Below are 56974 nucleotides of genomic sequence, written 5' to 3' on the forward strand. Positions count from 1 at the left end.
GCGCATCGACGTGTCGAGCACGGTCGGCGAGGGCACGACTTTCCGTGTCACCTTGCCACGTTGCAGGCCGGACGCCCCGCCTGTCGAACAACAATTGCCGGCTGCCACTGCGCTGGCCGCTACATAAGTCTCACGCTCTACGCCTGAAGGGGGACACATCATGGCGCTACCTGTGCTCGTTGCCGACGATTCGTCGCTGGCACGCAAGCTTCTGATCAACGCGTTGCCCGACGACTGGGATGTCGAGGTCACGCAGGCCTCCAACGGTGTGCAAGCGCTGGAGCTGTTTCGCGCCGGCAAAGGCACGGTCGTTTTCCTCGATCTGACGATGCCGGACATGGATGGCTTCCAGGTGCTCGAGCACATCCGCAAGGCCGGCGACGACGCCTTCGTCATCGTGGTGTCTGCCGACATCCAGTCGGGCGCCGTCGAGCGCGTCAAGGACCTCGGCGCCATCGGCTTCATTGCGAAGCCCGTCTCGGCCGAGCGCATTGTTCCCATCCTGCGGGGGTACGGTCTCTATGAATGACCTGACACTGAACGAAGACCAGCGCGACGCTCTGCAGGAAATCGCCAATATCGGCATGGGCAAGGCGGGGGCGGCGCTGGCGGAACTGCTGGGCGCATTTGTGACGCTGTCGGTGCCGGGCATCAAGCTGGTCAACGCGGCACAACTGAAGGGCGAACTGCTGGGCCGCGATATGGCGGGCGACGCGCCATCGCCTGTGCGTCAGGCATTTCAGTCCGACATTTCCGGCGAGGCGATCGTGCTGTTCGGCAACGACGGCCGCGAAGAACTCGAAGAACTGATGGGCTACGGCGATGCCGACGTCAACAGCGAAAGCGAAGCCCTGTCCGACATTGCCAACCTGCTCGTCGGGGCCTGTGTACGCAGCGTATTTGAGCAACTCGGCCGCAACCTGTCGTTTTCGCGGCCAAGCTTTGTTCCCACTGCGGTGCTCCAGCAAGCCTTGTCAGGCGAACAGTTCGATCGTTGGGATGTGGCCCTGTTGCTGGAGGTGCGCTTCACCCTCGAGCGCGGCGGCTTTGTGGCCCAGTTGGTGATGCTGTTGCCTGAAACCGCCATCCGAAGAATGAAGCAGGCGCTGGAGCAATTCCTGCAGGCGCTCTGAGACGCGCCCCCCAGCCATCGAACCGAGACGACAGCCATGCTTGTTTACGACGAAGACACCGCGCTAGCGAGTGCGCCCGACATCAAGACCGACGCGCAGCCCGACAGCGCCCCGACCCCTGCAACGCCTACCGAAGCCACGCCCTTGATCCTCCTGGTTGACGATGAGCCAGGCGTGCTCTCGTCGCTGCGCAGGCTGCTGCGGCCCACGGGCTACCGCGTGATCACCGCCGACGGTGGTGCCGCCGCGCTCGACATGTTGTCGGTGTATCCGGTGGATCTGATCATCTCCGATATGCGCATGCCCGGTATGAACGGCGCCGAGTTCCTGGCACGTGCCCGTGAGCGTTATCCCGACATCATGCGGATCCTGCTCACCGGCTACTCCGAAGTCGATTCGGCCGTGCGTGCCATCAACGAGGGCGGCGTCTATCGCTACCTCAACAAACCGTGGGACGACCAGGATCTGCTGCTCACCGTCAAGCATGCGATCGAGCAGCGCACGCTCGCATGCGAGGCGCGGCGCCTGAGCGAGTTGACGCAGCGCCAGAACGAGACGCTGCAGCAATTGAATGCCGGGCTTGAGACCCAGGTGCAGGCCCGTACCGAAGAGATTCGCCAGACCGTGATGTTCCTGGAGGGCGCGCAGCGTGACCAGAAAGCGAACTTCACCAATATGGTCAAGGTATGCGCCAGCATGATCGAGATGCGCTGCGGTGCCATGGCGCGCCAGTCGCTGCGCGTGGCCGATCTCGCACGCCGCATTGCCATCGAATGCGGGCTGACCGGGCTGCAGGTGCAGGACATTTTCCACGCGGGCCTGCTGCACGGCATCGGCAAGTTGTCGCTGCCCGATGCGCTGTTGCGTACATCGCTCGACAGGCTCTCGGCTGAACAGGCACAGCAGTTCTATCAGCATCCGCTGCGTGCGCAGATGGTGCTCACACCCGTGCCGCAGCTCGAGCACGTGGCCCAGATCATCCGGCACCAGTACGAACGCTTCAATGGCCGCGGTACGCCCGATCGATTTGCCGGATCGGCCATCCCGATCGGCGCACGCATCGTGGCTGTGGCTCGCGATTTCGAGGGGCTGCTGGCAGGCGAGATCGTCAAGAACCACGTTTCGGGCGATCAAGCCCTGGAGATGATCAAGGCGCAATCGGGCCTGCGCTATGACCCCGATGTGGTCGTGCGCTTCGTGGCCGTGCTCCGCCAGCAGGGCGAGGTGATGCCCGTGCGGCAGATCACTGCAGCCGAACTGCGGGAAGGCATGCGGTTGGCCGACGATCTGCTTACGCGCCGCGGTGTGCTGCTCATTACACGGGACAGCATCGTCAGTGCTCATCAGGTCTTGCAGATCAAACGCTTCGAAACCCACGAGGATGTGCCGTTCGCGATTCTTGTCTATGCGCCCGTGCCGAATGCGACGCCTGCAGCAGAGGCTCCACCAGCAGCGTGACGGATGACCGGGAGGCGGCGATGATCCGAAGCAGCGTCAAGCGCATGCGTGCATACCTGCTGTGGGCATGCGGGTGCGCAGCGATGGCGGGCCAGGCGGTGGCCTCCGGCGTCATCGCCGACGACGCACGCATGCAGCAGATCGTCGCGCGCGCCAGCGAACACGGGGCCCGTTGGGATGGTCCCCAGACGGGCCCTCGTGCGCCGGTCGGCATCACGCTGGCGGTCGTGAGTGAAGACCTGCGCAACGGCGGCATCCTTGGCGTTGCGAAAGGCATCAAGGAGGCCGCTGGGGCCATCGGCTGGAAAATCCGCGTCTTTGACGCCGTCGGGACGCCCGAGGGGCGCAAGCGTGCGATGGCATCGGCCCTGGCGCTGCAACCGGACGGCGTGGTGCTCGTGGGAGGCGACGCTCGCGAAATGCAGGCAGCGTTGTTGCCGTTCGTACGGCAGGGCAGGCCCGTAGTCGGGTGGCACGTTGCCGCCACGGCCGGCACCATCGCTGACAGCCCGATCGCCATCAATGTCTCCACCGACCCGATGGCTGTCGCCCGCCTCACGGCCATGGCGGCTGTAGTGGAATCCGGCGGCCATGCCAACGTGGTCATCTTTACCGACTCCAACTTCCAGATTGCCAGTGCGAAGGCTGCAGCCATGGCCGAGGTGATCCGCGCATGCAAGGGCTGCCGCTTGCTGGCCGTCGAGGACGTACCGATCTCCGGCAGCGCGCAGGCCATGCCCGCCGTCATGCGGCGTCTGCTGGAACGGCATGGCCGCGTGTGGACGCATGCACTGGCCATCAACGACATCTACTTCGATTACGCAGCCGCCGAGCTGACCCGCGCCGGCAAGCCCGACGGCATTCACATGCTGTCTGCCGGCGACGGCAGTGCCGCGGCGTTCCTGCGCATCCAGGCCGGCGCGTTCCAGACGAGCACGGTGGCCGAGCCGTTGAACCTGCAAGGCTGGCAACTGGTGGACGAAGTGAACCGGCTGCTCGCCCATCAGGCGGTCACCGGCTATGTGGCTCCGGTGCATCTGGTGACGGCCAAGAATGTCGCCTTCGATGGCGGGCCGCTCGGGCAATACGACCCCGACAACGGCTACCGTGCCGTGTATCGCCGGATATGGGGCCGTTGAATGTTCAGCGCAGCCGCTGCTATCCGGTGCGCGCGCATGCCGCGGTACGGTCTGTGGCCGAGATCGCTCGGGCGTCAATTCATGCTGGTCGTCGCCATGCTGGCGCTGTTGATCTCGGCAGGCGGCATCACGGCGGTCTATGCGCTGCGCACGTCGGCAGAAGCCACGCGCAGGCTGGCCAGCGAGCAGCTCATGCAATTGCGCGAGGCGCAGGAACTCGTTCAGCGCACGTTGTTGATTGAGCGCGAATCCGCGCAGTTGGAAAAGACCTCGTCGGTGGAAGCCCTGCGTCGGCACTACGCGGAGATTTTGCGCAACCTGGAAGCGTTCGAGCAGTTGTCCGAACGGCTCGCTGCAACCGACGACGACATTGAAGTGCTCGATCTGCATCAGTCGACTCAGCTGTTTCGCAACGTCGTCAATATCGTCGCGCAATGGTGGGAAAGCGAGCTGCAGCGTGCCGGAACTGCCGCAGCCTGCAGACGCCGGCATCCGAACGCAGCCTTGCCGGGCGCCGTTCCTTGGATGCGCTTTACATGCAGGCCGGCGCCATGGTGGTCTCGGCGCAGCAAGTGTCGGAGCAGCACACGCGGGCGTTTCAACAGGCGATGCAAGCATTGGCAGTGGTTTCCGAGCGCAATCAGCACTGGGTGACAGCGCTGCTTGCCACCAGTGTGGTATTCGCTTGCCTGGCCGCTTACGGGCTGCTCGGGCGCCATGTGCTTCAGCGCTTGCTGCAGGTCAGCCGCAGCTTGCGCGAAGGGCATTCGGACGGCGCGCCCAGTGCGGTCCCGGTCGACGGCGACGATGAGATCGGCCAGATGGCGCGCGCAGTCGAACAATTCCAGCGTGACCGATGGCAGCTTGCCTTGGCGCACGAGGCGCTGCAGGCCGAGCGTACGCGTCAGGAGCAGCTGCTGCATGAACTGGCCCAGACGCAGGGGCAGCTGCTGCAATCGGAAAAGATGGCGTCGATCGGCCAGCTCGCGGCCGGCGTGGCCCACGAGATCAACAATCCCGTCTCGTTTGTCAAAGCCAATCTGGGCAGTTTGCAGCGCTACGTTGGCGGATTGCTCGACGCGCTGTCAGCCTATGAATCCCACGAGGCAGAGTTGGCGCCTGCCTCGCGCGCTGCGCTTGCGCAGGTCAAGCAGGCGGCGGATCTTGAATACGTGCGCGAAGATGTGCCGGCCCTGTTGGCGGAATCCCAAGAGGGGCTGCAGCGGGTCAAGACCATCGTGCAGGGTCTCAAGGATTTCTCCCATGTGGAAGAAGCGCAGCCGCAGCCTGCCAATCTTGAAGCGTGTCTGGAAACCACCATCAAGATCGTCTGGAACGAACTGAAGTACAAGGTGGAACTGGTGCGTGAATATGGCGGAACCCCGGACATCGCGTGCAGGCCCACACAACTGAGCCAGGTCTTCATGAACCTGCTTGTCAATGCCGGACAAGCCATTCAAGAGCACGGCCGCATCACGCTGCGAACCGGCCATGATGCGGACAACGTCTGGGTGGAGGTGGAAGACACCGGCGGCGGCATTCGGCCCGAGCACCTCAGCCGCATCTTCGACCCGTTCTTCACGACCAAGCCCGTGGGCCTGGGAACGGGGCTCGGTCTGTCCATCTCCTACGGTATCGTGCGCAAGCATGGTGGGCAGATCGACGTGCGCAGCGAAGTCGGGCGGGGCACGTGTTTTCGGCTCGTCTTGCCGCTGCAAAGCCCCTGACGCCGCGGGCGCATTTGTCCGGCGGATGCCGCTACCGCGTGCGGTGCTCTGCCTGTGCATGGCATCGGCGGCGCTGGGGGTCATGGGGCGATGTGAGGCGGCTCAGGACGATGTGCGGACCGCCTCCGTCGGGACAACAAAAAACCCGCGAGGCTCATCGCCACGCGGGTTTTTTGGTCGCCCCTGAACTGCTTGGGACTGTATCTTGGTGCCCAGGAGAGGACTCGAACCTCCACGGAGTTACCCGCTAGTACCTGAAACTAGTGCGTCTACCAATTCCGCCACCTGGGCTAGGTGAGCGGCGCATTCTACCGACCCCAAAAAAATTTGCAAGCCCTTCTTTTCTGCTCGGCTATTCCTGCGGCGCGCCGGCGCGCTGGCGTTACAGCCGTTACGCGTGTGGCGGTCAGCAGCGCGGGGACCTCGCTGCTACGCTGCGGCGCAGTTGTCCGCATTCCCCCCAACATGAGGTTGATCGATGACGAAACTCCGCCACGCCGCCACCGGCGCCCTGCTGGCCGCGCTTGCCACGTTTGCCCACGCCGAGCACCCGATCTGCACGATCGTGGCCGATGCCGCCACGGGCAAGGCCGTCTTGCACGAAGGCAAGTGCGACGAGCGCGTGACCCCCGCTTCCACCTTCAAGCTCGCACTGGCCGTCATGGGCTTTGACCACGGCTTCCTGAAAGACGAGCACACCCCGGTCGAGCACTTCAGGCGCGGCGATCCCGACTGGGGCGGCGAAGCCTGGCGCCAGCCCGTCGACCCGGCGCTGTGGCTCAAGTATTCGGTGGTCTGGTATTCGCAGCGCATTACGCATGCGATGGGCGCGCAAGCGTTCCAGGCCTATGTGCGCAAGCTCGACTACGGCAACATGGATGTGAGCGGAGACCCGGGCAAGAACAACGGCATGGACCGCTCGTGGATCACCTCGTCGCTGAAGATCTCGCCGGAGGAGCAAGTCGGCTTCATGCGCAGGATCGTCAATCGGCAGTTGCCGGTGTCTGCGCGCACTTACGAGATGGTCGACCGTACCGTGCAGACCTGGCAGGTGCCGGGCGGTTGGTCAGTGCAGGGCAAGACGGGCACCGCTGGCCCGGCGCCGGGCAATACGTCGCCCGACGGCACGTGGGACCAGGCGCACGCTTACGGCTGGTTTGTCGGCTGGGCCAAGAAGGGTGACAAGACTTACGTGTTTGCCAACCTGATCCAGGACGACAAGGTCGAGCCGACATCGGGCGGCATCCGCTCGCGCGACGCGCTGCTTGCGCGCCTGCCGGAAGTGCTGGCCTTTGCCGGGCACTGACCACCGGCGTCACTCAGGCATGACGGTGCTCGGCCTGGGTGCGCACCGTTGCCTCATCCACGCCGAGCGCCGCTGAGCGCTGCGCAAGGTCTCCAGCGATACGGCCGACCGTCGAAAGCGTGGCCCTCCGAAGGCCTGCCAAAAAAATACCCGGCGAGGGGAAGCCGGGCTAAGTGGGATGTGAATGGGTAAGACGGCGCCACGTTACCCCTATTTCCTTGGCAAGATTGAAAACAAAATAAAAACGCAGCGCGGTTTTGAATGTTTGCTCTAAAGAAACAGGCGCTTGAATATAATGTTGTTTAGGGGTTTTTGCTCATGGCTAGGCCGTTTGCGGGTTGCTGGCAAACGATTTCCTTTTGAATCAAGCAGCCTGAAGATCGCCGCATCGTGCGTAAAGTCAGTGTCAAAGGCGGCGCATAAAACCTTGATTGTCTTGAGACGAATACGGCGATCTGTCCAATCAACTCCGTCTTTAATAGTCGAATTGGAATGGATAGGCTGGCCGTGGGGTGGCGTCCGTATGCGGGCCGCACCGAAAGCCGGTTCGTTCCGCTACGACGACGGCAAGCGCGGCATGCGCCGGAACGGGCAAGCAGGCGGCAGAGCGGCAGCGCCGCACCCTGCAGAAACCCTGGGCACGCCAGGGCTTATGCTGCGCCACAACAACCAACGGGGAGCCACTGCGGCTCCCCGTTGTGCGTGGTGCCATGCGGCACCGCAGCCGCTTGCATGTTGGGCACCTGCAATCGACCGATGTCTGTCGTGACAGGAATTCGTGAAAACCCTAGGAAACCCGCGCCCACCTTAGCGATTGGTTATTTCACGCGAAAAGTCTACGCTTACTGCGTAGTACTACGTGTGGCTGCTGCGTACAGGTGCGGATGGTTCTCCGGAAGGCGCGCGCTCACAGTGCGCCGGATAACAACAAGACGGAAAGCACACCGTCAGACATCCGTCTGGTCACGCATCGGGCGTGGCACCTCACCGGTTCAAAACAACATCCGAAGTCCCCGAACTAGGAGACAACCCATGAAGTTCTTGCTCGCACTGCCTTTCATCGGCCTGCTGTGGGTGCCGTTCTACAACCAGGAAACGCCTGCGCTGTTCGGCTTTCCGTTCTTCTACTGGTACCAGTTCCTGTGGGTGCCGCTCACCTCGCTGCTGATCTGGATCGTCTTCAAGAACGGTCAGAGCAAAGGAGAAGAATGATGGACGGACAGATCAACTGGACGGCGCTCAGCGTCTTCATCTTCTTCTTCGCGCTGGTCACGGTGCTGGGCTTCATCGCCTCGCGCTGGCAGCGCGGCAACTCCGACAAGGGCGCCCACATTGAAGAATGGGGCCTGGGCGGCCGCAACTTCGGCACCTGGATCACGTGGTTCCTGGTGGGCGGCGATTTCTACACCGCCTACACCGTCATCGCCGTGCCGGCACTCGTGTATGCCGTGGGTGCGTATGGCTTCTTCGCGCTGCCGTACACGATCCTGGTGTACCCGATCGTCTTCCTGATCATGCCCAAGCTGTGGAAGGTGGCGCATGCCAACGGCCACGTCACGGCGGCCGATGCGGTGTACGGCCGTTACGGCTCGCGCGCGCTGGAGTTTGCGGTGGCGCTGACGGGCGTGGTGGCGACGATGCCGTACATCGCCCTGCAGCTCATCGGCATGGAAGTCGTGATCAAGGCACTGGGCTTGACGGGCGAGCTGCCGCTGGCGGCCGCCTTCATCATCCTGGCGCTGTACACGTATTCCGCCGGCCTGCGGGCGCCGGCGCTCATCGCCTTCGTCAAAGACATCATGATCTACATCGTGGTGCTGGTGGCGGTGGTGCTGGTGCCGGCCAAGCTGGGCGGCTACGGCGCGGTGTTCGCCAATGCGCACGATGCGTTTGCCATCAAGGGCGGCGCCACGGGCCTGACGCTCAAGCCTGCGCAGTTCCTGCCGTTCGCCACGCTGGCGATTGGCTCGGCGCTGGCCGCGTTCATGTATCCGCACACGCTCACGGGCATCTTTGCCGCGCGCAGTGCAGACACCATCCGCAAGAACGCCGTCTTCCTGCCGGCCTACACGGTGCTGCTGGGCCTGATCGCGCTGCTGGGCTTCATGGCCTACGCCGCGGGCATCAAGGTCACCAACAACAACGACGTGGTGCCCGCGCTGTTCAACGCGCTGTTCCCGAGCTGGTTCACGGGCTTTGCGTTCTCGGCCATCGCCATCGGTGCGCTGGTGCCGGCGGCGGTCATGTCGATTGGTGCGGCCAACCTGTTCACCCGCAACTTCTGGAAGCCCTACGTGGCCCCGGACCTCTCGCACGCCGGCGAGGAAAAGGTGGCCAAGGTGATCTCGCTGATCGTCAAGGCGGGCGCGCTGGTGTTCATCCTGTTCCTGCCGACCAAGTTCGCGCTCGACCTGCAGCTGCTGGGCGGCGTGTGGATCGTGCAGACCTTCCCGTCGGTGGTGTTCGGGCTGTTCAACATCTCGAACCGCTTCCGTGCACCGGCGCTGCTGACCGGGTGGGCGGCGGGCATGATCGCCGGCAGCTGGTTGGCGTTCTCCGACGGCATCAAGCCCGTGCACACCTTTGTGATTGGCGGCGACAAGTACACCGTCTACACGGGCCTGGCTGCACTGGCCTTCAACATCATCGTTGCGGTGGTCGTGCAGTTGCTGATGGGCAAGCGTGGCGAGCAAGCCGCCGCGCTGCGTCAGGCGGGCTGATCGACGCTGCCGATTTGCAAGCAGCAAGCAGCAAGAGAAAAGGGCCGGTACCTCAGGGTGCCGGCCCTTTTTTTTCATGCTCGGCGACCGGCAACGGTCAAGCCGTTACCAAAAGAGGAATCCGTACGGTGAACGTCGTGCCGTGTTCCGATGACTGCACGTCGATCGTCCCGTGATGTGCCTGGACGATGCAGCGGCAGATGTACAGGCCAAGCCCGATGCCGGCCGCGCTTCCGGTCTGGTCCGGCCGCTGCGCGCGGGTGAGCGGATCGAACAAGGTCGGGAAAGCAGCGGGCGGGATGGGGTTGCCCTCGTTGGAAACGGCGACCGTCATCTGCCCGTCGCGCCCGGCCGCCTCGATACCGACGCGCCCTGTCCCGTAACGCACCGCATTGGTCAACAGATTGACCAGCAACTGGCCCATCCGGCTGCCGTCCCACCTGCCCCGCAGATCGCCGGCCAGGCGCAGGTCGATCTGCGCGTCGGGGTACGACGCACACACCTCGTCGATGGCGTCGCTGCACAGTCGCCCCATGTCCTGGCTACTGAAACTCGTAGGCAGGAAATCGCCCAGGCGCGTGCGTGTAAAGATGAGCAAGTCGTCGATCATCTGTTGCACGCGCATCGCACCGCGCTGGATGAAGGCGACTGCCCGAAGGCTGCGCGAAGACAGGCCATCGTCGTGCAGCAGTGTTTCTGAGGAAGCCAGGATTGCGCCGAGCGGGGAGCGCAGGTCATGCGCGAGCACGCCCGCAAACAGGTCTCGCGCGCGCTCGGTCTGCTGGGCATGCTGGCGCACCGATTCCGCAAGCATCTGATCGATGGCCTCGTTGAACCGGGTCATCTCTTGCAGGGCCAGGCCGTGCGCCTGCGGATCCTGCCGCCACCGGCGCAGCACGCTGGCGCGCAGGGCGCGGTACTCCGCCACCACATCGTTGATGTCGAAACCGTGCGAGAGGCGGTCGTCGGCATGCTCGTGGGCGGCTTCATTGAAGCCCGATTCCGATGGCGCACGGTCTCCCACGGATTTCGCGTGCTGTTGTGCCGGCGTCTGTCCTTCGCGCATATCGGCTGCAATCCGCAGCAGAAGCTCGCGCGCCGAGTTGCGCAGTTGCCGCTCGGAGAGCCGAGGGCGGCCGCCGCCGCTGATCCTGCGCGCGTATTCCGTCCAGTCGTCAATGAGGCCTGTGAGGTTGGCCTCGATGAAGTCGGAAAGGTTCATGGGTTTCCTTGATGGTGGCGAAAGCCATGTTGGGAGGCGTGTTCGACGCATTGCCGGATTGTCCATGCCGGGGCAAGGGTCAATGCTCGGCGCCGTTGTTCCAAGGTATGCAAACTGCGTTGGCCTTGCCAGTCGAGTCTCACGATGATTTTTGAAGCCGCAATCCAACACCGCGCCGCTGCACGCAGGAGACGTCATAGGCACACTAGTTGCTGCCCTGTGCCGACACCGTGTGCGGCGCTGCCCTGCATGCCCACCCGCTAACTCATGAACGACGCTGCCCCATCTTCCTCCGAATTTGGCTCTGCATGGCTCCGGCTGTGGGCCGAATCCACTGCGGATTACTCCATCTTTGCCGTGTCGCTGGACGGCGTCGTCATGACATGGAACCCAGGCGGTGAGCGCATTCAGGGCTATCGGCCGGACGAGATTATTGGCCGCCCGCTTGCCCTTCTATATCCGCCGGAAGACCGAGCGCTAGGCGCTCCGCAGGTGGCGCTGCGTGCCGCCGCCGAAACTGGGCGGCACGTCGAGGAGGGATGGCGCATCCGCAAGGACGGCACGCCGTTCTGGGCGAGCGTCGCCATGACGGCGCTGCGCGACAGCCACAACGCGTTGATCGGGTTCGGCACCGTGATCAGCGACATCAGCGACAAGAAGGCCGCCCACGACGCCGTGCTCAAAAGCGAGCGGAGCTTCCGCCTGCTGGTGCAGGGGGTGACGGACTACGCCATCTTCATGCTGTCGACCGATGGGCACATCACGAGCTGGAACGCCGGCGCGCGGCGCATCAAGGGCTATGCCGAAGACGAGATCATCGGTTCCCACTTTTCGCGGTTCTACACGCCCGAGGATGTTGCGGCCGGCGTGCCGTTTCGGGGCCTGGAGACCGCCCGGCGTGAAGGGCGATTCGAAGCCGAAGGCTGGCGCGTGCGCAGCGACGGAAGCCGCTTCTTCGCGCACGTCATCATCGATGCCATCTACGAAGATGGCGAGCTGGTCGGCTTCGCAAAGGTCACGCGCGACATCACGGAACGACGACGCGCCAGCGAGCAACTGGAGCAAACGCAAAGAGCGCTGTTCCAGGCCCAGAAGATGGAAGCCCTGGGCAAGCTCACGGGCGGCGTTGCGCACGATTTCAACAACGTGCTGCAGGTGCTGCGCGGCAACCTCGAACTGCTCGAAAGCCGCCATGGGCGTGACGCGTGGAGCGCCGAGCGGCTGGGCAACGCCATCGACGCCGTCGACCGGGGTGCCAAGCTTGCCGCCCAGTTGCTGGCCTTCGGCCGGCAGCAGCCGCTTGCGCCCGTGGTGATCAACCCGGCGCGGCAGCTGCGCGCCATGGACGATCTGCTGCGGCGTGCGCTGGGCGAGGCGATCGAGATCGAATCGGTGGTCGCGGGCGGGCTGTGGAATATCGCGGTCGATCCGCATCAGTTCGAGAACGTCATCCTGAACCTGGCCATCAACGCGCGAGATGCGATGCCCGAAGGCGGCAAGCTCACGCTCGAACTCTCCAACGCCACGCTCGACGACGACTATGTCGTAGCGCTGCCCGACGTGCCGGCCGGACAGTACGTCATGCTGGCCGTGACGGACACCGGCACGGGCATGAGCCCGGAAGTCATCGAGCGCGCCTTCGACCCGTTCTTCAGCACCAAGCGCGAAGGCGAGGGCACTGGCCTGGGGCTCAGCATGGCCTACGGTTTCGTCAAACAAAGCGGCGGCCATATCCGGCTCTACAGCGAGGTCGGAGAGGGCACCACGGTGCGCGTCTATCTGCCCCGCTCCACCGGCACGGCGGTCGAGCCCGCACGTGCGAGGGGCGGGGTGCTCAAGCACGGCAACGAGACGGTCCTTGTTGTGGAAGACGACGCAAAGGTTCGCGAAACCGTCGTCGATCTGCTCAGCGGCCTGGGCTATGCCGTGCTCAAGGCCAACAATGCGGAGCAGGCGCTGGCCGTGGTTGAAAGCGGCGTGCATATCGACCTGCTCTTCACCGACGTGGTCATGCCGGGCGCGCTGCGCAGTACGGAAATGGTGCAGAGAGCCGTGCAGACACTGCCCTCGCTCAAGGTGCTTTACACCTCCGGCTACACGCAGAACGCCATCGTCCACGACGGCAGGCTCGATCCGGGCGTCGAGCTGCTGAGCAAGCCGTACAGCCGCCAGCAGCTGGCCTTCAAGATCCGCCAGGTGCTCGGAAGCGACGCGGCGCAATCGGCCGGACCGGAGGAAGGAGGCGAGCCACCCGACCTGGACACGGACGCAGTGTGGGAGCCGGCGCGCCTGCGCATCCTCGTGGTGGAGGACGACGCTTCCTTGCGTGGCGCCGTGTGCGAACTGTTGATGCTGATCGGGATCACGCCCGAGCAGGCGGCCAGCGGCGCGCAGGCGCTCGAAGCCCTGCGGGCGCAGGCGTTCGACGTTTTGTTTACGGACGTCATCATGCCCGACATGTCCGGCACTGAACTCGCGCAGCACGCGGTTGCGCTGCATCCGGACCTGCGGGTCATCTTCGCCTCCGGCAACCCCATTCCCAACCACGATAGCTTTGCGTTCAGGTGGACGGCGCTTCGCAAGCCTTACACGCTCGATCAGCTGCAACACGCACTGCAATCGATGATGGTGCGGGAGCGATCGGCCACCAGCACATAGCCGGGCGTGGAGGTCCGAGCGCCGCGTTCGGGCCTCAAAGGCCCGTGCTCCACCGTGCGAGGCTCACGCACGACCCTCGAACTGCGGAACGCCGCTGTTTTGGCTCGAAATTTTCGACCTCCGAGAGCCGTGCGCCAGGGTCAAACTGTGGAGCACGAGCCTCCGACCGTGGCGCTCGACTGTCCGAGGCTGGAGCGCGGCTCTCCGAGGTCGAAAATTTGAAGCTCGAAGAGCCGGGCGCGAGGGGCAGACTGTGGAGCGCGAGGGTCTGACGGTGATGCTCGACGCTTGGAGGGTCGAGATCGAGTGTTTGAGGGTCGAGCGTGGGACTTCGGGCTTGGCGCTTGGGTGTCTGAGGGTCGAGCTTGGGTGTCTGGGGGTGGGGCGCGGAGCATTTGGCGTGACGCCCCGCAAATCAGACCTGCGCCGCCGGCCCCATCGCTATAATCCCGCCCCTGCCGCGCCAACCGCAGCCTGTCGACAGGCATGCGCGCCATCAAGGGCGGGCCGGGCGGAGCAGCCTTCGGGTTGGCTGGCTTCCTTGGGTGTCAGTTTTCCACCTCCGCTGTCGGGCCCGCCGCCCTGACTTCGCAAAGCGCTGTCCCGCCGGACGTCTTCTCCGGATCGAGGAGACGACGCTAGCGCACGCTCCCTGCGCTGCAACGACTAGCTGAACATCGAATCGTCATCCGAATAATCACCGCCGCCCAGGTCGCTGTCATCAATCAGCCCAAGGCTGTCGTCGCGCGACGCCGTGTTGGTCGTGGCGCTGTCGCTGTCGTAGTAGTTGTTGATGACCGTTTCCGTGGTGCCGCCCATCACCGGCTGCTGGCCGAAGAAACCGCCACCGCCGCTGTTGTGATGGAACATGTTCTCGATGCCCTGGAACAGCAGCGCGCCGCCTGCCACGCCGGCTGCCGTGGTCGCGACGCTGCCGAGTGTGCTGCCCAGGCCGCCGCTAAAGAAACCCGAGCGGGCGGGTTGCGCCGGCGCTGGCTGGGCCTGCGGCGGCACCTGCGGCATCTGTGCCGGGGCGGCCTGCTGCGGAGCGTATGCGGGCGCGGGCGCCGGGCTGCCGGCGTGGCTGCCCCAGTTGGTGGCCGAATCCATGAACGACGCGCTGCGGCCGGCCTGCGCCGCCTGCAACTGGTTCTGCAGCGTGGCGATCTGCGCCTGCGCCGATGCCAGTGCCTGGTCGAGCAGCATCGCCCGCTGCACGAGCAGATAGGCCGCGTCCGGCTGGCGGGCGACGGCATCGAGGATGCCGGCTTCGGCCTGCGGGTCCTTGACCCCGGCGCGCGCCTGCGTCAGTTGGGCCAGGAAGTTTTCCAGCGCTTGCTGTTCTTGCGGGGACATGGTGTGGATCCTGTCTGGGTGGATGCGACGTGACCAAGTTAGGCGTCAAGTCTTAAACGAAAATTAAAGCGCGGCGGCTTCTTGTGTAACGGCCTGTAACCCCAGGCGCCTAGACGGCCGGGCGATATTGGCTGGGGTTGGTGCCAGACACCTTGCGCATCAGGCGTCGCAGTGCGGTGGCGTCTTCGTAGCCTACGGCTTCGGCCACGAGGTCGATGGTCATGCGGCTCGATTCGATCAGCATGCGGGCGCGGTTCAGGCGCACGCTCTGCACCAGGGCGAGGGTGCTTCTGCCGGTGGCTTCCCGCACGTGCCGCGACAGTGTGCGTTGCGACATGGCCAGCTCGTCGGCCAGCGCCTGCACGCTCGGCGGATTGGGCAGGGCGGCTTCAATGCGTGCCACCAGCCGGGCAATCAGCGCGTTGCCGTTGGCCAGCATGGCGGGCACCACAAACGGCGCTTGCGCGTGGCGGCCGTCGATCAGCAGCACACGGCCCACGGCATCGGCCAGCGCCACGCCAAAGCGCGTGCGTAGCAGGTGCAGCATCAGGTCGGTCTGCGCAAAGGCGGCGCCGGCGGTGGTGATCGGGCCGTCGGCGCACACCATGCGGTCGGCGTCGACCGTGCATGCGGGTTCCCACTGCTGCAGCGTCGGGGCCAGCCACCAAGACGTGGTGACGCAGCGCCCCGGCAGCACGCCAGCCGCCTGCAGCAGAAACACCGCCGAGCACGATGCCGCCACCTGCCCGCCCGCCGCCACCTGCGCGGCCAGGGCGCGCGCTGCTCGCCGCGCATCGTCCTGCGCCAGGCGCGTGGCGATCACGCCGGCATGGTCGAGACCTACGCCCGGCACGATCCACGTGCTGCCATCGGGGCGCGGCCGCTTTGGCAAGCCGGCGGCCTCCACCTGCATGCCGTTGCCGAGCTGCACGCTGGGCGCGTCGGCTGACAGGACGCGCCAGGTCGGGCGCGGGGCCTTCACACGCGGCGCGAGTGTCGACGCGGCCTGCAGGATGTCGAGTGTGGCCGCCACGCTGGTGGCGTACGCGCCGGAGAGTACGAGGATGGTGAAATCCGCCATGACCAAAGTTGCCCGAAAGATGTCGAAATCGACACTGCCAGTCTAGCGGCTGCGCGGGTTCAATGCAGGCATGTCAACAACGCTCACGAGTGCCCACATGCCGAACATCCTCGTCAAGATTCCTGCCAACACCTTTGATGGCGACGCGCGCGCGACGCTTGCACGCCGCATCACCGAGGTGGCCGCGCAGGCCGAGCAGATTCCCGATGATCCGCGCCGGCGCGCCACGATCTGGGTGACGGTGGAAGAGGTGCCGGCCGCCTCCTGGTGGTGCGGCGGGGCGGACGTGACAACGCAAATGGTGCCGTGCCTGGCCGTCGCCCATGTGCCGGCCGGTGTGCTGGATGGTGCTGCGCGCGCACGCTTCGTTCAGCAGATGCACGAGGCGTTTGCGCAGGCGTTGCCGGCCGATGATGCGCGGCGCGTGGTGACCTCCGTGATGCTGCATGACGTGGCCGACGGCACCTGGGGTGTGAACGGCGCGCTGTGGACGCTGCCCGATTTCGTCAGGGCGGCTGGTTATGCGCATCTTCAGCACCTCGTCGCCTGAGCCAGGCCCTTCCAACGGAGCCCACGCATGACAAGCCAGCACACGCAGCAGGATGACAGCCTGGAAGATTTCACGCGCCGCCAGATCACCCTGGATGGCATTACCAAGACCGTGTATGTGGCCGGCACCGGGCCGGGCGTGATCGTCATGGCCGAGATGCCGGGCATCAGCCCGCACGTGGCGCGGTTTGCACGCTGGGTGCGCGATGCGGGGCTGACGGTCTACATGCCGTCGTTGTTCGGGCGCGATGGCGCGGTGCCCGAGGCGGAGGCGGGGGCAGAGGTGTTTCGCCACGCGTGCGTGAGCGCGGAGTTCCGAGCGTTTGCGGCCAACCAGTCGAGCCCCGTCACGCAATGGCTGCGCGCGCTGGCGCGGCTGGCCCATGCGGAGTGCGGCGGCCCGGGCGTGGGTGCCATCGGCATGTGCTTCACCGGCAATTTCGCGCTGACGATGATGCTGGAGCCGGCCATGCTGGCGCCGGTGCTGTGTCAGCCGTCTTTGCCGCTGAACGCGCCAGGCGGGATCGAGATCGCGCCCGAGGAGGCGGCGGCCGTGCGCCAACGGCTGGAGCAGCAAGACCTGACCGTGCTGGCTTACCGGTTTGCGGGCGACCGCTTTTGCCGTGCCGAGCGCTTTGCTGCGTATGCGGACGCTTTGGGGAACCGCTTTGTGCCGCGTGTGCTGCCCGACAGCGCTGCGCATCCGAATCCGCCGTCGTTCTTTGCCCAGCACGTGCCGTGTCCGCACAGCGTGGTGACCGCCCACCTGATCGACGCGGCCGGCGAGCCAACGTTGGCCGCTCGCGACGAGATCCTGGCGTTCTTCCGGCATCGCCTGGGCTGAGTGGGGGCTCACATGCGGGTGTGAGCCCGGCGCCGCCCGCTTCGGTGTAAACCCCGGGGCGTCGTCCGAGCAAATTGCTTTACAACTAAACTATTCATGACTAAGGTAATACCGCATCAAATGCGGAGCCGTTGTCATGAAGATTGTCTGTATTGGTGGTGGGCCGGCCGGCCTGTACTTTGCCCTGCTGATGAAGCTGCAGGACGCGTCGCACGACATCACCGTGGTGGAGCGCAACCGCCCGTATGACACGTTCGGCTGGGGCGTGGTGTTCTCTGACCAGACGCTGGGCAACCTGCAGCGCGCCGACGCCAAGAGCGCTGCGCAGATCCTCGACGCCTTCAACCACTGGGACGACATTGAAGTCCACATCCGCGGCCAGGTGGTGCGTTCGGGCGGCCACGGCTTCTGCGGCATCGGGCGCAAGCGCCTGCTGAACATCCTGCAGGCGCGCTGCGAGGAAGAGGGCGTCAAGCTGGTCTTTGAGACCGACGTGCAAGACAAGGATTTGGAAAGCGATGGCGCCTACGCCGATGCCGACCTCATCATCGCCAGCGACGGCCTGAACAGCCGCATCCGCACCAAGTACGCCGCCACGTATCAACCGGATATCGACACGCGCCGCTGCCGCTTTGTCTGGCTGGGCACGCACAAGCTGTTCGAGGCCTTCACGTTTGCGTTTGAAGAGACCGAACACGGCTGGTTCCAGGCGCATGCGTACCGCTTTGATGACGAGACCTCCACCTTCATCGTCGAAGCACCTGAAGAGGTGTGGCGCGCCGCCGGGCTGGAAACCATGGAGAAGGAAGACGCCATCGCGTACTGCGAGCGGCTCTTTGCCAAGTACCTCGACGGCAACAAGCTGATTTCCAACGCCACGCATCTGCGGGGTTCCGCGCAGTGGATTCGCTTTCCGCGCGTGGTTTGCCGGCATTGGGTGCATACCAACGCGCACGGCACGCCGGTGGTCCTGATGGGCGACGCCGCGCACACGGCGCATTTCTCGATCGGCTCCGGCACCAAGCTGGCGCTGGAAGATTCGATTGAACTGGCACGCAGCATCGGCCAGCACCCGGGCGACCTACGTGCGGCACTTGAACACTACGAGGCGGTGCGCAGCGTGGAAGTGCTGCGCATCCAGAACGCGGCGCGCAATTCGACGGAATGGTTTGAAAACGTCGCGCGTTACGCCAACCTGCCGACCGAGCAGTTTGCCTATTCGCTGCTCACGCGCAGCCAGCGCATCAGCCACGAAAACCTGCGCCAGCGCGACAAGCGCTATCTCGAACAGTTTGAAGACTGGATTGCCGAGCAGGCCGGCGCATCGCGGGGCCCGCAGCACGGCCCGGTACCGCCTATGTTCACGCCGTTCACGGTGCGTGGCGTCACGCTCAAGAACCGCGTGGTGGTGTCGCCCATGGCGCAGTACTCGTGCGAAGACGGCCAGCCGGCGGATTACCACCTTGTGCACCTGGGCGCGCGCGCCATGGGCGGTGCCGGCCTGGTGATGGCCGAGATGACCTGTGTGTCGCCCGATGCGCGCATCACCCCGGGCTGCCCGGGTTTGTGGAACACCGACCAGCGCGACGGCTGGGCGCGCATCGTGCAGTTCGTGCATGCCAACAGCGATGCGAAGCTCGGCATCCAGCTCGGCCATGCCGGCGCCAAGGGTTCGACACGCGTGGCGTGGGAGGGCATCGATCTGCCGCTGGAAGACGGGCAGAACTGGCCGCTGATTTCCGCATCGCCCCAGCAGTATCTGGATGGCGTCAGCCAATGGTCGCGCGCCATGACGCGCGACGACATGGACCGCGTGCGTGACGACTTTGTCCACGCCGCGCGGCTGGCGGCCGAAGCCGGATTCGACTGGCTGGAGCTGCACTGCGCGCACGGCTATCTGCTGTCGTCGTTCATCTCGCCGCTGACGAACCAGCGCAATGACGAATACGGCGGCTCACTGGAAAACCGGCTGCGCTTTCCGTTGGAAGTTTTCCACGCGGTGCGCGAGGTGTGGCCCAGCAACAAGCCGATGTCGGTGCGGATTTCCGCGCACGACTGGGTGGAGGGCGGCATCACGCCGGACGATGCGGTAGAAATTGCGCGCGTCTTCAAGGCCGCAGGTGCGGACATGATCGATTGCTCATCGGGCCAAGTCAGCAAGAAAGAGCAGCCCGTGTACGGCCGCATGTTTCAGACGCCGTTTGCCGACCGCGTGCGCAACGAGGCCGGCATCGCCACCATCGCGGTGGGCGCCATCTCCGAGGCAGACCACGTCAACAGCATCATCGCGGCGGGCCGTGCCGACCTCTGCGCCGTGGCGCGCCCGCACCTGGCCAACCCGGCCTGGACGCTGAACGAAGCTGCGCGCATCGGCTATCTCGACATGCCGTGGCCCAAGCAATATCGCGCAGGCAAGCTGCAGCTGGAGCGCAACCTGGAGCGCGAACGCGCGATGGCGGCGCAAGCGGCGGGGCTGTCGCCGCTGGAGCAGGCCAACCGCATGCAGGGGGTTTGAGATGGCGACACCTGCAATGCTCACTGGGCACCACGCCGTTGTTACCGGCGCTGGGCGCGGGATCGGCGCTGCGATTGCCGCGCAACTCGCGGCGCATGGCGCCACGCTCACGCTGATGGGCCGCAACGCCGATGTGCTGCACGCCACCGCCAAGACGTTGCCCGACAGCGCCCGCGCGCAAGTCGTGACGTGCGACGTGACCGACGAGGCGAGTGTGTCGGCCGCGTTCGAATCCGCGCGCGCGGGGCTCGGCCCTATCTCCATTCTTGTCAACAACGCGGGCCAGGCCGAGAGCGCACCGTTTGCCAAGACCACGCTTGGTCAATGGCAGCGCATGCTGGCCGTCAATCTGACGGGCACGTTCCTGTGCACCCAGGCGGCGCTGGCCGATGTGCAAGCCTCGGGCCGCGGCCGCATCGTCAACATTGCCAGCACGGCGGGGCAGCGCGGTTATGCGTATGTGTCGGCGTATGTGGCGGCCAAGCATGGGGTGATCGGGCTCACGCGCGCGCTGGCGCTGGAGCTTGCGGCGCGCGGCGTCACCGTCAACGCAGTCTGCCCCGGCTATACGGAAACCGACATCGTGCGTGAGAGCATCGACCGCATCGTTGCCCGCACCGGCCGCAGCGCGGAAGAGGCCCGCGCCGAGCTGGTGAAGGGCAACCCGCAGGGTCGGTTGATCGCGCCCGGCGAAGTGGCGAACGCCGTGGTGTGGCTGTGCTCCGAAGGCGCGTCGTCAATCACGGGGCAGGCCATTTCGGTATCCGGCGGGGAGGTGATGTGAGCACCGAACGCACCCGGCGCAAAACCGCACTCGCCACGCGCGCCTCCGGCCACCACGCCGTTGTGCATGCGCTGGGCGATGAACGTATCGGCCTGGAAGCCCGCGCGCATGTGGATGACCACATGGACGTCAAGATCTGGCTGCGCCTCTTGGCCTGCAGCACGCAGATCGAACAGCAGATCCGCCAGCGCCTGCGCACGCGCTTCAACACCACGCTGCCGCGCTTCGACTATCTGGCGCAACTCGATCGCCACCCGGACGGGCTGCGCATGAACGTGCTGTCGCGCTACCTGATGGTGACCGGCGGCAACGTCACCGGCCTGACCGACCAGCTAGAGAAGGAAGGGCTTGTCAAACGCGAGGCGGATCCGGATGATCGCCGGTCCTTTCGCGTGCTGCTGACGGATGCTGGCCGACGCCACTTTGCCGAGATGGCCGCCGAACACGAACGCTGGCTGATCGAAATGTTCGACGGCCTTGGCATGGCCAACAAAGACGCGCTGTATGCGCAGCTCGGCCACCTGCGCGTCCACCTCGCGCAGCGCGAGCAAGAGCTGGACGCCCGCGAAGATCAACCTTGAACGAACCCGACCCAACCATGACCGACCCGAATCACCATGTGGACCCGGCCTTGCTGGCCGGCAACCGCCGACCGCTGGCGGGCTATCAAGCCAAGCATTTCCTGTGGAGCGTGGAAGGCGGCGTTGCCACCATCACGCTCAACCGGCCCGAGCGCAAGAACCCGCTCACGTTCGATTCGTACGCCGAGCTGCGTGACCTGTTCCATCAGCTCAAGTGGGCGCATGACGTCAAGGCCATCGTGCTGGCCGGCGCGGGCGACAACTTCTGCTCCGGCGGCGATGTGCACGAGATCATCGGCCCGCTGGTGCAACTGAAGGCGCCCGAGCTGCTGATGTTCACGCGCATGACGGGCGAGCTGGTGAAGACGATGCGCGCATGCCCGCAGCCGATCGTCGCCGCAGTTGACGGCGTGTGCGCTGGCGCGGGCGCCATCCTGGCGATGTCTTCCGACCTGCGCCTGGGCACGGCGCGCAGCAAGACGGCGTTCCTCTTCAACCGCGTTGGCCTGGCCGGCTGCGACATGGGCGCCTGCGCGATCCTGCCGCGCATCATCGGGCAGGGGCGTGCGAGCGAACTGCTCTACACCGGCCGCTCGATGAGCGGCGAAGAGGGCGAGCGCTGGGGCTTCTTCAACCGCCTGTGCGAACCGGCCGAAGTGTTGAGCCAAGCGCAAGCCCTGGCCGCCGACCTGGCCGCAGGCCCGACCTTCGCCAACGGCATCACCAAGACGATGCTGCACCAGGAATGGACGATGACGATCGAGCAGGCCATCGAGGCTGAGGCGCAGGCGCAGGCCATCTGCATGCTGACCGAAGACTTCTCGCGCGCGTATCACGCCTTTGTCGCCAAGCAGAAACCGGTGTTCGAGGGGAACTGAGATGAGCGACAAAGACTATCTGCAATGGCCCTTCTTTGAAGACAAACACCGCCAGCTCGAAGCCGAACTCGACGCCTGGGCCACGAAGCACATTCCGCACGACCACGGCCCCGAGGTGGATGCCGAATGCCGTGCGTTGGTCAAGTCGCTCGGCCAGGCCGGCTGGCTGCGCCACGCCGTGGGCGGCACGGCGCAAGGCGGTGCCGCCGAGACCATCGACACGCGCGCCATCTGCCTGATCCGCGAGACGCTGGCGCGGCATTCCGGCTTGGCCGACTTTGCCTTTGCGATGCAGGGGCTGGGGTCGGGCGCCATTTCGTTGCACGGCACGCCGGAGCAGCGCGAGCGCTATCTGACGAAGGTCGCGCGCGGCGAGGCCATCGCTGCATTTGCATTGTCCGAACCGGAGGCCGGCTCCGATGTGGCCGCCATGGCCTGCGCCGCGCGTGAAGACGGCACCGACTATGTGCTCGACGGCGAGAAGACGTGGATTTCCAACGGCGGCATCGCAGACTTCTACGTCGTGTTTGCCCGCACCGGCGAGGCGCCGGGCTCGCGCGGCATCAGCGCGTTCATCGTCGAAGCCGGTACGCCGGGCTTTGAGATTGCGGAGCGCATCGACGTGATTGCGCCGCACCCGCTGGCGCGCCTGCGCTTTACCAACTGCCGCATTCCGGCCAGCCAGCGCGTGGGCGCGGCAGGCGAGGGCTTCAAGGTGGCGATGCGAACGCTCGATGTGTTCCGCACGTCGGTGGCGGCAGCCGCGCTGGGTTTTGCGCGCCGCGCGCTGGACGAAGCGCTGACGCGCGCCACCACCCGGAAGATGTTCAGCGGCGTGCTTGCCGATTTCCAGCTCACGCAGGCCAAGCTCGCACAAATGGCCACCGCCATCGACAGCGCCGCGCTGCTGACGTACCGCGCCGCGTGGCAGCGCGACCAGGGCCACAACGTGACGCGGGAGGCCGCCATGGCCAAGTTGACTGCTACCGAGAACGCGCAGCAGGTGATCGACGCCGCCGTGCAGATGTGGGGCGGCCTGGGCGTGGTCAGCGAGCAGCCGGTGGAGCGCCTGTACCGCGAGATCCGCTCGCTGCGGATCTACGAAGGCGCGACGGAAGTGCAGCAGCTCATCATCGCGCGCGAACTGCTGCGTGCGGCGGCGCCCGCCAAGTCCTGAACACGCCCACGCCAGAGACGGAGAGTCCTCCATGCCCAGCGCCCATATCGACACCTTCGCCCGCGACCGGCTGCCACCGGCGGAGCTGCAACCGGTGTATCGCTTCGACCTGCCGGCGCTGCAGTTTCCGCCGCAGCTGAACTGCGCAACCGAACTGCTCGACCGCCGCGTTGCCGCAGGCGAGGGCGGCCGCCTCTGCATCCAGGCGCCCGGCATCCGCTGGACGTATGCGGATCTGCTGGCGCACGCCAACCGCATCGCGAACGTGCTGGTCAATGAGATGGGCGTTGTGCCGGGCAACCGCGTGTTGCTGCGCTCGCCCAACAGCCCGATGCTCGCGGCGTGCTGGTTTGCCGTGATGAAAGTGGGCGCCATTGCGGTGACGACCATGCCGCTGCTGCGCGCCAAAGAGCTGGGCCAAATCCTGGGCAAGGGCGAGATCGGTTTCGCACTGTGCGATGCGCGGCTCGTCGACGAGTTGCGCGATGCCGTGGCGCAAGCCGCCAAGCCCGTGCAGATGCTGTGCTTTCACGGAGACACGCCGGAAGGGCTGGAGGCTGCCATGGCGCGCCAGCCGGGCACCTTCACCAACGTGGATACGGCGGCAGATGACACGTGCCTGCTCGCCTTCACGTCGGGCACGACCGGCGTGCCGAAAGCGACGATGCATTTTCATCGCGACATCCTGGCCATTTGCGCGTGCTGGCCGCCGCATGTGCTCAGGCCGCGCGCGGACGACATCTTTATCGGCAGCCCGCCGATGGCGTTTACGTTTGGCCTTGGCGGTCTGCTGCTGTTTCCGATGAGCGTGGGTGCATCGACGGTGCTGCTGGAGAAGGCATCGCCGAACGATCTGGTCGATGGCATCCGCACGTTTGGCGCGACGGTGCTGTTCACCGCGCCGACCACGTACCGCAACATCGCGGCGCGTGGAGACGAGTTGCGCGCGACGCCGCTGCGCCGCTGTGTGTCGGCGGGCGAAGCGCTGCCGGTGGCTACGCGCACGCTGTGGAAGAACGCCACCGGCATCGAATTGATTGACGGCATTGGCGCGACCGAGATGCTGCATATCTTCATCTCCGCCGCCGATGCCGATGTGCGCCCCGGCGCCACGGGCAAGGCCGTCCCGGGCTATGTCGCGCGCGTTGTGGATGACGCCGGCAACCCCGTGCCGCCGGGCACCGTGGGCCGCCTGGCGGTGCAAGGCCCGACCGGCTGCCGCTACCTGGCCGACGACCGCCAGCGCGCGTACGTGCGCAACGGCTGGAACCTCACGGGCGATGCCTACGTGATGGACGAGGAAGGCTACTTCCACTATCACTCGCGCACCGATGACATGATCATCTCGTCCGGCTACAACATCGCTGCGCCCGAGGTGGAAGACGCACTGATGCAGCATCCGGCCGTGGCCGAGTGCGGCGTGATCGGCGAGCCCGATGAAGAGCGCGGCCAGATCGTCAAGGCGTTCGTTGTATTGCACCCCGGCCACACGCCGGGGCCGGACATGGTCAAGACGCTGCAGGACTTCGTGAAGCAGACCGTGGCCCCGTACAAGTATCCGCGCGCCATCGAGTTTCGCGCGAGCCTGCCGCGTAGTGAAGTCGGCAAGCTGCTGCGCTATCGCCTGCGCGAACACGACAAATCATGAGCGACTACCACTTCGAGCGCGCCGCGCGCATCCGCTTTGCACACTGCGACCCGGCCGGCATCGTCTACTTTCCGCAGTACCTCGTGCTGTTCAATGGCCTGGTCGAAGACTGGTTTACCGACGGCCTGGGCGTTTCGTATGCGCAGATGCTGGGCCCGCGCCGCATCGGCCTGCCCATCGTCAAGCTGCATTGCGAGTTCAGCGCCATCAGCCGCATGGGCGACGACGTGCAGTTCAAGCTGAAGCTGGAGCGGCTGGGCAATGCGTCGCTCACGTTGGGCCTGGATTGCTGGGCCGGCGACGAACAGCGCGTGCGCTCGCAGCAGGTGCTGGTATTTACCGATCTCAATACGCATCGCGCGATGCCGATGCCGCCCGATGTGCGGCAGGCGATCGAGGCGAGCGTTCAACCGTAGTCGCAATAGAACCCGAAGGAATTGCATCATGGAAGTACTCCTCCCTCCCAACTGGCCGCGTCCGAAAGGGTATGCCAACGGCGTGTCTGCGCGCGGGCGCATGGTGTTTGTGGCCGGCATGATCGGCTGGGATGCGCAGGGCGTGTTCCACACGGATGACCTGGCCGGTCAGGTCCGCCAGGCGCTGCAGAACATCGTCGAAGTGCTGGCCGCCGGTGATGCCAAGCCCGAGCACATCGTGCGCATGACGTGGTACGTGACCGACAAGAAGGCGTACGTAGCGGCCTATCCCGAGATCGGCAAGGCATTCCGCGAGCTGATCGGCAGCTTCAGCATTGCGATGACGGCGGTGGAGGTGGCGGCGCTGGTGGAAGACCGCGCCAAGGTGGAGATTGAGGTGACGGCGGTGGTGCCGGATTAGGGCGTTACGTAAGCTAACGAGAGACAAAAAAGCCTGTATCCAGTGCGCCGTTGAAGGTCATTTGCTCCCATACGTGCTCGATTCACCCCGGGGCGCCGCGTCTCAAGACGGAGCGGCCGCACAATCGGCGGTTTTGTATCGATAGTTGCTCTGGACCCCCGGTTCTCGCGAGCTGATTATTTTGATGGTCAGATCGCTCAAATCTCGAGATGGTTAGGGGAAGTAAGCCGTGCATTGTGCCCAACGGATGTTCTTGTGGGCGTTCCGTTGCGAGGGGTTCCGGGCAGAAGTAGACCTTGATACCCGGATGTTTGCTCCTCATGGCGAAGCGGCGCAACGACTATGCTTTGCGTCGCGGTTTCGATGTTGGCAAGGACACGGGTTCTGCCCCGACCTCTCGACGCCGGGTCGATTCACGCACGATCAGGCGAGGTTCGAGCAGCGAGTATTCACCGTTTCCATCATGGCCGGCCAGCACGTCGAGCAGTTTCTGCATGGCCACTTCGCCCATGCGCTCGCTCTGCAGATCCATCGTAGTGAGCGCGGGCGATGCGTATTCCCCATAGGGCACGTTGTCAAAGCCCACCACCGATACGTCGTCAGGCAGCTTGAAGCCAAGCGCGCGGGCCTCCTTCATGAAGCCGAGCGCGATCAGGTCGTTGTAACAGATCACCGCCTGAGGGCGCTTTGGCGCAAGCATGATGGCCGAGCAGGCGTGTTCCCCAGCCTGTGCCGACGGCGCATGCGCATCATGAACGTCGATCGTGAGCCCTGCCTCCTGGAAGCACTCAGTCACACCGCGGATACGCTCCGCATTCCAGCGCGACTGCCCAAAGCCCAGGTAGGCCACGTGCCGGTGGCCCTCGTTCAACAGGTGTCGAGCCAACATGTACGCCGCGAGATGGCTGTCTGTGCCGACACTCGGGATGGGTAGTTCACGCGTGCGTCCGAACAGCACCACTGGCTTGTTCAGATCGATCATCCACTGGATGGCTTCCTCGGGCATGCGTGAGCTGACGATCATGCCGTCCACACGCTGCGCGAGCGCTTCGATCAATTGGCGCTCGCGCTCCTGGCTTTCTTCCGTATCTACCAACAGCAGCGTGTAGTCATTCTGCATCGCGATCCGGTTCGCGCCTTTCACGATGTTGGTGAAATGGGGGTTGCGGATGTCGAGGATGGCCAAGCCGATAGTGCGCGTCTTGCCCGTGATCATCGAGCGGGCGAGGGGGTTGGAGCGGTAGCCGAGCTGTTCGATGGCTGCCTTGAGTTTGGCCTCCACTGGCGCAGAGAAGCGCTGCGTGTTGTTCATGTACTTCGACACGGTCGCCACCGAGACTTCGGCAGCTGCGGCAACGTCTCGGATGGTTGGAGAGCTCTTTTTCATCAGGTGGCACGTGCGGTTGGCTGGCCGTTGTACAAAAACGCCAGTGGCCAATGGTGCGAAATTATAGGTGGAGAACGTTTTCCGTTTGGGCCTGCGTGCACCGATCTGAAGTCATCAGTGCCGGACCGGCTCGGGCCCGTTTCAATGCGCCAAGGTGGGTGGCCTCAGGCGACAGTGTGGTCTGCCATCAGTTCCAGTGCTCGCACCATGGCGGAGTGGTCCCAGGCCTTGCCGCCATTGGCTGCACACACATTGAAAAGCTGCTGCGCAGCGGCCGTGTTGGGCAGGGCGATGCCGAGCTTGCGGGCGCCTTCCAACGCGAGGTTCAGGTCTTTCTGGTGCAGCTCGATGCGGAAGCCCGGATCAAACGTCCGCTTGATCATCCGTTCGCCATGCACTTCGAGAATGCGCGAGGAGGCAAAACCGCCCATCAACGCTTGGCGCACACGTGCCGGATCGGCCCCCGCCTTCGACGCGAACAGCAGCGCCTCCCCCACGGCCTCAATGGTCAGCGCCACGATGATCTGGTTGGCTACCTTGCAGGTCTGTCCGGCTCCGGTGTCGCCCACGTGCGTGATGTTCTTGCCCATCAGCGAGAACAACGGCTTGGCTCGTTCGAATGCAGCTTCCTTGCCGCCCACCATGATCGTAAGCGTGGCATCGCGCGCGCCGACTTCACCGCCTGAAACGGGTGCATCGAGGTAGTCCGCTCCGAGCGCCTCGACGCGCTTGGCAAAGGCCAGCGTTTCAATTGGCGAGATCGAACTCATGTCGATGAAGAGTTTGCCCGCCGTCAGGCCGTGCGCGACACCATCTTCGCCAAACAGCACGTCGGCTACGTCGGGCGTGTCGGGCACCATGGCGATGACGATGTCCGCTGCTTGCGCAACCGCTGCCGAATTTGCGACAACGCTGGCGCGTGAGCGCAGATCTTCCGGCACGGAATGTTTGCCGCTGACGATCAGGGTGTGGTCGCCCTTGAGCAGGTTGCGAGCCATGTGGGCGCCCATGATGCCCAGGCCGATGAATCCGATGGTTGCCATGATGTTGGTCCGTAGTGTGCAGTCGGGAAAAAGTTGCGGGGCTGTAGTCAGTAACGCGGTTTCTTGCGTGTCCAATCGGGACGGAACTTGCGCATCTGCGAGACATCGTCGCGGTTGGTGATGCCGCAACGCAGGTACTGCTCGTGCAGGGCAGCCAGCGCATCCTGGTCAATCTCGACGCCTAGGCCCGGTGCATCCGTCACGCTCACGCAACCTCCCTCGATGGCGATCTTGCCGCCCTTGAGCACTTCGTCGTCCTGCCACGGGTAGTGCGTGTCGCAAGCGTAGGTCAGATTGGGCACGGCGGCGGCCAAGTGCGTCATCGCCATGAGGCTGATACCCAGGTGCGAGTTGGAGTGCATTGACAGGCCCAGCCCAAAAGTCTCGCACATCGTCGCCAGCACCTGCGTGGCGCGCAGGCCGCCCCAGTAGTGGTGGTCTGACAGCACGATTTGCACGCCATTGAGTGAAACGTTGCGGCGGAACTCGTCCATGTCGGTTACCACCATGTTGGTCGCCAGCGGCAGGCCGGTGGCTTGGTGCAGCGCTGCCATGCCTTCCAGTCCCGGGGTGGGGTCTTCGTAATACTCCAGGTCGCCCTTGAGAAGCTCGGCCATGCGCACGGCTGTCTCCAATGACCAGTTGGCGTTCGGATCGATGCGCAGAGGGTGGTTGGGGAATGCGCGCTTGAGCGCCTTCAGGCACTCCACCTCCACCTCAGGCTCCAGCGCGCCGGCCTTGAGCTTGATGCTGCCGAAACCGTATTCGTCGATCATCTTCCGGGCCTGGGCAACCATTTGCTCTGCGTTGAGCGCGGGGCCCCACGGATCGGGCCTGTACGACGGGTCGACATCGCTGGCGAACTTGAAGAACAGATAAGCGGAGAACGGCACCTTGCGGCGCACGGCGCCACCCAGCAGTTCGTGCACGGGAATGCCGAGCGAGCGTGCCTGCAGATCCAGGAAGGCCACCTCGAACCCGCCGAATACCTTGCGGTCGCCCTTGTTGGCGGCCGAACCCGGCGCGACGTCCAGTTCGACCCCCTGCGATGCCGGCGCCCCCGCTGCCACCACACGCTGCCACAGTCCGTTCAGGTCGAACGGGCTGAGTCCAACCAGTGAATCCTTTGCGCTTAGCAGGCCATCGAGCACCGGTTTGTCGCCATAGGTCTCTCCTAGGCCAACCAAGCCATTGTCGGCTTCCACCTCAATGATGGAGCGCAGTGCAAAGGGCTCGTGAACGCCGCTGGCGTTGAGCAACGGCGGATCACTGATGGCAATGGGGGTGACGCGAACGGCGGCGATCTTCATGGGTGGCTTCCTCTTCTGGAGTGAGGGCGACGGGTCTGTTGCCCTACGTATTGGGGTAACGTTTTCCTATCCTAATCAATTTTCCTGGAGGCGTAAACCTGAGGCGTTCACCCAGAGATCGCACAGCGGGCGGGGGAACAGATCCTCTCGCGAGTCGTGGGAAAGAATGGCCGAATATGGCTCATTTAAGGCATATATCGGCGAATAGCGGTGTCAGGATGCGGCCGCATCGGTGTTCACATCGCTGCTTGAGTGACGACAGATTCTCTTCTCTGAACCCGGCTTTCGATGGGGTCGGGTTTTCACGAATGCGGCAAATTAGGAAAACGGTTGACTTGATTTGTTCCCCTCCCTATAGTTCGGAAACCGTTTTCCAGAAAGTCTCTCTCAGAGCGCGTCCTCCACATGCACATCCAGTTCGACTTCCACGGCAAGTTGGCCGTCGTGACAGGCGCCAGCGGCGCCATCGGCGCAGCGATCGCTAAAGAGTTTCACCGTGCCGGCGCGCACGTGGTCGCCACCGGCCGCAACCGTCATGCGCTCGACAGCCTGCGCGATAGCCTGGGCGAGCGCTGTGACCTCGTCATCGGCGACATGGCCGACGCTGCGCACCGACAAGCCATCATTGACCGTGCCATTGAGCGCGGTGGCATCGACGTGTTGGTCAACAACGCTGGCATGACCCAGACCAAGAAGCCCACCGAGGAGGGCACGCTCGCCGATTTCGACGAGATCATCTCGGTCAACCTGCGGGCCATGTACGCACTCAGCCTGGACGTGATGCGCGGCTGGGTCAGCCGCGGGCACGCAGGTGTGGTGGTGAACGTGTCTTCACCCGGGGCGCAGCGCGCGCACCGCAATAACGCGATCTATGACATCAGCAAGGGCGGCGTGGATGCCATGACACGCTGCCTGGCGGTCGACTTTGGCCGCCACGGCATTCGCGTGAATGCGATTGCACCGGCGCAGATCCCGCACTCCCACACAAAGCATGTCGACCCGGCAGCGGCCAGCGGCCTGCCCCTGCCCCGTCATGGGCTGGCGGAAGAAGCTGCGCGGCCGGTGTTGTTCCTGGCTTCCAGCGCGGCGTCATTCATTACCGGGCATGTGCTTCCCGTTGACGGTGGCTTGCTGGCGCAGTTGCGGATGCCAGCCGTAGGCTGAAGCGTTGCGACGCTACGGTAGTTGATGAACGAGCATGGCGCCACATGCGTTGGACGCCAGGCCGATAGAACAAGCAGGAGACAAGATGAAGACCACCAAGGAAGGCCCGCGTCAATTTGCGCGGCTGACGGCATCTGGCGCGGCATGCGTAGCGCTGTTCGGACTCACGTCGCACGCTCAGGCCGAGACCACGCTACGCGTCTGGACGCGCTCCAATCCGGATGCGCGCGCCACCTACGACAACATTGCTTCGGCCTTCACCAAGAAGAGCGGCATCAAGGTCGAGTACTTCAACGCGATGACGGACTACGAGCAGCGTCTGTCGCGTGCGATTGCCGGCAATGACCTACCGGACGTCATCATCAACGACAGTTCTTCGCTGGGTCTGATGATGAAGACCGGTGTGGCTGCCGAGATCGACCGCGCCGGTTTCCCCGGGGGCGCTGACATTCAGGACCGCGCCTGGCAGGGCGCGCAGGGCTACAACGGGAAGTACTACGCGGTGCCGGTGTCCGTGCAGTCGTTCGTGTTCTTCATCCGCAAGGACTGGCGCGAGAAGCTCGGCCTGCCCCAGCCGAAATCGTGGGACGACATCGCAAAGCTGGCCAAGGCCTTCAGCACAATGCAACCCGCGGGCGCAGGCAAGCCGGTCTACGGGTTTACGTTCCCAGCGTCGGCCACGCGTGGATACACGACTTGGTTCATGAGCAGTTTCCTGTGGCAAGCCGGTGGCGATTTCATCCGCCCTGACGGCAAGGGCAGGTTCCGTGGCGCCCTGGATGAGCCCGCCGCAGCAAAGACGGTGGGCTATTTCCGTCAGATGTTGTGCAGTGACAAGGTCACGCAGCCTGGCGCCATCAATGCCACCACCGCAGATGCCATCGCCAGCTTTCGCTCCGGCCAGACGGGCATCTTCTTCAGCGGCCCGTATCACATTGCCGTGGTCGATCAGGAGCCGGGGCGTGACAAGGTCGAGGTGATTGCACCGCCGCCGGGCCCGGCCGGCAAAGCGGACAGTCTTGGCGAGGGCGAGTTGGCCTACGTCACGCGGTCGGCCAACAAGCAGGCTGCGCTGTCGTACATCGCATTCCTCACCTCGCCGGAAGGGCAGAAGCTTGGCATGCATCCGGGCGGATTCCCCGTCGTGCGCCTGCCCGTCAACAAAACCGTTGATGCCGGCAAGGTCTACAACGACCCGCGCTGGCAGACGGTCGAAACCGTCTACGAGAAGAATGCGCACTACGCGCCTGCCATTCCGGACTGGATGAGCATGCGCCAGCTCACGGCTGATGGCCTGAACCGCATTCTGGCCAACTGCAACAGCGATATCGATGCCGGCCTGAAAGACCTGAACAAGAAGGTCAATCAGGAGTTGGCTCGCCAGCGCGTGGGCGCGAACTGACGGCGGGCGGGTCATGAAACTCACCATCGGACTCCCCACCAAGCGCGGCGCCATACCGTGGCTTTTCCTGCTGCCGGCCATTGCGGTGTTTGCAACGTTCAAGTTCGTGCCGATGCTGCGCGGACTGGAGATGAGCTTCTACCAAGTCCACTTCGGCTCGGATTGGCAGTGGGTGGGGCTCGATAACTTCGAGCGCGCCTTTGTCGACACCGATCTGCATGCTGCTGTGGTGCAGACGGCGCTGTATGTGGCCGTCTCTGTCATCGCATCGGCTGTGATTGCCTTCTTCCTGGCGTTGGCGCTGGAAGGCCCCGCGCGGCATCTGCGGATCATCCGCACGGCGATGTTCTTGCCGGCTGTGACGAGTGCCGCCGTGGTTGCGCAGATCTGGCAGATCCTGCTGGCGCCCACGCCCGAGGGCATCGGTAACACGATGCTGGGCTGGCTTGGCGTGGCACCCGCGGGCTTCTTCGCCGATCCGGATCTTGCCCTTGGCTCTTTGATTGCCATGCAAATCTGGAAGACCGTGCCTTACGACATGATGATCTTCATCGCGGGTCTCACGGGTGTGAATCGCGAGCTGTACGACGCGGCAGCCGTGGATGGCGCCCGTTGGCACCATCGCCTGTGGTATGTGACGTTGCCCGCCATTCGCCACACGTTCGTGATCGTAGGCGTGCTCGGCTTCATTCGCGGCGTCCGTGTGTTCACGGAGGTGTATTCGAGCACCGGCGGTGGCCCGGGTGGCGCGACCGAGGTGGTGATGACCTACGTCTACAAAGCCGGTTTCGTGCAGTTTGACTATGGCTATGCCTCGGCCGTGTCGTGCCTGCTGTTCCTCTTTACGGCCGTGACCACCGTCACCTACCTGGCCCTGCGGCAACGGAGCAAACGCCATGAACGTTAAACCGATCGTCGCCGGCCAACCTGCTGTCATGACGCCCACACAATCTCGCATTCGGCTGCCGGCTGCGGCCGGTATGGCGGTCCGCTGGCTGTTCTACGCCGTCGTTGTCGTCATCTTTGCCGGCCCGTACTGGGCGATGCTGGCCACCGCCTTCAACGCCGACACCGTGCAGCCTGGCCAACTCCAACTGTGGCCCTCGCATCCGTCGCTCAAGCACTTTGTCTATGCATGGAGCGAAGCGGGCGCCTGGCGGCACCTGCTGAACTCGTGCGTGGTGGTAGTGGGCGGCCTTGCACTGCAGATCACCGTAAGCGCGCTGGCCGCCTATGCGCTGGCACGCAAGAAGTTCGTCGGTGCAGGGTTGGTCAGCTTGCTGTTTCTGTCGACCATGATGCTGCCGGAAGAGGTCATTGCCATTCCTCTGTATCTCGTGCTCGGCAAACTGCCGGTGGTGCACGTGAGTCTGCTGAACTCATACCTCGGGATGATCCTTCCGGTCGCCGGGTGGGCATTCTCCATCTTCGTGCTGACCGAATTCATGAAGGCCGTGCCGATGGAGCTGGAGGAAGCCGCCCGCATCGACGGCGCCAGCGAGTGGCAGATCTTCTTCAACGTCGTGCTGCCGTTGGTCAAGCCGGCACTCGGGACCACGGCCATCTTCGGTTTCTTGATGATCTGGGACCAATACCTGTTGCCACTCATCGTGGTCAACCGGGAGACGCTGTACACGCTGCCTGTCGTGCTCGCCTCGCTACGCACCGACGAACACATCTCGCCCAACGTCTTCATCGCAGTGACGCTGCTTGCAATGATCCCCAGCGTAGGGCTGTACCTCGGCCTGCAAAAACACTTCCAGCGCGGGCTTACGTCCGGTGCGCTGAAGGGCTGAACCCGACAACTGACAAGAGGAGCGAAGCATGGCTTCCGTGACCCTGGACGCAATCGACAAGCGCTTTGGCGACCAGCACATCATCAAGAACGTCTCGGTGGACATCCGCGACGGTGAGTTCTGCGTGCTCGTGGGCCCCAGCGGCTCGGGAAAATCGACGCTGCTGCGCATCATCGCGGGGCTCGAAGAGGTGTCGAGCGGCACCGTGTGCATCGGCGGGCGCGACGTCACGCAGCTGCACCCGAAGGAGCGCGACATCGCGATGGTCTTCCAGAGCTACGCGCTCTATCCGCAACTGACCGTGCGCGAAAACATGGGCTTCAGCCTGAAGCTCGCCAAGCGACCGAAAGCAGAGATCGATGCCGTCGTGAACGAGATCGCGCGCTCGCTGGCGCTCGACAAGCTGCTGGACCGCTATCCACGCCAGCTCTCGGGGGGCCAGCGCCAGCGTGTGGCCATGGGGCGCGCGATTGTGCGCAAGCCGTCGGTCTTCCTGTTCGATGAGCCGCTTTCGAACCTCGACGCTGCGCTGCGTCACCACGTACGTGCGGAGATCCGCGAGATGTACGAGCGCATGCGCACGACCTGTGTGTATGTGACGCACGACCAGGTCGAGGCCATGACGCTGGCCGACCGGATCGTCGTATTGCGCGATGGCTGTGTCGAGCAGGTTGGCACGCCAGTCGAGTTGTATGACCGCCCGGTGAACCGGTTCGTCGCGCAGTTCATCGGCTCGCCATCCATCAATTTTTTCGAGGGCGTGGCCCAGGTCCGAGGCGACCAGACCGCCATTCGCTGCGCGGACGGTGTTGAGATCGCACTGCATGACCGTGGCGCCGTGCACGATGGTCAAGAAGTGATCTGTGGCATCCGGCCGGAGCACATCCGCATCGGCACAGACGAAGGAGCGCACGACATCCGTGTCGATGCGCGAGTCAAGAGCGGCGAGTTCTACGGTGCCGAGACGTTGCTCGTCTGTGACACGCCGGTCGGCCCGCTCGCCGCCACCGGCCGCGACCGCCAGGCCTATGGTCTGCAGCACGGCGCGCAAGCCAGCCTGAGCATTCAGTCGGCCAACCTGCATCTGTTCGATCGCGCAACCGAGCTGCGCTTGAACTGAGAGACCGGTTTCCCGCAGTGGATCTGCCACGGGTGAAAACCACAACGCAATCACAAAGAAGACAGAGATCCACAAGGAGGAAGGAAATGAGTTTGAAGACGAAGCTCTCTTGCGCGGCCGGCGCGGTGGCGGCGATGTGTGCGTCCGTCAACGCTCACGCACAGAGTTCGGTGACGCTGTATGGGGTGATCGACAACACGGTCGAGGCTGTGCGCACTACGGGGGCCAACAAGGTGGGCGGCAATGTGCCGATGGCAGTGAAGGACTCCAGCAACAGCTCGCTGTGGGGCTTGCGCGGCAAGGAGGAGCTGGGCAATGGCCTTTCCGCGATCTTCCAGATCGAGTACGGCTTTAACGCCGACACGGGTTCCGGCCCCAGTGGGCGCGATCAGTTTGTTGGCCTGCGCAGCGACACGCTCGGTACAGTGCAGATGGGGTTGTTGACGACCCCGATGCGCGGCCTGGGCGGCAAGCTCAACTTCATTCCGGGCAGCACATCGATTGCCAACAACATCGGCATCATGACCACGCTCAACGGCGTGCAGACAAACCTGAATGCGCGTTTGGCCAACACCATCCAATACACCACGCCCGACATGCTGGGCGGATTGAGCGCGCAGGTGGTGTATTCCCCGGGCGAGGGCAGCGTGGGCCCGACCAACAGCAGCGTGGGCGGCACAGCCGGCAAGCCGATCAACGGCATGTACGCGTGGGGCGCCGGGACGCAGTTCGCTCGTGGCCCGATCTACGCGGCCTACGCCTATGAAACGCGGCGTGGCCAGGCATTGCTGGGCGCGGGGGCGGGGCTCTCGGGCGCGGGTAGCGCGGGCATGGGCGTCGCCGGGGCCGGCTACTCGAATGACTACGAGCACCGTGTGGCTGTGCGCTACGAGGCGACGTGGCTGTCGGCGGGCTCGACCAACTTTTCGGTGGGCTGGGACCGGCTTGGGTCCAAGGGCATCTTCGGCACGGGCGCCTCCACTGGCAGCGGCGAGACCTACCGTGACGCCTTCAGCGTATCGGTCATGCAGAAGGTGGGCGCGCAGGATTTCATCTTCAGTTATTCGGTGGCACGCCCGCTCAAATGCTCGGGCGCGGCGCAGTTCGGCCAGTGTTCGGATGCGCAGCGCGAACACACTGGCGCGCAGCAGATGGTCTTTGCGTACCACTACTGGCTATCGCAGCGAACCATGTTGCAGGCTTACGTCAGCCGCATCCACAACGGCTCGTTTGCCACCTATGACTATGACGTGAACCCGGTTGTCACCGCGGTGGCGAACCGCACGCCGGGCGGGTCGCCGATCGGTGTAGGCCTGGGCATCCGGCATTCGTTCTAACTCTCGGTAGGGCTTTTCCATGCAGCGCAACCGGTTCAAGGCACAGTTGCTCGCCCGCAAGCAGCAACTCGGCATCTGGAGCATGCTGGCCTCCAGCAATGTCGTCGAAGTCCTGACGCAGTCCGACTACGACTGGATTCTCCTCGACACCGAGCACGCACCCAACGAGGTGCCGATGGTGCAGGACCAGTTGCGCACCGTGGCCCAGACGTCGATGTCGGCGGTGGTTCGGCCCAGCACGAACGACGCGGTGGTGCTCAAGCGCTTGCTCGACATTGGCGCGCAGACGGTGCTGGTTCCCATGGTGGATACCGCCGACGACGCGAGGCGTGCCGTAGCGGCAGTGCGCTATCCGCCGGCGGGCATCCGTGGCGTGTCGCTTGCCACGCGCGCCAACCGCTACGGACGCGATACCGACTACGGTCAATGTGCCAACAACGAGGTCTGCCTGCTCGTGCAACTGGAGACACCGAGGGCCCTGGAGAACCTCGAGGCCATCGCCGCGGTGGAAGGTATCGACGGCATCTTCGTCGGGCCGGCCGACCTAGCCGCCACGATGGGGCACCTGGGCAACGTTCGACACGCGGCAGTGCAGGCTGCCATCCATGACGCTTGCGAGCGCGCTCACCGTTGCGGCAAGCCGATCGGCATCCTGATGGCCGATCCCGAGCTGAACGCCCGCTACATCGCAGACGGTTTCGACTATGTCGCCGTCGTCACCGATATCAGCCTGATGCGCACCGGTGCCGATGCGGCACTCAAGCAAGCACGTTCACATCAACGCTAATCACACCACTTGAGCATGGGAACCCACGAAACAGAAAGCGGCGCGTCTGCACAACGCAAGCCATTCAAGCGACTACTTCTGACCGGCGCTGCCGGCAACCTCGGTCGGCAACTGCGCGGCGCGCTGGCGGCATGGGCAGATGTGGTCCGCGTGAGCGACATTGCCCCGCTGGGCGAGCTGGCGGCACACGAAGAGGGTGCAGTCGTCGATCTGGCAGACCGACAAGCCGTGCATGCCCTTCTCGAAGGTGTGGACGCAGTCGTCCATCTGGGTGGCATTTCGGTCGAAGCCCCGTTCGATGATCTGATGCAGGCCAACATTCTCGGGTTGTACAACCTGTATGCCGCTGCGCAAAAGCAAGGCGTGAAGCGCGTTGTCTACGCCAGCTCGAACCACGCGATGGGCTTCCATCCCGTCACCTCAGTCCTGGATATCGATGCACCGCTGCGCCCGGATTGTCTGTACGGCGTGACCAAGTGCTTTGGCGAGGCGCTGTCGCGCTACTACTTCGATCGGTTCGGTCTGGAGACCGTATGCCTGCGCATCGGCTCGTCGTTCGAGGCACCCAGGAATGCGCGCATGCTGGTCACCTATCTGAGCTATCGGGATTTCATCGAGCTCGTGCGCTGCTCTCTGTTCACCAATCGTGTGGGCCACGCCATCGTCTACGGTGTGTCGGACAACCGCATCAAGTGGGCAGACAACACCAAGGCAAATTTCCTGGGGTTCCGCCCACAGGACAGTTCAGCACAGTTCGAACATTTGTTTCCAGCGGTTGCCCCCACCGACAATCTCGATGACCCCACACAGCGCTACCAGGGTGGGCCCTTCGTGCTTGCCGGGCCGATGGAGTCGAAGTGATGTCCGTGGTTTCGCAACCATCTGTTGAGCGCATCGACGTCGGGTACGCACCTGCCACGGTCGGCGAGAGCCCGGTCTGGCGTGCGCAGGAAGACGCGCTGTACTGGGTCGATATTCCCGCGCAGCGCATCGTGCGGCAGCGCGTGGCCTTGGGTCTGCGCACGGAATGGGTGCTGCCTGAGAAGGTCGCGTGTTTTGCGTTCGGCTGCAATGGCGGGTTGGTGGCTGGGCTGGAGACGGGCCTGTTCGCCGTCGCGCTCCCAGAACCGGCGACTGCCGATGGCAAAACACCGGCCTACGCACGCAAGCTTGCAGCACCGCAGTTCCGAGTGCCGGGCACGCGTTTCAATGACGGCCGTTGCGACAGGCAAGGCCGCTTCTGGTCCGGCACGATGGTGCAGGACATGGCCGCCGCCAACCCGGCCGGCGCGTTGTTCTGCCTCGATACGCAGGGGCGGTTGTCGGCGCCGGTGGTTGATCAACTGATTGTGCAGAACGGACTGGCGTGGTCGCCCGATGGCACGACGATGTATCTGTCCGATTCGCACCCGCAGCGCCGGCTGATCTGGGCCTTCGACTACGACACCGAGACCGGCACGCCCAGCCGCCGCCGCGTCTTTGCCGATCTGCACGACTATGCAGGGCGCCCCGATGGCGCCGCGGTCGATGCCGATGGCTGTTATTGGATCTGCGCGAACGATGCCGGTGCGGTGTTGCGCTTTACGCCACAGGGTGTGCTGGATCGCAGGATCGACTTGCCAGCCGTCAAGCCGGCCATGTGCGCGTTCGGCGGGCGCGATCTCGGCACGCTGTTCATCACGTCTATCCGTCCTGCCACCGGAGCGACAGAGCATGACGGCCATGTTTTTGCGGTTCGCCCAGGGGTGCGCGGCCTTCCCGAGCCGGAATACGCGGGGGTGCTATGAGCTGCGAAGACATCTCGACCCGGTATTCCCCGAGCCGCCGGCTGCTTCTGCACGGCGTGTTTGCAGCGCCGCTGGTCGCCGCGGCCAGAGGCTATGGCAATGGCTGGGCGGCCGATCTGGTATCCCGCCCGAAGAGTGAGAATGCGATGACCTACGCACTGACCTCGTTACAGCGTGCGGAAGCACTGGCGGCTTCCGTACCGCCCGCCGTGGCGGCACAACTGATTTCACAGGCGCACCCCAGCCTGGCGCGCCCGCTGCATGTGCGCGACATCGTTCACACGCAGGGCCTGCTGCCGCATGAAGGCGATCGCGATGCAAGCGTGCTGGCCCAGCAGGATTGGCAGCAGACCCTGGTGCAGGCGCTGGCGTTTCGCGTATCCAACACCCCCGCCTATGCCGACAAGGCAGTGGCGTACATCGGCGGCTGGCTGCCGGTGTACCGGTCATCTTCCAACCCGGTGGACGAGGCTGGGCTAGTGCAATTCCTGTTCGGGCTGGATCTGGTGCGCGAGCATTTGTCAGCCGAGCTTGAGGCGCGCATTCCTTCCTTCGGCGCGCAACTGGCCGAGGCTTACCTGACGCCTGCACGGCGCGTGGGTGACGACAGCACACTGCTCAACAACTGGCAGAGCCATCGCATCAAGCTGGCGACCGCCGGTGCTTACCTGAGCGGCGACAGGCGCTGGATCGACGCAGCGCGCGCCGCCTTCATCGACCACGTGCGGCAGAACGTGCGCGACGACGGCAGCACTTACGATTTCGCACAGCGCGACGCGATGCACTACGTGGTCTACAACCTCGAGCCGCTGTTGATGGCGGCAACGATGGCGGCCAGGCATGGGGCGGACTGGTACGGCGCTCCGGAGATTCGCGGCAGGCTGGCGAGCGCGCTGAACTGGCTCGCGCCGTATGCGCGTGGCGAGAGGCAGCACGAGGAGTTCGTGCACAGCAGCGTGAAGTTCGATGCGCGCCGCGCTGCCGCCAACGTGAAAGGCTATGCCGGCCTATGGCAACGCAACGAGGCGGCTGACCTATACCGGATCGCCACGCATCTTGATCCACAATTTCGCGCCGTATCGGTTGGGCTGGATGCCACGCCGGTTGTGCGCGCTTTGTTCCCCGCCTAGGGAGAGCACGATGACAATGAAAATCAGGGGACTGCGCTGGTGGATGATCGGCCTGCTGACGCTGGGCACGGTCATGAACTATCTGGCGCGCAGCTCGCTCGGCGTGGCCGCGCCCACGGTCATGCAGAGCCTGCATATCACCACGCAGCACTACGGATGGATTACCGGAGCCTTTCTCGTCATGTACCCGATTGGGGCGCCGCTGACCGGGTACCTGATGGACCGTATCGGCTTGCGCTTCGGCTTCTTGCTATGCGGTATCGCATGGTCGCTGATCTGCATGGCGCATGGGTTCGTGAACGGTTGGGTCGGCCTGTTCGTCCTGCGTGGCATGTTGGGACTGGTGGAAGGGGCGTTCATCCCGGCCGGTATGCGGGCCACGGCCTACTGGTTTCCGGCACGCGAGCGCGGCTTCGCGGCGGGCACGTTCAACCTGGGCGCTTCGGTAGGCGCCATCATGGCGCCGCCCTTGATTGCATGGTCCATCCTCAAGTACGACTGGGAGACGGCCTTCATCATTGCCGGCGCCTTGAGCCTCGGCTGGGCGGTGTTGTGGCTGCTCTTCTATCGCCATCCAGCTGCGCACCCAGCGCTGACGAAAGAGGAGGCGGACTACATCGCAGCGGGGCAGGCGGACGACCAGAACATCGGAGGAAATGACCGGGTGGCGCAGGCCAAGGATGGCGGCAAGCCGCCCATCCGCCAGATCCTGTCGCAGCGCAATTTCTGGGGTATCGCGTTGCCGCGCTTCTTTGCTGATCCAGTGTGGGGCACGCTGGTCTACTGGATGCCGCTGTACCTGTATCAGGCACGCGGGTTCGATCTCAAAACCATCGCGCTGACGGCGTGGCTGCCATTTGTGGCGGCGGATTTCGGCTGCATGATGGGCGGCACCATCTCCGCGTATCTGAACAAGCGCTTCGGCGTCGCCATCGTCGACGGCAAGCGCGTTGCGTTCTCTCTCGGTGCGGTGCTCATGATCGGCATGGCCGGCGTGGGCTTCGTCAAGGACCCCGCGGTAGCGATCTTCTTGCTGTGCCTGGGCGGATTCGCGCACCAGACGCTTTCGATTTCGGTGATCTCACTGTCGGCAGACCTGTTCCCTAAGCACGAAGTGGCGACTGTCACCGGCATGGCCAGCTTTGTGGCTGGAATCGGCAACCTGAGCTTCACGCTACTGATCGGGTGGCTGGTCAGCAGTATCGGCTACACGCCATTCTTCGTGGCGCTGGGTTGCGGTGATCTGATAGGCATGGCGCTGCTGTGGACGCTGGTCAGGCACCGCACGCCGGCACAAAACCGCAACGTGTCTTCGGCGGCAAGCGCCTAGTTTGAGAGTTGACGATGGACCCGATTTTCCTGTTGCGCCGGATGTTTGGCGCCGCCATCAATTCAGCGCTGCCGGCAAGCAACCTTCTGGCGCATCTGCCCGAGGTACCCGGCGGCCGCTTGATCGTCATCGGTGCGGGCAAGGCGTCCGCAGCAATGGCGCGTGCGGTTGAGACACATTGGAAGGGACCGCTCAGTGGCCTCGTTGTGACTCGCTACGGTTACGCCGTGCCGTGCGAGCACATCGAGATCGCGGAAGCTGCACATCCAGTGCCAGACGCAGCCGGAATGGAGGCCGCGCAGCGGATGCTGTCACTGGTCGGCAACCTGAGCGCGCGCGACACCGTGCTATGCCTGATCTCGGGTGGTGGGTCGGCGCTGCTCCCCTTGCCGATCGATGGCGTGACACTGGAGGACAAGCAGGCAGTCAGCCGCGCGCTGCTCAAATCTGGCGCGAGCATCAGCGAGATGAACTGCGTGCGCCGGCACCTGTCAGCCATCAAGGGCGGCCGGCTCGCGGCAGCATGCCATCCTGCCAAGGTCGTCACGCTGCTCCTCTCTGATGTGCCAGGCGATGATCCATGCGATATCGCCTCAGGTCCCACCGTGGGTGATCCTACGACGTGTGCGGATGCGCTGGCGATCCTGCGTCGATACCGGGTCGATGTGCCGAACGCCGTGCTTGAAGCACTCGAAAGCGAGCGCGGGGAATCTCTCTTCCCGGACGATGCCCGCTTGGCGGGCAACACCGTGCGTATGGTTGCCACGCCGCAGATGGCGCTGGAAGCGGCTGCTGCGGTGGCACGTGCGGCGGGATTCCCTGCGCATATTCTCGGTAATGCGATTGAGGGCGAAGCGCGCGACGTCGGGGCCGTGATGGCAGGCATTGCGCGGCAAGTGAGGTTGCACGGCCAGCCATTTCCAGCGCCGTGCGTTCTGCTGTCCGGCGGTGAAACGACCGTCACTGTGCGGGGGAACGGCCGTGGGGGGCGCAATGTGGAATTTTTATTGTCCCTAGGTATTTCGCTCGCTGGCGAACCCGGCATCTACGCGATTGCTGGGGATACCGATGGGGTGGACGGTCAGGAGGAAATCGCTGGGGCCGTGCTCACGCCGGATTCGCTCAGCGAAGCGAGGGCGCTCGGCATCCAGCCGCTCGAAGCGCTCGATAACAACGACGGACACGGCTTCTTCGGCGCCTTAGGGGCCTCCGTTGTGACGGGCCCGACATTGACGAACGTCAACGACTTTCGCGCCGTGCTTGTTCTGTGACTGCGCCCGTACCAAGGATTTGCGACGCAGCGGCCTCCAGCGCGTGCGGTCGTTGTTGGTGACGTTGTGTTCGAGCGTACCGCCGCTGTCTTCATGTGAATAGGGTCGCCTGACGCGGCGCAAGGGGGGGGCGAGAGGACGACCCGGTCGCAATGATCTATCGACAGCATCCCGACGACATTCAACCAGCAGCACAAACGAGGAGACGAGATGAAGCATCGAATCATGATCTGCCTGACGGCAGCCCTGGCGGGCAGTTTGCTCTCGGCATGCGGCGGCGAGGACGGCGCGTTGTCCGTGCAGGGACGGAGCCTTCAGAAGATGGGGAGCCCGGCGGCCCCGGCACTCAGCACCAGCAGTCCTCCTGGCTCAAACTTCAACTTGGCACCTTTCACGCTGCAGTTGCCTACCGGCTCATCGGGCAGCATCACCACGGTCAGTGGCACCAAGCTCGCGGCGGGCTACACCAACCCGACGTACTTCTACACGGACAGCTCTGACGGCTCCATGGTCATGATGGACCCGACGCAGGGCTGGACCACCTCAGGCTCCTTGCATCCACGCACGGAACTGCGCGAGAGCACCATCTGGCCGAGCACGGGCACAAACAAGCTGAACGCGACGGTTGCCGTTACGCAGGTGCCGGATCACACCACGATCGGCCAGATCTTCCAGGGCACCGGTCCGAGCAAGCCACTGTGCGAGCTGCAGGTGACGTCAAGCGGCGGTGTGCAACTCCTGCTCGAAAACACCAACCAGGGTGGCAGCGCGACGATCTATCCGATCACCACCGTTCCGGTCGCCAGCACCTTTGACTATGAACTGAGCCTCAGTGGCAGCACGATTACGGTCACGGTCAACGGTACGGTCAGCACCTTCACGATGGATTCGAGCTTCGTTGGAGAGAGCTTCTACTTCAAGGCCGGCGACTACGATCAGACTGCAGTGTCGGGCACGCCCCTGACCACGCCTGGCACCGTGGTCAAGTTCTATGCGCTGACGCTGACCCACCAGTAAGCCGCGCTCTCGCGACCGTCATCCCACAGGCCCAGCGCAAAGTCGTTGGGCCCCGGGCATAGAAAGCTAGCGGACGCTGCCACGGTCCGATGCCTCATTTGAGACGCCACGCCGTTGGCCAGACTCCGCGTCGCTTGTCTGTCTGTCGATCAACCTGTCAAAAAAAAAAAATCGCCGCCCCCACCGGATTCAGCCGAGCGTCGCCTCCACCAATGCCCCCTCTGCTGCCTGCCGCGCGTCGGCAGTCGGATGTACCGAAATCCGTGCGCCGTGCGTCTGTTCCACGGGCAGCGACGCCGTTGTCGCGACGCTGCTCGACAGCGTCAGCCCCAGGACGCCTTCACCTCGGGTAGCAAGGTGATGCTCCAGATCCAGCGCGGCAGGCAACTGGCTATCCGGCAACGGGCTGACCAGCACCACGGCCGCGTCGCCCACCGGCACCGCCGCCGAGGCGATGCCCACGCCGGCCAACGTTAACGGTTGCGGCGCCGGTGCCGATCCGAGCAGTGCGCGATACCGCGCCAGACTGGTCACGATATCCCGAACAGCCACCGTGACTGAAGCGATGCCCTGTACGCCGTTGGCATGTTCGCGCACCTCGCCTTCGCGCACGCGCAGGTGGCGCGGGGTCACGTCGCCGCACAGGAAGGGGAGGTCGGGGGTGGCAGGGCGGCCGAGTTCCCAGACGAGCTGGGCGCCGTCGGGGCGCAGACGGCCGCCGGGCAGCGGGCCTTCGTAGTCGAGACCACGCGCACGCGCGGCATCGACCACGGCGCCCACGTTGTGCGGCAGCAGGGCAAAGTCGACATAGCCTTCGCCATGCCGCTCGCCGAGCAACCACCAGCGGCGCTCGGGCGCGGGTTGCAGGAAGGCGATCAACTCTAGGTAGCTGCCGTCGGCAAAACCGACCAGCGCGTTGTGCGTGACGCCGTCGGCATGCGTGCCGCCGCGCTGCACGGTGAAGCCAAGCGCCGTGTAGTCGGCAATGACGCGCTCTAGATCATTCACGCGGATGACGATGTGGTCCAGGGTCAGGCTCATGGTGGTTCCGGTTCGAAGGGATGCGAGTGGTGTCGGGCGTCAGGCGTCAGGCGGCTTCACCGCCGAGATAGGCGCTGCGGATGCGTGCATCGTGCAGCAGTTCGCGCGCCGGCCCCGACAGCACGATACGTCCGTTCTGCAGGACGTAGCCATGGTGCGCGATGCGCAGGGCGAGGCTGGCGTTCTGTTCCACCATGAAGACCGACACGCCCGTGGCGTTGACTTGTGCGATGAGGTCCAGCACATGGTCGACATAGCGCGGCGACAGGCCCATGGTCGGCTCGTCCATGCAGATCAGGCGCGGGCGGCCCATCAACGCGCGAGCCATCGCCACCATCTGCTGCTCGCCGCCCGACAGCGTGCCCGCCAGCGCATGCAGGCGTTCTTTCACACGCGGGAAGAGTGTGAGCATGCGCTCGTAGTCTTCTGCGATGGCGGTGCGCTCCCGGTGCGGGTTGCGCGTGAAGGCGCCCATCAGCAGGTTCTCGCGCACCGTCATGGCCCCGAACAGCCGGCGGGCTTCGGGCACCGACGCCACGCCCAGGCGGATGATCTGCGGCGTCGAGAGCTTGAGCGTCGACACCCCGTCGATCTGCACGTCGCCGGCGGTCGGCTTGTGCAGGCCGAGGATCAGCTTCATCGAGGTGGACTTGCCGCTGGCGTTGCCGCCCAGCAGGCTGACGATCTGGCCGGGCCGCACCTCCAGGTTCACGTCGAAATGCACCTGGGCCGGGCCGTAGTGCGTGTGGATGCCGGCAAACCGCAGCAGCGGGGGAGGCGTGGCGATGGATGTCGTCATGGTCATGCGGCCAGGGCGGTGGGCCCGGTGGCCGATGTGTCCAACGCTCCCACGCTGCGGTGGCCGAGATAGGCTTCGATGACGGCGGGATCGTTGCGCACGGCCTCGGGCCGGCCTTCGGCGATCTTGCGGCCGTTGTCCATGGCGATCACGCGGTCCGAGAGTTGCATCACGAGTTCGAGTTTGTGCTCGATCAACAGGATGGTCTGGCCCTGTGCCTTGAGCGCGGCAATGATCTGCTGCATCTCGGCGGTTTCGCTTTCGTTCATGCCGGCGGTGGGCTCGTCGAGCAGCAGCAGGCGCGGGCGCGCGGCAAGCGCGCGGGCAATCTCCACGCGGCGGCGGTTGGCGTATGACAGCGTGTACGTCGGTTGATGCAGACGCGGCAGCAGGCGCTCGCCAAAGAGCGCGAGGATGTCGAGCGCCTGTCGGTGCAGTGCGGCTTCCTCATCGCGCACGCGTGCTGGCCGCCACAGCGCCAGCGCCAGTTCGGCCAGCGGACCGATCACCGGCCACCGCGGCCGCACCGCGTGCAGTTGCGTGTGCGCGCCGATCAGCACGTTGTCGAGCACGCTCAGGTTGCCGAACACGCGGCCGTGCTGAAACGTGCGTGCCACGCCGGCGGCAGCAAGCTGCTCGGCGCGCCAGCCGGTGGTGCTGGCGCCATCCACGCGCACCGTGCCTGCATCGGGCGTGTCGACGCCGGTGATGAGGTTGAACAGCGTGGTCTTGCCTGCGCCATTCGGGCCGATCAGGCTCACGACCTCGCCGTCGGCTACGTCGAGGTCGATGCCGTCGACCGCTGTCAACCCGCCGAACCGACGCGTGACGCCGCGCAGTTCAAGCCGGGACGGCATGGTCTGCCTGCGGGTCGGTCGCGCTGCCGGTCGAACCGTCGGCGCCGCCCGTGCGCGTGTGCTGTAGCGTGGCGCGGATGGTTTGCGGATGCTTGAGCAGGTTCAGGATCGGGCAGGTACGCTCGACCGCTTCGAACAGCGCATCGAGCTGCTCGCGCGATGCGGGCGAGGCGATGTGCACCGTGTAGCCGATGTCGTGCGGATACACCGGAACGTGCTCGTACCCCGGATGACCGGCGCGGGCGTCGATCTGGCCCGTGACTTCCACTTCCAGCGAATCGATCGGCACTTCATGCTGCGCGGCCTGGATCAGGAAGATATGCGTCACGCACGAGCCCAGCACGCCGAGTTGCTGTTCCGGAGAACTGGCCCCGAGGTTGTAGCCGGCAAAGTCGGGCGGGCTGTCGCTGATGATCTGATGCTCGCGGATGCGTACGCGGCGCACGCCGCTGCGGCCTTCAGCGCTGACGCTGGCGGCCAGGCGCACCGGTTCAAAGGCGCCGGACGCAATGCGTGCTTCGCGTGCCAGTACGGCCGCGCGTTTTTCGATCAGGTAATCGTTGAGCGTGCTCATGGAGTCCTCGTGAGAGTGATGCGCAGTGGTGCCGAGTGGTGTCGAGTGGTGTGATACGGCGGCTCAGACCGTCCCCAGCAAGCCTTGGGGGCGGAAGCGGACCAGCAGCAGAAGCGTGAGGCCGACGATCAGGATGCGGTACTCGGCCGTGACGCGAAACAGTTCAGGCAGGCCGACGAGCGCCACCGCGCCCATCACCGCCCCCGCCACGCTGCCCAGGCCGCCGAGGATCACCATGGTCAGCGCCAGGATGGAGATCGGCGAGCCGAAGGTCTCGTGGTTGATGTAGCTGTAGAGATGCGCGGTCAGGGCGCCGGCAACGCCCGCCAGGAAGCCGCCCACCCCAAAGGCCAGTGCCTTGTAGCGTGCGGGCGAGACCCCGTAGGCGCGCGCTGCGACGTCGTCTTCGCGGATCGCGCGCAGGGTGCGGCCCAGGTGCGTGCCCAGCAGGCGCCGCTGCAGCAGCCCCAGTGCCACCACGGCAGCCAGGCCCACCCAGTAGAACGCCGCGGCGGAATCGAGCGCGAAGTTGCCGGCGGCCAACGGTGGAATCCCCGCCACGCCGATCGGGCCGCGCGTGACGCTTTCCCAGTTGAGGATGACGAGCGCGATGATCTCGCCAATGCCGAGGGTGGCGATCGACACGTAGTGCCCCCGCAAGCGGAACGCCGGCAGCACCAGCAGCGTGCCGAGCGCGGCGGTCACCACGCCCGCCAGCAGCACGGCCAGCAGCACGGGCACCTGGGCATCGATGGCCAGCAGCGCCGAGGCATAGGCCCCGATGGCCAGCAAGCCCGCATGCCCAAGCGAGATCTGCCCGGCCGTGCCCGCCACCAGCGTGAGCGACAACGCCAGCAGCGCGTAGAGCCATGCGTTGGTCAGTACCTGCACGACATACGACGACACGCCGGTCAGCGGCACCACGGCCAGCACGGCAATTGCCACGGGCCACACCCAACGCGGCACGTTGATCGGGCGGCTCGGTGCGATGAAGGTGCCCGTCAGGGGTTCGGGCGGCAGCGCGGGTTTGCGCGCGAATAGTCCATTCGGCCGCCACACCAGCACGCCCACCAGCAGCAGGAAGGCGAACAGGTTGCGATACGGCGTACCGAACAGGGCGACGCCATAGCTCTCGGTCAGGCCGAGCAGCAGGCTGCCCGCAATCGCCCCGGGCACATTGCCCACACCGCCGATCACGACCGCCACCACGCCCTTGAGCGTGGCCTGGAAGCTCATCGCGGGGCTGATGTTGTTGTAGTACATGCCGACCAGCAGCCCGCTCAGCCCACCCAGCGCAGAGGCGATGGCAAACACGGCCTGGTTGACCGCGTGCGTGCTCACGCCCATCTGCCGCGCGGCATCACGGTCCTGCGCGGTGGCGCGCACGGCCCAGCCCAGCCGCGTGTAGCGCAGAAATACAAACAGGACCGTCGCACTGGCCAGGCCGAGCGCCGCGATCAGCACGTCCAGCGCACCGATGCTGCCGCCGCCCAGTGCGAGTCGCCATTCGGGCAGGGGGTTCGGCAGCGCACGTGGGTCTGGCCCGGCCAGCAACTGGACGGCCTGATCGATCACGTAGCTCAAACCGATGGTTGCCAGCAGCGGTGCAATGCGCGGTGCATTTGCCAGCGGGCGCAACCCGATACGCTCGATGCCCATGCCCAGCAGCGCCGAGCCGACGATCACCAGCGCGATCGTCACCCACAGCGGCGCATGCAGGTGCGTGATGGCAAACCATCCGATGAACGCACCCACTGTATAGACCGAGCCATGCGCAAAGTTGATCAGGTGCGAGACGCCGAAGATCAGCGCCAGCCCCACCGCCAGCAACGCATAGATATTGCCGACGACGAGCCCGTTGACCGTGTAGTCGAGCCACGCCCCATGCAGCAGCGATTCCATCTTCGATCCATCCGCCCCGTTATTGCGCGGCGACCGTGGTCTTGCGATCGAGCAGCGCCCACTTGCCGTCCTTGACCACCACGTTGACGCTGCGCACGCCCAGCACGCGGCGCGTGGCCGGGTCGAACGTGGCGCGGCCGAACACCACGCTGGGCACGTCGCGCAGCTTGGGCAGGGCATCGCGGATGGCACGGCGGTCCGTGCCGCCCGCCTTCAGTGCTTCGGCGGCCAGGATGACGGCGTCGTAGGCGAAGGCGTTGAAGGCGTCGGGGTCGCGCTGGTATTTGGCGCGGAACTGCTTGACGAAGGTCTGCACCTCGGGCCGCGGCTCGTCGGGGAAGAACGTGGTGTTGGTGGCCACGCCGTTGACGGCCGTCGCGCCCAGCTCCAGGAACTTGGGCGAATACACCGAGCTGGCCGCCACGATGGGCAACTGGATGCCCGTGGCCCGCAACTGCCCGGCGATGAGCGCGCCGTCTGCGTAGTACGAAATCAGCACGATGCCGTCGGGTTTGGCGTCGCGCACGCGCACGAGCGTGGAGCGGAAATCCTTCTCGTCGGGCTGATAGCCTTCGGTGGCTACCACCTGCGCGCCGCGCTGCTTGGCAGCCGTCACGAATACATCCTTGCTGGTGCGGCCCCAGTCGGTGTTCAGGTAGAGCACGGCCACACGCTTGAAGCCTTCGGTCTTGACGGCCAGATCAGCCAGCAGCGGTTGAGCATCGGCCTGGCTGACCGACGGGCTCCAGATGAAATCACCACCCTTGGTGAAGTCCGGGTGCGAGTTGGTGAAGCCCAGTTGTACGAGCCCCGCGCGCTGGTAGATCGGCGAGGCCGCCATCGACGCGGGGCTGGAGAAGTCGCCCAGTTCGATGAGGATGCGGCGGTCGTTCACAAACTTCTGCGCAATGGCGACGGCCTGGCGCGGGTCGCTCTGGCTGTCTTCAAACACATACTGCAGCGGTCGCCCGTGGATGCCGCCGGCAGCGTTGATCTGCTCCAGCGCCAGGTCGAAGCCGGCCTTCCATTGCGCGCCGTACTGCGCGTTCTGGCCGGTCAGCGGGCCGGACACGCCAAAGTACAGGGGCTCGCCCGAGGCCGGTGCCGCCACGGCCTGTCCGGCAGCACCGGCTGCCGCCACCCACATTGCGCGAACCACCCAGCGTCGCCATCCAAGCAGCACAGACATCGTTTGCTCCATCGCTCATTGCACTCGAGAAGCAATCACTATGGGCTGCCGGTGCACGCGTGCCAACGAAGGATTGGGAGCATGCATATTCGCGCACTTGCGGTGCAGCGATAGTCTGCTATTGCGGCATCGACCGGGCTGCAAATCGCATCGACCCGCAGATGCGCGCTTTGCGTCACGGCGCTGCGTGCGGATCAAAGAAGGCCCTGAATGGCATGTGCGCTAGCGGCCGACTGCCACATATCGTTATCGACAATCCTTCGTTCCGGTCGTGCAGGGCCGGCCCGTATGCTGTGCCTTCGTTCCACAACGCAAGCCCGCACGCATGGCCATTTATCTTGACGACCGACAGCGCACGGAGTTGGCGCAGGCCGCCCGTCACTGGCTGTGGCGCACGGAGCTGCCGACGTGGCTGCTGATCGCCACGGTCTATACGACCTGGTTTGGTATTGCCACGCATGTGCGGCAACTCGGTTTGCCGCTGGCGTGCGTGCTGCTCACGCTGTGCACCACGTGGTACCTGTCATTGCAGCACGAGCTGCTGCATGGTCACCCGACACGCCTGCCGTGGCTCAATGCCCTGCTTGGCGCTGCGCCGCTCGGCATCTGGCTGCCCTATGGCCTGTACCGGCGCCTGCATCTGCAGCACCACGAGGCTGAACTCACGCACCCCGACACCGATCCGGAGAGCTACTTCCTCTTCGCCGTCGACTGGCATGCGGCGAGTCCGGCCATGCGCAAGCTGTATGCCGCCCGCAATACGCTGGCGGGGCGGATGGTGCTGCAGCCCGCGTTCTCGATCTTCACCATTGCGGCGGATGCTCTCGCAACGCTGCGCTCGGGCGACTGGCGCGACGCGCCGATGTGGGTGGCCCACCTGCTTGCCGTCGCGGCGCTGCTCGTCTGGCTGCAGACGGCCTGCGGCCTGCCCGCCTGGCTCATGCTGCTGGGCGTGGCCTATCCGGCGCTGTCATTGGCGGCGATCCGCTCTTTCCAGGAGCATCGCGCGGCGGATTCCCACGCCACCCGCAGCGTCATCAACGACGCCGGCTTGATGTGGCGCTTGCTGTTTCTCAACAACAACTACCATCTGGTGCACCACGACCTGCCGTCCGTACCGTGGTTTGCATTGGCGTGGGTCTACCGGCGCCGCGCCGACGACTACCTCGCGCGCAACGGCGGCTTCCATGTCCGTGGTTATCGGGAATGGCTGATCCGCTATGCGCTGCGCGTGGCGGCGCCCGTGGCGCATCCGCTGTCCCATGGTCCTGGGGAATATCGCGAATATGGCGAAGCGTGAGCGCTGGGTGGCGGCCCTCCCGATGTACAACGTCTCTGCGTCGTTGCGGGAGGACTGGGCCACGCTGATCGAGCGGACAGCGCAGGCGCTCGGCAGTGGCACGTCGCCCGTGATCCTGGACACCGTGGACCCGGGCGAGAGCCCCGACGCGCTGCACGCATTCTGGCGGCGCGACGACGTGTTGCTGTCGCAAACCTGCGGCTACCCGTTGATTCGCGGGTTGGCATCGCGGGTGCAGTTGATCGGCACCCCGCGCTTTGTGGTGCCCGGCTGCCAGCAGGAAGCCTATAGCAGTGCAATCGTGGTTCGCGCCAAAGATGGCCCCGCCACCCTGGCCGCATGCCGGGGCGCGCGCGTGGCCTGCAACAGCCCCGATTCGCACAGCGGCATGAACGCGCTGCGCCACGCCGTTGCGCCGCTGGTGCGCGGTGCGCGGTTCTTCGGGGCCGTCGTGCACACGGGCTCGCACCTGCGGTCGCTGGCGGCGGTGGCCGACGACGAGGCCGACGTTGCCGCCATCGACTGCGTCACGCTGGCCTTTGCCGCAGAGCACAGGCCGGACCTGGTTGCGGGGCTGCGGCAGATCGGCTCGACACGGCATGTGGCCGGCCTGCCCTTCATCGCCTCACGCCGCGCGGGCGACACGCTGGTGCAGCGCGTGAGGAACGCAATGCGCCAAGCCTTGCACGATGACGCCGGTCTGCGCGCGAGGCTCCGCCTGGAAGACATCGTGCCGACCACCTTGGCGCACTATCGGCCCATCGCCGTGATGGCACGCGAGGCGCGCATGCGTGGGTATCGGGAACTGGGGTGACGTTTCCGCAAGGATGGAGGTCGAGCCAGAAAGGGCCGATGACGGGCCTCTGAGGTCCGAACGTGGACCTCCAACCGTCACGCTCGGGCCTCCGCAGGCGGAGCGTGGGCCTCAAACACCCACCTTCCACCGCCCAAGCTCGAAAATTTCGACCTCTGACTGCCGGCTTCGACCCTTGGACGGTGGAACGTCAGCCTCAACGGGCCAACGTCGAGTGTTTGAGGGCCAAGCTCGGGTCTCGGAGGTCCGATGTGTCGAATGTTTTTAGGCCGTGCTCAGGCCTCCGAGGGCCATGCGCCACTGTCTGACGGTGGCGTGTCGCTCTCGGACTGTCGAGATCGAATGTTTGAGATCCACGCACGCACCTAAAACGGCGGCGCTCGGCTGTCTGCAGGACAACGGCGAGGAGCAGAAGGGCGGACGTGCTTGGCGCAGGGTCAACCGCCGCTCGCATTAGGCCTCGTTTCGCACTGCGCGGGCGGCCATTGGAACCCGGAGGCCTGGTGCACAGAATCGGAAGTTGGAAGCAGCCCCCCTCGCTATAATCCACCCCGCTGCCGCACCAACGGCAGTCTGGTTTAGCGACCTGAAACACCAAGGCGGACGATTGCTGCATGCAGTCGCACTGCTGCTTCCGTTCGCGCCTACTTTGGCGGGCCGGATGGTGAGACCTTCGGGTCTACCGGTTTCCTTGGGACCGGGTCGCTAACACCATCGTCAGGCCCGCCACCCTCGTTTAGCGCCGAGATGGTGAGGCTCCTTCAATCCCAAGGAGGCTCCATGCCTATTGCAGACGAGACGCGACCAGCGTCGTATCCATCTCCACCAGCACCACCCCCCAGCCCAGCGCCCACGTCGCCTGACGCTGGCACGCTCACCAAAAACCGCACCTACCTGAACGGCGCAATCGCAGCGCAGGCGTATCTCAGGCGGATACGCACCGCCATGCGCAGCCACGGCCAATGCCGACCGGGCATGCTGCGTGAAGAGCTTCAACACCTCTCCACACATGCGTTCCCGCCGGCGTTTATCAAAGGCTTTATGGACGCGATCGATGCGTACGTTTCGATGTCGCTCGGGGGCCGCGACGTCGATCCGCAGACGTGGGATGTGTTAGCCGCCATCGAGCGGCGTGGCTACAGCCAATAACAACGGATTGACGCATTCCCGTGACGGGCGGGAATGCCAGGTTTTTCCAGAACGCCCCGATCCATTTGCAGGATGCAATTGAACGGAATGGGGTGCGAGATAGCAGCAATGCGCTGTGAATTCCCTCGCAGGAAATCCTTAACGCGATAACAATTAACAAGGCAATCGTTTTTAAACAAGCGCTGGATTGAATAAGCCAGAACGAATGCGTCTGTCTTGAATGTTTCTGATGAAGAAACGCTAAAACAATTGCCGTGGGCGGGGATGAGCCTCTGCAAGCCGCAATCGTTTGCGCAAAAGGGTCGTTTAAGCGGCCAGACTGGGCGGCGGCGGTGCGGCTGCCGGCCCGTTGCCGGCGGCTTGCACGGCAAGCTGGTAGCCGCGTGCGTACACCGTCTTGAGTTCCACGCCGGTCTCGGGCCCGAACTGGAGCTTCTTGCGCAGCTTGTAGATGTGCTGCTCGATCGAGCGCTCGACGATGCTGGCGTCTGCGCCCCACACGGCCGATGCGATCTGCTGACGCGACAGGAACGAACCCGGCGAGGAGAACAGCAGCCATGCCGTCGCAAATTCCCGCGCTGTCATGCGAATGGGGATGCCGTTGAGCGTTGCCGTCCGGGTCAGCCGGCACAGGCGATACGGCCCTACCACGACGTGCATGCCGGCGTTCGGGCGCACCGGCGCGGCGCGGCGCAGGGCCCGTTGCACGCGGGCTTGCAGCTCTTCGGCAGTGAAGTGGCCCGTCAACACGTCGTCCACGCCCGCATCGAAGGCCGAGGCCATGTCGCCGCGATCTGCAAACTGGCCGAACACCAGCGTGGGCCACCGCATGTCGGCATTGCACTCACGCCACGAAAGCACGAGCTGCCCGGCGGTACGGTAGTGCTGCGCGTCGATCATCAGCACGTCAAACGTTTCTGTGCGGCGCGCACGCAGCAGCGCCAGGGCGTCGTCAAAGCGGACGCATTCCGCACCTTGGCTGGACAGGCAGCTTGCCACGTAGGTAAAGCTGGATGGGTTGGAGGTCAATATGGCGAACTTCATGGTGCTTCCCCTTCAAGCCACTGCGCTGAAGACTCGTTGCAGATGGCGCCTGAAACTGGGGCCAAGCATAACGTTCACAATTTGCTCACACATCCCTATAAAGAGTGAAATCACGTTTAGAGTTGATTGAGTTTTTTCTTTGACTTTGCAATCGACAATTGAACGTGTCAATCCGCATCGCATAAAGCGTCTTTGCGCAAAAGCCCATAAAGAGGCCGGCGAATCATCGTTCGCCACGCGAGGCTGACAACCTGATCGAACCGATCTGTGGCCCAACGTGATCGCGGGGCGTTTGGATGCGCCCTCGGTTCTCTGGGTGGGCGGGTAACCCGGGGGCTGCTGCGGCACGTGGACGGCGCGGCACGGCGGACCGCTCTTCGGCATGTGCGATGCACCCGCTCCCCGCAGCACTGCGCGCGCGTGACCGCACACGGGCAGCGCGATTTCCATCTGCAGACGAGAATTAAAATAATTTCAGATCGGAAGTTTTTGCGCCGTCACGATTCACAAAATCGCAGATTTGGTGCGCGTTCATTCTCTTCGTTCGGCGCGGATGTGCCGCCAAGCCAATATCGGCGCCACGCGGCTCACGATCTGCACCCACCGCTCTCGCCGCGTGCACAGGTTTGAAGCGCGGTGCTGCCCTGGCATCGCATTCAAGAATCCTTTGGCCGTGCCGTCATCTCCGGTCAAAGCAGCCTGGGCAATCTTGGAGCGCGACGGCTTTGAAGATCGGTCAACGACAGCCGCACTTGTCTTCAAGATGCTCCTGCTTCAACGCATGCACCTGATGCATCGCCAGATGGCTATGGCTATGGCTACGGTTATGGCGATGGCGTTGCCCAGGTCATGACGTCTCTCTCTGACGCCGCTGAAACAGGAATGAAGTAAATGAGAATCTCGGATATGAAGATCGGGGTGCGCCTTGGTGCAGCGTTCGCACTTGTTGTGGCGCTGTTGATCGGGACCGCCGCCGTCGGCATCCAACGGCTGGACGACAACAACACGAAGATGGGCCGGATCGTCAGCGAGCGCTATTCGCTGATCGCACTGAGCAACCAGATCAAGAACAACGGCTACAAGGCCAATGGCATTCTCAGCAATCTGCTGCTGGCCACGTCGGCCGACCAGAAAGCGAAGTACATGAACGACTACGCAGCCATCCGCCAGGCCAACGGGCAGGCGTATGCACGGCTGGAGAAGATGCTGACGACCGATGCGGGCAAGGCGCTCTTCAAGGAACAGTTCGACGCGCGGTCCGCTTACGGTGCCACGGTGCGCAAGTTCTTTGAGCTGATCGATGCCAACAAGCCGGAAGACGCTCGCGTGCTGTACCAGGGTGACATGAGCCGCCTGCAAGACCAGTACTACGTGCTGGTCGACAAGATGGTGGACCGCCAGGCCAGCGAGATGGAGCACGACGTCGGCGAAGCCGCCGAGCAAGGTGCCAACGCGAAGATTCAGATGATCGTGCTTGCCGTGCTGGCGACCTTGCTTGCCATTGCCACGGGCGCGTTCATCACCCGCACGATCACCGGGCCGATCAACCGTGCGCTGCACCTGGCCGAAGCCGTGGCGCAGGGCGATCTGACGCACCGTCTTGAGGTCGGCGCGCAAGACGAGATCGGCCGCCTGCTGACCGCGCTCAAGCGCATGACCGACAACCTGCATGGCATCGTCGGCCGTGTGCGTGGCGGGACGGACACCATCGCGCGTGCATCGCGCGAGGTGGCGAGCGGCAACATCGATCTGTCCAGCCGGACCGAACAGCAAGCCAGCTCGCTGGAACAAACGGCGGCGGCCATGGAGCAGCTCACCTCCACCGTCAAGCAAAACGCCGACAACGCGCAGGAAGCGAGCCGCCTGGCATCCAATGCCTCGCTGGTGGCGACCAAGGGCGGCGATGCCGTGGGCGAGGCGATCGAAACCATGAGCACCATCAATGCGTCGTCACGCAAGATCGTCGACATCATCGGCGTGATCGACAGCATCGCGTTCCAGACCAACATCCTGGCGCTGAACGCCGCAGTGGAAGCTGCGCGCGCCGGCGAGCAGGGCCGCGGCTTTGCCGTGGTGGCGGGCGAGGTGCGCAACCTGGCGCAGCGCAGTGCCGCTGCGGCCAAGGAGATCAAGGCGCTGATCGAAGATTCGGTCAACCACGTCGGCACCGGCACCGCCAAGGTGGAGGAGGCCGGCCAGATCATCCGCGACGTGGTGGCCGGTATCCAGAACGTGACCAACATCGTTGCCGAGATCAGCGCGTCGAGCCGCGAGCAGAGCGAAGGCATCGAGCAGATCAACGAGGCCATCACGCAGATGGACAAGGTCACGCAGGAAAACGCCTCGCTGGTCGAGGAAGGCGCGACCTCGGCACAGGCGCTGCAGGACCAGGCCGATCAGCTGGCCGACATGGTCAGCGCGTTCAAGCTGCATGGCGACATGTCGGGTCATGCGCAGGGCGCACAGAGCGGGACGGCCACGCTGGCGCAGGCTGGCTGGGCGCGTACTTAAAAGCACTTAAACACGTTTGTCATTCGCAGGTGTTGTCGCAGTGATGTTGCAGTCAGCAGTCCAACGGAGGAGGCACGGGTCGTCGCCAGGCGGCTCGTTACAGAAGGAATCGACGTAGCGCTTTGCTTTGGCGTTTCGAACGGTCCCGCCATTTGCCGAACAGGTGTCTGCTGCGCAACCGCTGTGCTGGTTGGAGGATTGCGCGCGCGGGTGCGCCGGCGTGCCGATGGCGGGACCCACCCACGGTGTCTCTTATCTCCTGAACAACCATGTCCTCCCACGCTCCTCAAATGGCCGACC

At 64.6% G+C, this 56974-nt stretch carries 52 protein-coding genes and 1 tRNA gene (2 of these 53 cut by a window edge); 39 read left to right on the top strand and 14 right to left on the bottom strand.

Going from position 1 to position 56974, the window contains the following annotated elements:
* From R2676_RS04205 to R2676_RS04235, 7 genes are all read left to right on the top strand, one after another.
* Positions 1-127, top strand: partial view of an ATP-binding protein gene (locus R2676_RS04205; protein ID WP_206273888.1) — the final stretch only. The gene continues 1265 nt to the left of window position 1, outside the view; 127 of the gene's 1392 nt are visible here — the last part of the coding sequence; its start codon lies beyond the left edge, outside the window; its stop codon occupies positions 125-127.
* Between the two features lie 33 nt (positions 128-160).
* The gene (locus tag R2676_RS04210) at positions 161-529 is read left to right on the top strand and encodes a response regulator (RefSeq protein ID WP_206273889.1); all 369 of its coding nucleotides are present in this window, start codon (positions 161-163) and stop codon (positions 527-529) included.
* A complete protein-coding gene (locus R2676_RS04215; RefSeq protein ID WP_206273890.1) occupies positions 522-1133 on the top strand; it encodes a chemotaxis protein CheC in 612 nt (203 codons plus the stop codon). Before R2676_RS04210 ends, R2676_RS04215 begins: the two co-directional genes overlap by 8 nt.
* Before the next feature lie 36 nt (positions 1134-1169).
* Positions 1170-2591 carry an HD domain-containing phosphohydrolase gene (locus R2676_RS04220; protein WP_206273891.1) on the top strand — a complete coding sequence of 474 codons (1422 nt, stop codon included), beginning with the start codon at positions 1170-1172 and terminating at the stop codon, positions 2589-2591.
* Positions 2592-2611: 20 nt separating this feature from the next.
* Positions 2612-3730, top strand: coding sequence for a substrate-binding domain-containing protein (locus R2676_RS04225; protein ID WP_410482479.1), 1119 nt, complete (start codon positions 2612-2614; stop codon positions 3728-3730).
* A gap of 81 nt (positions 3731-3811) precedes the next feature.
* On the top strand, positions 3812-4384 hold the full coding sequence (locus tag R2676_RS04230; RefSeq protein ID WP_316856908.1) for a hypothetical protein: 573 nt from the start codon (positions 3812-3814) through the stop codon (positions 4382-4384).
* Complete coding sequence (locus R2676_RS04235) at positions 4339-5457, top strand: ATP-binding protein (RefSeq protein WP_316856907.1); 1119 nt, start codon at positions 4339-4341, stop codon at positions 5455-5457. Before R2676_RS04230 ends, R2676_RS04235 begins: the two co-directional genes overlap by 46 nt.
* A gap of 206 nt (positions 5458-5663) precedes the next feature.
* Here the strand turns inward: R2676_RS04235 and R2676_RS04240 are convergent.
* Positions 5664-5748, bottom strand: a tRNA-Leu gene (locus R2676_RS04240).
* Between the two features lie 187 nt (positions 5749-5935).
* Here R2676_RS04240 and blaOXA point away from each other — a divergent pair.
* From blaOXA to mctP, 3 genes are all read left to right on the top strand, one after another.
* Entirely contained in the window at positions 5936-6763 is an 828-nt protein-coding gene (gene blaOXA / locus R2676_RS04245; RefSeq protein ID WP_206273893.1) for an OXA-22 family class D beta-lactamase, read from the top strand.
* Between the two features lie 1032 nt (positions 6764-7795).
* Positions 7796-7975 carry a DUF3311 domain-containing protein gene (locus tag R2676_RS04250; protein WP_027679584.1) on the top strand — a complete coding sequence of 60 codons (180 nt, stop codon included), beginning with the start codon at positions 7796-7798 and terminating at the stop codon, positions 7973-7975.
* Complete coding sequence (mctP, locus tag R2676_RS04255) at positions 7975-9483, top strand: monocarboxylate uptake permease MctP (RefSeq protein WP_206273997.1); 1509 nt, start codon at positions 7975-7977, stop codon at positions 9481-9483. The genes R2676_RS04250 and mctP overlap by 1 nt, the downstream gene beginning before the upstream one ends.
* 97 nt (positions 9484-9580) lie before the next feature.
* Here the strand turns inward: mctP and R2676_RS04260 are convergent, their stop codons facing one another.
* Entirely contained in the window at positions 9581-10705 is a 1125-nt protein-coding gene (locus R2676_RS04260; protein ID WP_206273894.1) for an ATP-binding protein, read from the bottom strand.
* Between the two features lie 267 nt (positions 10706-10972).
* Here R2676_RS04260 and R2676_RS04265 point away from each other — a divergent pair, with 267 nt between their 5' ends.
* Positions 10973-13363, top strand: a complete 2391-nt coding sequence (locus tag R2676_RS04265) for a hybrid sensor histidine kinase/response regulator (protein WP_206273895.1) — start codon at positions 10973-10975, stop codon at positions 13361-13363.
* A 666-nt stretch (positions 13364-14029) separates the two neighbouring features.
* On the opposite strand, the gene R2676_RS04270 is transcribed toward R2676_RS04265, so the two are convergent.
* On the bottom strand, positions 14030-14719 hold the full coding sequence (locus R2676_RS04270) for a DUF2076 domain-containing protein (protein ID WP_206273896.1): 690 nt from the start codon (positions 14717-14719) through the stop codon (positions 14030-14032).
* Positions 14720-14828: 109 nt separating this feature from the next.
* Positions 14829-15800, bottom strand: a complete 972-nt coding sequence (locus R2676_RS04275) for a GlxA family transcriptional regulator (protein WP_206273897.1) — start codon at positions 15798-15800, stop codon at positions 14829-14831.
* A 97-nt stretch (positions 15801-15897) separates the two neighbouring features.
* Here R2676_RS04275 and R2676_RS04280 point away from each other — a divergent pair, with 97 nt between their 5' ends.
* The 10 genes from R2676_RS04280 (at position 15898) to R2676_RS04325 (ending at position 25613) form a co-directional block, all read left to right on the top strand.
* Positions 15898-16350, top strand: coding sequence for a tautomerase family protein (locus tag R2676_RS04280; protein ID WP_206273898.1), 453 nt, complete (start codon positions 15898-15900; stop codon positions 16348-16350).
* 27 nt (positions 16351-16377) lie between these two features.
* Complete coding sequence (locus R2676_RS04285; RefSeq protein WP_206273899.1) at positions 16378-17193, top strand: dienelactone hydrolase family protein; 816 nt, start codon at positions 16378-16380, stop codon at positions 17191-17193.
* Between the two features lie 136 nt (positions 17194-17329).
* Positions 17330-19708 carry a bifunctional salicylyl-CoA 5-hydroxylase/oxidoreductase gene (locus tag R2676_RS04290; protein ID WP_206273900.1) on the top strand — a complete coding sequence of 793 codons (2379 nt, stop codon included), beginning with the start codon at positions 17330-17332 and terminating at the stop codon, positions 19706-19708.
* A gap of 1 nt (position 19709) precedes the next feature.
* Positions 19710-20492, top strand: a complete 783-nt coding sequence (locus tag R2676_RS04295) for an SDR family NAD(P)-dependent oxidoreductase (protein WP_206273901.1) — start codon at positions 19710-19712, stop codon at positions 20490-20492.
* The gene (locus R2676_RS04300) at positions 20489-21073 is read left to right on the top strand and encodes a MarR family winged helix-turn-helix transcriptional regulator (protein WP_027679573.1); all 585 of its coding nucleotides are present in this window, start codon (positions 20489-20491) and stop codon (positions 21071-21073) included. Before R2676_RS04295 ends, R2676_RS04300 begins: the two co-directional genes overlap by 4 nt.
* A 17-nt stretch (positions 21074-21090) precedes the next feature.
* Positions 21091-21951 (top strand): enoyl-CoA hydratase family protein, encoded by an 861-nt coding sequence (locus tag R2676_RS04305; protein ID WP_206273998.1) that lies wholly within the window; start codon positions 21091-21093, stop codon positions 21949-21951.
* Between the two features lies 1 nt (position 21952).
* Positions 21953-23128: an acyl-CoA dehydrogenase family protein gene (locus R2676_RS04310; RefSeq protein ID WP_206273902.1), complete on the top strand. Its 1176-nt coding sequence runs from the start codon at positions 21953-21955 to the stop codon at positions 23126-23128.
* A 31-nt stretch (positions 23129-23159) separates the two neighbouring features.
* Positions 23160-24776 carry an AMP-binding protein gene (locus tag R2676_RS04315; protein ID WP_206273903.1) on the top strand — a complete coding sequence of 539 codons (1617 nt, stop codon included), beginning with the start codon at positions 23160-23162 and terminating at the stop codon, positions 24774-24776.
* A complete protein-coding gene (locus R2676_RS04320) occupies positions 24773-25192 on the top strand; it encodes an acyl-CoA thioesterase (RefSeq protein WP_206273904.1) in 420 nt (139 codons plus the stop codon). Before R2676_RS04315 ends, R2676_RS04320 begins: the two co-directional genes overlap by 4 nt.
* 28 nt (positions 25193-25220) lie before the next feature.
* The gene (locus R2676_RS04325) at positions 25221-25613 is read left to right on the top strand and encodes a RidA family protein (RefSeq protein WP_027679568.1); all 393 of its coding nucleotides are present in this window, start codon (positions 25221-25223) and stop codon (positions 25611-25613) included.
* Positions 25614-25953: 340 nt separating this feature from the next.
* Here the strand turns inward: R2676_RS04325 and R2676_RS04330 are convergent, their stop codons facing one another.
* The 3 genes from R2676_RS04330 to R2676_RS04340 form a co-directional block, all read right to left on the bottom strand.
* Positions 25954-27000 carry a LacI family DNA-binding transcriptional regulator gene (locus R2676_RS04330; RefSeq protein WP_206273905.1) on the bottom strand — a complete coding sequence of 349 codons (1047 nt, stop codon included), beginning with the start codon at positions 26998-27000 and terminating at the stop codon, positions 25954-25956.
* A 164-nt stretch (positions 27001-27164) separates the two neighbouring features.
* Positions 27165-28043, bottom strand: a complete 879-nt coding sequence (locus tag R2676_RS04335; RefSeq protein ID WP_206273906.1) for a 2-hydroxy-3-oxopropionate reductase — start codon at positions 28041-28043, stop codon at positions 27165-27167.
* 47 nt (positions 28044-28090) lie between these two features.
* On the bottom strand, positions 28091-29353 hold the full coding sequence (locus R2676_RS04340) for a glucarate dehydratase family protein (RefSeq protein WP_206273907.1): 1263 nt from the start codon (positions 29351-29353) through the stop codon (positions 28091-28093).
* A gap of 405 nt (positions 29354-29758) precedes the next feature.
* Here R2676_RS04340 and R2676_RS04345 point away from each other — a divergent pair, with 405 nt between their 5' ends.
* The 13 genes from R2676_RS04345 to R2676_RS04405 all read left to right on the top strand — a co-directional run bounded on the left by R2676_RS04345 (position 29759) and on the right by R2676_RS04405 (position 43494).
* On the top strand, positions 29759-30517 hold the full coding sequence (locus R2676_RS04345) for an SDR family NAD(P)-dependent oxidoreductase (protein ID WP_206273908.1): 759 nt from the start codon (positions 29759-29761) through the stop codon (positions 30515-30517).
* Between the two features lie 85 nt (positions 30518-30602).
* Complete coding sequence (locus tag R2676_RS04350; RefSeq protein WP_206273909.1) at positions 30603-31919, top strand: ABC transporter substrate-binding protein; 1317 nt, start codon at positions 30603-30605, stop codon at positions 31917-31919.
* Positions 31920-31932: 13 nt separating this feature from the next.
* Positions 31933-32826: a carbohydrate ABC transporter permease gene (locus R2676_RS04355; RefSeq protein WP_206273910.1), complete on the top strand. Its 894-nt coding sequence runs from the start codon at positions 31933-31935 to the stop codon at positions 32824-32826.
* On the top strand, positions 32816-33715 hold the full coding sequence (locus tag R2676_RS04360) for a carbohydrate ABC transporter permease (protein ID WP_206273911.1): 900 nt from the start codon (positions 32816-32818) through the stop codon (positions 33713-33715). The genes R2676_RS04355 and R2676_RS04360 overlap by 11 nt, the downstream gene beginning before the upstream one ends.
* A gap of 28 nt (positions 33716-33743) precedes the next feature.
* Positions 33744-34835, top strand: a complete 1092-nt coding sequence (locus R2676_RS04365; RefSeq protein WP_206273912.1) for an ABC transporter ATP-binding protein — start codon at positions 33744-33746, stop codon at positions 34833-34835.
* An 86-nt stretch (positions 34836-34921) separates the two neighbouring features.
* A complete protein-coding gene (locus R2676_RS04370; RefSeq protein ID WP_206273913.1) occupies positions 34922-36172 on the top strand; it encodes a porin in 1251 nt (416 codons plus the stop codon).
* A gap of 19 nt (positions 36173-36191) precedes the next feature.
* The gene (locus R2676_RS04375) at positions 36192-36959 is read left to right on the top strand and encodes an HpcH/HpaI aldolase family protein (RefSeq protein WP_206273914.1); all 768 of its coding nucleotides are present in this window, start codon (positions 36192-36194) and stop codon (positions 36957-36959) included.
* Positions 36960-36974: 15 nt separating this feature from the next.
* The gene (locus R2676_RS04380) at positions 36975-37820 is read left to right on the top strand and encodes an NAD-dependent epimerase/dehydratase family protein (RefSeq protein WP_206273915.1); all 846 of its coding nucleotides are present in this window, start codon (positions 36975-36977) and stop codon (positions 37818-37820) included.
* Entirely contained in the window at positions 37820-38746 is a 927-nt protein-coding gene (locus R2676_RS04385; RefSeq protein WP_206273916.1) for an SMP-30/gluconolactonase/LRE family protein, read from the top strand. Before R2676_RS04380 ends, R2676_RS04385 begins: the two co-directional genes overlap by 1 nt.
* Entirely contained in the window at positions 38743-39876 is a 1134-nt protein-coding gene (locus R2676_RS04390; protein WP_206273917.1) for an alginate lyase family protein, read from the top strand. Before R2676_RS04385 ends, R2676_RS04390 begins: the two co-directional genes overlap by 4 nt.
* A 10-nt stretch (positions 39877-39886) precedes the next feature.
* Positions 39887-41206: an MFS transporter gene (locus tag R2676_RS04395; protein ID WP_316856899.1), complete on the top strand. Its 1320-nt coding sequence runs from the start codon at positions 39887-39889 to the stop codon at positions 41204-41206.
* Between the two features lie 14 nt (positions 41207-41220).
* Positions 41221-42477 carry a glycerate kinase type-2 family protein gene (locus tag R2676_RS04400; RefSeq protein ID WP_206273918.1) on the top strand — a complete coding sequence of 419 codons (1257 nt, stop codon included), beginning with the start codon at positions 41221-41223 and terminating at the stop codon, positions 42475-42477.
* Positions 42478-42687: 210 nt separating this feature from the next.
* A complete protein-coding gene (locus R2676_RS04405; RefSeq protein WP_206273919.1) occupies positions 42688-43494 on the top strand; it encodes a polysaccharide lyase family 7 protein in 807 nt (268 codons plus the stop codon).
* 189 nt (positions 43495-43683) lie between these two features.
* Here R2676_RS04405 and R2676_RS04410 read toward each other — a convergent pair whose 3' ends face one another.
* From R2676_RS04410 to R2676_RS04435, 6 genes are all read right to left on the bottom strand, one after another.
* Entirely contained in the window at positions 43684-44535 is an 852-nt protein-coding gene (locus R2676_RS04410; RefSeq protein WP_206273920.1) for a VOC family protein, read from the bottom strand.
* 46 nt (positions 44536-44581) lie between these two features.
* A complete protein-coding gene (locus tag R2676_RS04415) occupies positions 44582-45334 on the bottom strand; it encodes an ABC transporter ATP-binding protein (protein ID WP_316856898.1) in 753 nt (250 codons plus the stop codon).
* Positions 45335-45336: 2 nt separating this feature from the next.
* Positions 45337-46191: an ABC transporter ATP-binding protein gene (locus R2676_RS04420; RefSeq protein ID WP_206273922.1), complete on the bottom strand. Its 855-nt coding sequence runs from the start codon at positions 46189-46191 to the stop codon at positions 45337-45339.
* Positions 46175-46765: an OsmC family protein gene (locus R2676_RS04425; RefSeq protein WP_206273923.1), complete on the bottom strand. Its 591-nt coding sequence runs from the start codon at positions 46763-46765 to the stop codon at positions 46175-46177. The genes R2676_RS04420 and R2676_RS04425 overlap by 17 nt, the downstream gene beginning before the upstream one ends.
* 63 nt (positions 46766-46828) lie before the next feature.
* The gene (locus R2676_RS04430; protein ID WP_206273924.1) at positions 46829-48667 is read right to left on the bottom strand and encodes an ABC transporter permease; all 1839 of its coding nucleotides are present in this window, start codon (positions 48665-48667) and stop codon (positions 46829-46831) included.
* A 19-nt stretch (positions 48668-48686) separates the two neighbouring features.
* On the bottom strand, positions 48687-49856 hold the full coding sequence (locus R2676_RS04435; RefSeq protein WP_410482478.1) for an ABC transporter substrate-binding protein: 1170 nt from the start codon (positions 49854-49856) through the stop codon (positions 48687-48689).
* A gap of 325 nt (positions 49857-50181) precedes the next feature.
* Between R2676_RS04435 and R2676_RS04440 the strand changes: the two genes are divergently transcribed.
* The 3 genes from R2676_RS04440 (at position 50182) to R2676_RS04450 (ending at position 53119) form a co-directional block, all read left to right on the top strand.
* Positions 50182-51156 (top strand): fatty acid desaturase, encoded by a 975-nt coding sequence (locus tag R2676_RS04440; protein ID WP_206273926.1) that lies wholly within the window; start codon positions 50182-50184, stop codon positions 51154-51156.
* Entirely contained in the window at positions 51143-51970 is an 828-nt protein-coding gene (locus R2676_RS04445; RefSeq protein ID WP_316856897.1) for a phosphate/phosphite/phosphonate ABC transporter substrate-binding protein, read from the top strand. Before R2676_RS04440 ends, R2676_RS04445 begins: the two co-directional genes overlap by 14 nt.
* A 780-nt stretch (positions 51971-52750) precedes the next feature.
* Positions 52751-53119, top strand: a complete 369-nt coding sequence (locus R2676_RS04450) for a hypothetical protein (protein ID WP_206273927.1) — start codon at positions 52751-52753, stop codon at positions 53117-53119.
* Between the two features lie 306 nt (positions 53120-53425).
* Here R2676_RS04450 and R2676_RS04455 read toward each other — a convergent pair whose 3' ends face one another.
* A complete protein-coding gene (locus R2676_RS04455; protein WP_206273928.1) occupies positions 53426-54163 on the bottom strand; it encodes a response regulator transcription factor in 738 nt (245 codons plus the stop codon).
* 891 nt (positions 54164-55054) lie between these two features.
* On the opposite strand from R2676_RS04455, the gene R2676_RS04460 reads away from it, so the two are divergent.
* Both R2676_RS04460 and R2676_RS04465 read left to right on the top strand, forming a co-directional pair.
* Complete coding sequence (locus R2676_RS04460) at positions 55055-56674, top strand: methyl-accepting chemotaxis protein (RefSeq protein WP_206273929.1); 1620 nt, start codon at positions 55055-55057, stop codon at positions 56672-56674.
* 269 nt (positions 56675-56943) lie between these two features.
* On the top strand, positions 56944-56974 hold the start of the coding sequence (locus tag R2676_RS04465; RefSeq protein ID WP_316856895.1) for a 2-oxoglutarate dehydrogenase E1 component. 2564 nt of this gene lie beyond the right edge of the window; the window shows 31 of its 2595 coding nt (coding positions 1-31); its start codon is at positions 56944-56946; its stop codon lies off the right edge, out of view.

This window comes from Ralstonia flatus (genome assembly GCF_958439105.1).
In the GTDB taxonomy this organism is placed as follows: Bacteria; Pseudomonadota; Gammaproteobacteria; order Burkholderiales; family Burkholderiaceae; genus Ralstonia; species Ralstonia flatus.

What these genes read in the sequence shown, in the direction of transcription:
- R2676_RS04360 (WP_206273911.1), top strand. Translation starts at nt 32,816, where the DNA reads ATGAACGTTAAACCGATCGTCGCCGGCCAACCTGCTGTCATGACGCCC.
- R2676_RS04325 (WP_027679568.1), top strand. Translation starts at nt 25,221, where the DNA reads ATGGAAGTACTCCTCCCTCCCAACTGGCCGCGTCCGAAAGGGTATGCC.
- R2676_RS04315 (WP_206273903.1), top strand. Translation starts at nt 23,160, where the DNA reads ATGCCCAGCGCCCATATCGACACCTTCGCCCGCGACCGGCTGCCACCG.
- R2676_RS04405 (WP_206273919.1), top strand. Translation starts at nt 42,688, where the DNA reads ATGAAGCATCGAATCATGATCTGCCTGACGGCAGCCCTGGCGGGCAGT.
- R2676_RS04460 (WP_206273929.1), top strand. Translation starts at nt 55,055, where the DNA reads ATGAGAATCTCGGATATGAAGATCGGGGTGCGCCTTGGTGCAGCGTTC.
- R2676_RS04230 (WP_316856908.1), top strand. Translation starts at nt 3,812, where the DNA reads ATGCTGGTCGTCGCCATGCTGGCGCTGTTGATCTCGGCAGGCGGCATC.
- R2676_RS04285 (WP_206273899.1), top strand. Translation starts at nt 16,378, where the DNA reads ATGACAAGCCAGCACACGCAGCAGGATGACAGCCTGGAAGATTTCACG.
- blaOXA (WP_206273893.1), top strand. Translation starts at nt 5,936, where the DNA reads ATGACGAAACTCCGCCACGCCGCCACCGGCGCCCTGCTGGCCGCGCTT.
- R2676_RS04210 (WP_206273889.1), top strand. Translation starts at nt 161, where the DNA reads ATGGCGCTACCTGTGCTCGTTGCCGACGATTCGTCGCTGGCACGCAAG.
- R2676_RS04415 (WP_316856898.1), bottom strand. Translation starts at nt 45,334, where the DNA reads ATGACGACATCCATCGCCACGCCTCCCCCGCTGCTGCGGTTTGCCGGC.
- R2676_RS04270 (WP_206273896.1), bottom strand. Translation starts at nt 14,719, where the DNA reads ATGTCCCCGCAAGAACAGCAAGCGCTGGAAAACTTCCTGGCCCAACTG.
- R2676_RS04295 (WP_206273901.1), top strand. Translation starts at nt 19,710, where the DNA reads ATGGCGACACCTGCAATGCTCACTGGGCACCACGCCGTTGTTACCGGC.
- R2676_RS04425 (WP_206273923.1), bottom strand. Translation starts at nt 46,765, where the DNA reads ATGAGCACGCTCAACGATTACCTGATCGAAAAACGCGCGGCCGTACTG.
- R2676_RS04370 (WP_206273913.1), top strand. Translation starts at nt 34,922, where the DNA reads ATGAGTTTGAAGACGAAGCTCTCTTGCGCGGCCGGCGCGGTGGCGGCG.
- R2676_RS04400 (WP_206273918.1), top strand. Translation starts at nt 41,221, where the DNA reads ATGGACCCGATTTTCCTGTTGCGCCGGATGTTTGGCGCCGCCATCAAT.
- R2676_RS04265 (WP_206273895.1), top strand. Translation starts at nt 10,973, where the DNA reads ATGAACGACGCTGCCCCATCTTCCTCCGAATTTGGCTCTGCATGGCTC.
- R2676_RS04275 (WP_206273897.1), bottom strand. Translation starts at nt 15,800, where the DNA reads ATGGCGGATTTCACCATCCTCGTACTCTCCGGCGCGTACGCCACCAGC.
- R2676_RS04345 (WP_206273908.1), top strand. Translation starts at nt 29,759, where the DNA reads ATGCACATCCAGTTCGACTTCCACGGCAAGTTGGCCGTCGTGACAGGC.
- R2676_RS04280 (WP_206273898.1), top strand. Translation starts at nt 15,898, where the DNA reads ATGCCGAACATCCTCGTCAAGATTCCTGCCAACACCTTTGATGGCGAC.
- R2676_RS04305 (WP_206273998.1), top strand. Translation starts at nt 21,091, where the DNA reads ATGACCGACCCGAATCACCATGTGGACCCGGCCTTGCTGGCCGGCAAC.
- R2676_RS04320 (WP_206273904.1), top strand. Translation starts at nt 24,773, where the DNA reads ATGAGCGACTACCACTTCGAGCGCGCCGCGCGCATCCGCTTTGCACAC.
- R2676_RS04365 (WP_206273912.1), top strand. Translation starts at nt 33,744, where the DNA reads ATGGCTTCCGTGACCCTGGACGCAATCGACAAGCGCTTTGGCGACCAG.
- R2676_RS04455 (WP_206273928.1), bottom strand. Translation starts at nt 54,163, where the DNA reads ATGAAGTTCGCCATATTGACCTCCAACCCATCCAGCTTTACCTACGTG.
- R2676_RS04375 (WP_206273914.1), top strand. Translation starts at nt 36,192, where the DNA reads ATGCAGCGCAACCGGTTCAAGGCACAGTTGCTCGCCCGCAAGCAGCAA.
- R2676_RS04390 (WP_206273917.1), top strand. Translation starts at nt 38,743, where the DNA reads ATGAGCTGCGAAGACATCTCGACCCGGTATTCCCCGAGCCGCCGGCTG.
- R2676_RS04250 (WP_027679584.1), top strand. Translation starts at nt 7,796, where the DNA reads ATGAAGTTCTTGCTCGCACTGCCTTTCATCGGCCTGCTGTGGGTGCCG.
- R2676_RS04445 (WP_316856897.1), top strand. Translation starts at nt 51,143, where the DNA reads ATGGCGAAGCGTGAGCGCTGGGTGGCGGCCCTCCCGATGTACAACGTC.
- R2676_RS04420 (WP_206273922.1), bottom strand. Translation starts at nt 46,191, where the DNA reads ATGCCGTCCCGGCTTGAACTGCGCGGCGTCACGCGTCGGTTCGGCGGG.
- R2676_RS04380 (WP_206273915.1), top strand. Translation starts at nt 36,975, where the DNA reads ATGGGAACCCACGAAACAGAAAGCGGCGCGTCTGCACAACGCAAGCCA.
- R2676_RS04430 (WP_206273924.1), bottom strand. Translation starts at nt 48,667, where the DNA reads ATGGAATCGCTGCTGCATGGGGCGTGGCTCGACTACACGGTCAACGGG.
- R2676_RS04340 (WP_206273907.1), bottom strand. Translation starts at nt 29,353, where the DNA reads ATGAAGATCGCCGCCGTTCGCGTCACCCCCATTGCCATCAGTGATCCG.
- R2676_RS04235 (WP_316856907.1), top strand. Translation starts at nt 4,339, where the DNA reads ATGCAAGCATTGGCAGTGGTTTCCGAGCGCAATCAGCACTGGGTGACA.
- R2676_RS04435 (WP_410482478.1), bottom strand. Translation starts at nt 49,856, where the DNA reads ATGTCTGTGCTGCTTGGATGGCGACGCTGGGTGGTTCGCGCAATGTGG.
- R2676_RS04395 (WP_316856899.1), top strand. Translation starts at nt 39,887, where the DNA reads ATGACAATGAAAATCAGGGGACTGCGCTGGTGGATGATCGGCCTGCTG.
- R2676_RS04385 (WP_206273916.1), top strand. Translation starts at nt 37,820, where the DNA reads ATGTCCGTGGTTTCGCAACCATCTGTTGAGCGCATCGACGTCGGGTAC.
- R2676_RS04225 (WP_410482479.1), top strand. Translation starts at nt 2,612, where the DNA reads ATGATCCGAAGCAGCGTCAAGCGCATGCGTGCATACCTGCTGTGGGCA.
- R2676_RS04220 (WP_206273891.1), top strand. Translation starts at nt 1,170, where the DNA reads ATGCTTGTTTACGACGAAGACACCGCGCTAGCGAGTGCGCCCGACATC.
- R2676_RS04260 (WP_206273894.1), bottom strand. Translation starts at nt 10,705, where the DNA reads ATGAACCTTTCCGACTTCATCGAGGCCAACCTCACAGGCCTCATTGAC.
- R2676_RS04350 (WP_206273909.1), top strand. Translation starts at nt 30,603, where the DNA reads ATGAAGACCACCAAGGAAGGCCCGCGTCAATTTGCGCGGCTGACGGCA.
- R2676_RS04330 (WP_206273905.1), bottom strand. Translation starts at nt 27,000, where the DNA reads ATGAAAAAGAGCTCTCCAACCATCCGAGACGTTGCCGCAGCTGCCGAA.
- mctP (WP_206273997.1), top strand. Translation starts at nt 7,975, where the DNA reads ATGGACGGACAGATCAACTGGACGGCGCTCAGCGTCTTCATCTTCTTC.
- R2676_RS04440 (WP_206273926.1), top strand. Translation starts at nt 50,182, where the DNA reads ATGGCCATTTATCTTGACGACCGACAGCGCACGGAGTTGGCGCAGGCC.
- R2676_RS04450 (WP_206273927.1), top strand. Translation starts at nt 52,751, where the DNA reads ATGCCTATTGCAGACGAGACGCGACCAGCGTCGTATCCATCTCCACCA.
- R2676_RS04335 (WP_206273906.1), bottom strand. Translation starts at nt 28,043, where the DNA reads ATGGCAACCATCGGATTCATCGGCCTGGGCATCATGGGCGCCCACATG.
- R2676_RS04215 (WP_206273890.1), top strand. Translation starts at nt 522, where the DNA reads ATGAATGACCTGACACTGAACGAAGACCAGCGCGACGCTCTGCAGGAA.
- R2676_RS04410 (WP_206273920.1), bottom strand. Translation starts at nt 44,535, where the DNA reads ATGAGCCTGACCCTGGACCACATCGTCATCCGCGTGAATGATCTAGAG.
- R2676_RS04355 (WP_206273910.1), top strand. Translation starts at nt 31,933, where the DNA reads ATGAAACTCACCATCGGACTCCCCACCAAGCGCGGCGCCATACCGTGG.
- R2676_RS04310 (WP_206273902.1), top strand. Translation starts at nt 21,953, where the DNA reads ATGAGCGACAAAGACTATCTGCAATGGCCCTTCTTTGAAGACAAACAC.
- R2676_RS04290 (WP_206273900.1), top strand. Translation starts at nt 17,330, where the DNA reads ATGAAGATTGTCTGTATTGGTGGTGGGCCGGCCGGCCTGTACTTTGCC.